A 49,951-nucleotide genomic window follows, 5' to 3' on the forward strand; every position below is an offset into this window, starting at 1 on the left:
GGAGGACGCGACATGCGATGGCTAGGACTGGGAGGCGGCGGCCGCGCCGGCGCCTCCTCCTCCCGCCGCAAGAGCGCGGGAAAAGGGCGCGGGAAGGGGCGGGCCACCGGTCGGACGACCGGCCGGACCACGGGCCGGACGACGGGGCGCGGCACCGGGCGTGGGCGCGCGCCCGCCCGCACGCCCTGGCGTCCGACCTGGGCCGGGACCCTTCGCGCGGCGCGCCTGACGGGCGGGCTGCTGCTGCTGGTCGGGGTGACCGGCGGCGGGGCCTGGGTCTGGCAGTCGGGTGTCATCGGCCGCCAGATCGACGCCGCCGGGGCCGCTGTCGAGCGGGTGGCCGCCCGGGGCGGCTTGGTCGTGCGCTCGGTCACGGTGGAGGGCCGGGACCGGACCGACGGGACCGACCTGCTCGCGGCGCTGCGCACCGGACGCGGCGAGCCCATCCTGGCGTTCGATCCGCAGGCCGCGCTCGTGAGGGTCGAGGCCCTGCCGTGGGTCCTGTCCGCCCGGGTGGAGCGCCGGCTGCCGGACGCCATCCATGTCGTGCTGCGCGAGCGCACGCCGCTGGCTCTGTGGCAGCGCGCGCCCGACGATTTTGCCGTGATCGACCGTCTTGGCGAGGCCCTGGACGTCGACACCCGCCCGTTCGCCGCCCTGCCGGTGATCGTGGGGCGGGACGCGCCCGCCGCCGTGCCGGCCCTCATGACCATGCTGGCGACCGAGCCCGACCTGATGGCGCGGGTGCGGGCCGCGACCCGGGTCGCCGGCCGCCGCTGGACCGTTCACCTGGACGCCCTCGCGGACGGCATCGACGTGCGCCTGCCCGAGCGCCAGCCGCAGACGGCGTGGCGCCGCCTGGCGGAGCTGCAACGCACCGACGGTCTGTTGGAGCGGAACATTTCGATGGTTGATCTCCGCCTGCCGAGCCAACTCGTGGTGCGGCCGCGCGGGCCCGTGGTGCCGGGGACCGGCACCCCCGTGACTCCCTCGGACACCCGCCGCGTGCCGGTTTCCGGCCCAGCCCAGGACACGTGATGACCATGATGCTGTTCAGCCGGTCCGAACGGGATACGCCGCGCGAAAGCGCCCCCTCGCCGCTGCGACGGCGCGGCGGTCTGATCGCTGCGTTGGATGTCGGCACCACCAAGGTGGCGTGCTTCATCGCGCGCGCCGACGACGACGGGTCGGTGCCACGCCTGCTCGGGATTGGTCATCACCGGTCGCGCGGGGTGCGCGGCGGCCGCGTCGCCAGCCCGGACGAGGTTGAGGTCGCGATCCGCACCGCCCTGGAATCCGCCGAGGACATGGCGGGCGAGCGGGTCGACGGTGTCGTGGTCGCGGTGACCGGCGGCGCGCCCGAAAGCCAGCGCATCGACGTCGAGATGGACGTCTCCGGCCATGAGGTTCGGGACGCCGACGTCCGCCGCATCCTGTCCTGCGTCGGCCAGCATCCGCTGGAGGCCGACCGCGAGCTGATCCACTGCATTCCGGTCGGCTACACCCTGGACGGCACCGACAGCATTCTCGACCCGCGCGGCATGTACGGCGAGCGCCTGGGGGCCCGCATCCATCTGGTGGCCGCCGCCAGCGGACCGCTGCGCAACCTGACCTCGGTCATCGAGCGCTGCAAGCTGGACGTCGATGGCCTCGTGGCCGCGCCCTACGCCGCCGGGCTGGCCAGCCTGGTGGAGGATGAGCGCGACCTGGGCGCCACCGTCATCGACATGGGCGGCGGCACCACGTCCGTCGCCGTGTTCCTGGGCGGGCACGTCATTCACGTCGGCGTCATCGGCGTGGGCGGTGGCCATGTCACCAACGACATCGCCCAGGGCCTGTCCACGCCGCTGGCCAACGCCGAGCGGCTGAAAACCATGTACGGCGGCACCCTTGCCTCGCCCGCCGACGCGCGGGAAATCCTGCGCGTGCCCCTGGTGGGCGAGGACGAGGACCAGCCGTCGCTGGAAATTCCGCGCTCGTATCTGGTGCAGATCATCCAGCCCCGGGTCGAGGAGACCCTGGAGTTGGTGCGGGCGCATCTTGAGGCCGCCGGCGTGGATCGGATCGCCGGCCGTCGCGCCGTCCTGACCGGCGGCGCCAGCCAGTTGCCCGGCGTGCGGGAACTGGCCGAACAGATCCTGGACAAGCAGGTGCGGCCCGGACGGCCGATGCGCCTGCGCGGGCTGGCCGACAGTGTCGCCGGCCCGGCGTTCGCGACCTGCGCGGGACTGCTCAGCCACGCGGTCCAGGACCATGTCGAACGCCCGATCCTCGACGATCCCCCGCGCGCCGGCGGCGTGCTGGGGCCCGTCAGCCGGATCGGGCGCTGGCTGAAGGAGAATTTCTGATGACCCACCGAGGCGACGATCCGTTCGAGGGTTCCGCGCCCGCGCCAGACGATGCGGACGACCGAACCCCGCCGGAGGCCCCCGCGACCCGGTGGGCTCACCCCGGCATCCCTCGGGACGATACCCGGGAGTCCGACAGAACGACGGACCCGACACCGCACCAAGACGAAGGGCCGGCCAACGGCTCCGTCTACCAACGCGACTCATCCCACCAGCATGAGGGGCCCGCCATGGCGCGCCCGCGGAACGACGACACAAGGACGGAGGCAAACATGAGCATCAATCTGGGCGTGCCCGACGATATCGAACCCCAAATGAAGCCCCGGATCACCGTCATCGGGGTCGGGGGCGCCGGCGGCAACGCGGTCAACAACATGATCGAGGCCCACCTGGAGGGCGTCGACTTCGTCGTGGCCAACACGGACGCGCAGGCCCTGGCGCAGGCGCGGACGGACCGGCGCATTCAACTGGGCGGCGAGACCACGCACGGTCTAGGCTCCGGCGCCCGCCCGGACATCGGCCGCGCCGCCGCCGAGGAAAGCTATGAAGCGGTGTCCGCCGAGATGAAGGGCAGCCACATGTGCTTCATCACCGCCGGTATGGGCGGTGGCACCGGCACCGGCGCGGCGCCCGTGGTGGCCCGCTGCGCCCGCGACATGGGCATCCTCACGGTCGGCGTGGTCACCAAGCCGTTCCAGTTCGAGGGCACCCACCGCATGCGTCTGGCGGAGGGCGGCATCGACGAGCTGTCGCAGTACGTCGATACGCTCATCATCATCCCGAACCAGAACCTGTTCCGGGTCGCCAACGAGAAGACGACGTTCGCCGACGCCTTCAAGATGGCCGACAACGTGCTGTACGCGGGTGTGCGTTCGGTCACCGACCTGATGATCATGCCGGGGCTGATCAACCTGGACTTCGCCGACGTCCGCACGGTCATGATGGACATGGGCCGCGCCATGATGGGCACCGGCGAGTCCGCGGGCGAGAACCGCGCCATCGAGGCCGCCGAGGCCGCCATCGCCAACCCGCTGCTGGAGGAAACCTCCATGCGAGGCGCGCGTGGCGTGCTGATCAACATCACCGGCGGCAACGACATGACCCTGTACGAGGTCGACGAGGCCGCCAACCGCATCCGCGAGGAGATCAAGTGCGAGGACGCCAACGTGATCTTCGGCTCCTGCCTCGACAGCTCCATCGAGGGCACGATGCGGGTGTCGGTGGTCGCCAGCGGCATCGACGCCGTCACCCAGGCGCGGCCCCAGGAGGGTCTGGAGGCGAGCGGCAGTGGCTTCGGCCTAGGGCTGGCGGCGGGCCGCGCGGCCATCGGCGGTGCGGAGCGGACCGCTCGTCCGGGTGCGCCGGACCGCGAGTCGCGGCCGGCGGCCGCGGCGAGCCACGCCGACGTTCAAACCCATGCCACGAGTGTCGGCGCGGCGTCGGAGCGTGAACCGCAGGTGTTGGACGACACCGCCGCCGATCTGCGCGGGAGGGAGACCCGCGCGGGCGACGACATGGTCGATCCGGCGGCCGTTCTCGACGAACAGGGGCGGGCCAAGGCGCGGTCGTCCAACGCCGCCGAGCGGGCGCCGTCCCGGTCCGAAGGCGCGTCGTCCTCGACCGGTGGTCATGGGGGACACGGGGACGTGGCGTCCCGTCCGTCCTTCCCGCTGCAGCCCGGACAGGGCGGCGGCGGTGCCGGGGCGTTCATTCCGCAGCGCGCGGCCCAGCCGCCGGTGGCCAGCGGCGCCCGCCTGACGCCGCCGACGGCCGGCGGCGCTCCGGGGGCCGGCGGTCAGGCTGTCGGTTCGGGCAACGGTTACGCCTATGGGCACGCCGAGGGGGTTCCACCGGTCAGCGGGCAGAACGCGCTCGACCGCAACGCCCAGCCGCGCCCGACCCTGTCCCAGCCGATGCATCCGGCGCCGCAGCCGGGGCGTCCGACCCTCCAGCCCGGCATTCAGCCCGGCCTGCGGGTGGCCTCGGAAGGGACGCCCAAGCGGGATGGCGGCGGCTACGAGGTGCGGGAGTACCATGGTCCGCGTCGCGACGCCCGGGACACGCGCGAGGAGGAGCGGCGCAGCCAGCGGCCGTCCCTGTTCCAGCGCATGACCGGCTTCGGTCGCGCCCGCGCCGAGGAGGAAGAGCGCGAGCGGGAGCGCGAGGCGGCCCTGGAGCGGGCGCGCGAGCGCGCCCGTCAGCCCCGGTCGTCCGAGGAGACCGGCGAGCCGCGTGCCATGACGGTCAATCCGGAGGACCGGCCGGTCTCCTCGCACCGCGAGGACCAGCTTGAGATCCCGGCCTTCCTGCGCCGCCAGGCGAACTGATCCCCGCGTCCGGCCCCGGCATGGGGCCGGACCGGTCTGGTTCGGAATCCGGCGGATGGGGCGTCCCATCCGCCGTTTCCGTATGCGGGACGCCCCGTATTCGGGCCGCCCGGTCCGGTTCTGCCGCAAAAGGCTTTTGCCAACACGGCCGCCGCCGGGCCATTGTGGGGCCGCGCACGAGGCCCGGCGTGGGGCGGGACCCGGCGTCCAGACGACACAGGAGCATCATGGGACAGGGCACGGAACACGGAACCGGAGGCGGCGTGCAGCACCGCGATAGGGCGCCCGCGCGGCCGGTCCGTTGGGGACTGACTCTGGCGGCGGTGGTCATTCTGCTCGATCAGGCGACCAAGTATGCCGTGTTCGCCGGCCTTCAGCCCGCGCCGACCGGCGTGCCGGTGACCGGGTTCTTCTCTCTGGTCCGGGTCTGGAACCCGGGCGTGTCGTTCGGCTTGTTTGCCACCGGATCGCCCTGGACGCCGATTGTGCTGACGGGGCTTGCGCTCGCCGTGTCGGTCGGTCTCGCCTGGTGGCTGCGCCGGGCCGGCAGCCGCGTGGCGGTCGGCGGTCTGGGGCTGCTGATCGGTGGCGCGGTCGGCAACGCCATCGACCGCATGGTGCATGGGGCCGTGATGGACTTTCTGGATGTCCACGTGGCCGGATATCACTGGCCGGCGTTCAATGTGGCGGATTCGGCGATTACCGTAGGGGCGGTCCTGCTGGTGTGGGATGCCTTGTTCGCGGGCGGCAAATCGCCTAAGACCAACGGCGGATGAGTCGGACTCATCCGTCGAGTGGGCGGACCGCGGATGCGGACGGTCCTGGTTCGTCACCGTCGGTCCAAGATTTCGGGGCGCGGATGTCATTGGGTGGAGCGTTGACCATGCGAGGCTGGATCGCCGCGGGCATTGCCGTCGGGCTGCTGGCCGGGCTGACGGGCTGCGACAATCCCAAACGGGCGCTTGGGTTGCAGAAAGAGCCGCCGGACGAGTTCGCCGTCGTGACCCGCGCGCCGCTCAGCCTGCCGCCGGACTTCAACCTCCGGCCGCCGAGCCCGGGTTCCGCCCGGCCGCAGGAAGGCACGACCCGCGATCAGGCGCGCCGGGTGATTACCGGCGCCCCCGGTGCGGGCGGCGTTACGCAGCGCGCCCTGCCGGAGGGCGCCAGCGAGGGGGAGCGCGCCCTGCTGACGCGCGCCGGAACCGACCGCGCCATTCCGGATATCCGGGCCGTGGTCGAGGAAGAGACCAGCGTTCTGGCCGAGGAGAGCCGCGGCTTCGCCGATGTGCTGCTGTTCTGGCGCGAGCCGGAGTCCTTCGGCACGCAACTGGACGCCACTGCCGAGAGCCGGCGGCTGCGGGAAAACCGCGCGCTCGGCCAGCCGCCCACCACGGGCGCCTCGCCCTCGATCGAGCGGCGCGAGAAAGGCATCCTGGAAGGGTTGTTCTAGAGCAAATCCCGAGCGATCTGGAACAGATCGCGACGACGATTTGCTTCAATATCAAAAAGTTAGAGCATTTTGCGTGATCCCGATGTCACGCAAAATGCTCTAGGCCCCTTCCCGATTCATCGGACCCGATGCGCCACGGGCTGCGGCGGCCGGATGGTCAGGCTCGCTGACGCGCCCTTTCCTCCGCCTGACAGGACCCACGCCCATGCCGCCGAAGGCCAACCCGAAGAAACTTAATACGCTTCAGCTCAAGACCCTGACCCTGATCCAGGAACTGGCCCAGGATCCCTCGGTGGCGACCAAGGACCCGGCCACCGGGAACATCACCATCGGCCGGCTGCCCCATCCGCACGGCAATCACTTTCACCTGGGCCGCTACGTGGTGATGAAGGCCGACGCGAACGGCCTGGAGAACCAGGGCGTGTGGATGGCGCTGATTCGTAAAGGTCTGGTGGTGCCGGGCGAGGGCGGCATGGCCCTAACGCCGGAGGGCCAAGCGTACGAGACCGGCCTGCGCGAGGCCATCCTGCACGGATCGGATCACTAAAGCGGGTTTGTGTGAGCCGGATGTCCCGCACGATGCTCTAAACAAAACGCCCGGCGCGATCCGGAGCGGATCGCGCGGACGGCGTTCAAAACAGCAGGTCCGAGATATCCGGCTCGCCGGGGGCGGCCGGTGCCGGTGCCGGAGCGGGCGCGGATGTCGGCCGCGAGCGCGGCCGGGAGGGCCCGGGCGATCGCATCGGCTGGGCGCCCTCCTGAAACAGCGCCTCGTGGATCTCGCGCTCGTCCGCCATTGTGTAATGCGTGCTCAGGAACGCCAGCGCCTCCTTCCGGGCGGCATCCAACGCGGCCCCCTGCACGTGGGGCGAACAGCGCTGTGCAATGTCGGCCAGGGTGGCCTGACACTCCCCCAGGGTCGCCAGCATGGTCTGGCGGATCGAGAAGGTTTCCACCGACCGGTCCACCGCGCCGGCCAGGGTCTCCGCCTGGGCGTTGACGGCGTGCAACCGGCCGTCGGTCTGGGTCACCAGGGTACGAACCCCCTCGTCGAAGGTTCGCAACACCGTATCCAGGTCCTTCAGCAGCGTGTCGGTCTCGCCGCCCTCCTGGTTGCTCAGCACCTGGGAGGCGTTCACGATGCTGTCCAGCGCGGTCGCGATGTTCCCGGCAATCGTCCGACTGCGGCGGGCGAAGCCCTGCAACTCGACGGCGACGACGTTGAGCGCCCGGCCGCGCGAACCCAGGTTGCCGCATTTGATCGAGGCGTTCAGGCCGATCACGTGCATGTCGGCGTCGATCTCGTTGATGGCCTTCAGGGCCTCGGCAATGTCCTTGCTCATGGTGGCGATCCGCGTCATGGCGGTCTCGGTTTCGTGCCGGGCGTCCCAATACCGCCGCAGCACGACGTCGGCGCGCGCCAGAACGTCGTTCAGACCGGACAGGAACGACCCGTCGTCGCCCGAGGCCGCGGCGTGGATCCGCTGGACCCCGTCGTGGATGTGGCGGATTCGATCACCGACCAGGGTCAGGCGCGACTCGATGACCTCCGTCTTGTCCGCGAACTCGGCGCCGATCGCTGCGAGCTGATGCGCCTGAAGCTGGCAGAGCGCGTTGACGACGACCGCGCTGTGGGCCGAACCGGGGCCATCGTCCCGGGCCGTCTGGCCCAACAGGTCCGAGGCCGTGTCCAAGGCGTGTTCGACATGTTCCAGACGTTGGCGGATGGCATCGGCGGCTTGCAGAGCGCCGACCATGTCCGACACGGCCGAGCGGATCTGCGCCATGGCGGCCGGAATATCGTCCAGGGTGCTCCGCGCGGTCTGCTGACGGGACCGCAGGGTCGCCACCGCGCCTTCAAGCTGGGTCCCGATGGCGGCCATCTCCCCGTCGTGCTGCTGGCGGAACGCACCGCGCAGCCTCACGGTTTTCGCCAGAAACGTTTGGAGGGTATCCAGCGCGGTCCGCACCGCCTGAATGCTGGCATCGCCATGTGCGGCCAGTTGCCCGATCTCGCGCGTGAACACCGAAAAGTCGACGGTCCGATCCGACAGGACGGCGGCCTCGATGCGCGCGTTGATCGCCGTCATGCGGACCTGACCCATCATGGTGGCGAGTCCCTGGACGGCGGCGCGAATGGCCTTCACGGCCTCGTCCATGCGGCGTAGCTCGGTATCGGCCGCGTCCGCCTTGAGCGTGGCATCAAGCACGCCCAGGTTGGCGTCGAGGCGGCCGGCCACATCCGTGATCCAGGTTGCCCCCAGAACCTCTGCCAGGCCGGCGGCCGCCTCCGCCATATCGCCCGTCGCCCGGTGGGTGACCGACAGGTGCTCCCCGATGGCGACAAACCCGCTTTCGCACGGACCGTGGAGGTCCAGAAGCGCCGCGCGGGTCTGATCGATCCGCCGCGCCCATTCTGTGGCGTCGTGAGGCATGTCAGCGCCGGGTCTCCGGACGGGACGGGTCGCGGGGGGTGTCGGGCGCATGTCGGTCATGACGAGCCTTACGGGTTTGGGACGGGGGCATGGTCAGGCGGCCGCGCGGGCCGTGGCTGGTTCGGTGCGAATCGGCCGGCGGGTTCTCCATGCTCCGGATCCAGACGTCGCCGGTGGTCGTCAGCATCCGGGTCACGATGCCGGTGGTGCCCAGCACGCGCTCGTTGTCGATCGGGATGGACAGGTCCCGCAGACGTTGGCGCGTCAGCGCCACGTTGCGCTGGCCGATGTCGGCGGGAGACGCGGTCGCATGCCCGTTGGTGCGGGCCAAGAGGCCGCCGCCGCCGAAAATCTTGGCGCGCAGCCGCGATTCGTCGGCGCCCAGGTTCAGCATCCGTTCGACCAGGGCCGTGATCGCGTAGTCGCCCTGGCGCGCCGACGGCGCGTGGCCGGCGGGTAGGAACGGCAGCACGATGTGGTTCATGCCGCCGATCTCGGCGATAGGGTCATGCAGGCAGACCGCGACGCACGAGCCAAGAATGGTGGAGATGAGGCAGGGGGCCCGAGAGGCGTGAATCTCGCCGGGGCCCAGGAACCAGCGCGGCACGGTCTGGAACACCGCCCGCAAGGTCTGGGGATCGCGGCTGGGTGCGGACGGCGGGGTCATGCCGGGCGCCGCGCGGTGCCGGGCAGCCCGGCGTTCAACTCGGCGTGGGCCACCATGATTTCACGGGCCATGCGGTCCAGGGGCACCTCGCGGATCACAGCGCCGCGCTCTTTGGCCTCTTTCGGCATGCCATAGACGACGCAGCTTGCTTCGGTCTCGCCCAGGGTGATCGCGCCGACCGTGCGCATCTCCAGAAGGCCGCGCGCCCCGTCGTCGCCCATGCCGGTCAGGATGACGCCGACCGCGTTCGGCCCGGCGGCCCGCGCCGCCGACCGGAACAGAATGTCCACGGACGGCCGGTGCCGGCTGACCAGCGGTCCGTCCTTGATCCGCACGGAGTACCGGGCGCCGTCCCGCTGGATCAGCAGGTGCCGGTTGCCGGGGGCGATCAGGGCGTGGCCGCGCAGAATCGGGTCGCCGTCCTCCGCCTCCTTGACGCCGATGCCGCACAACCCGTCGAGCCGCCGCGAGAACGCCAGGGTGAAGTGTTCCGGCATGTGCTGCACCACGACGATGCCGGGGCAATCGAGGGGCATGCCCTGAAGCAGGATGCGCAATGCTTCCGTCCCGCCGGTCGAGGCTCCGATGCAGACGATCTTCTCCGTCGTCGTCCCCACCCGGTGGCGGGTGACCGGGGGCACCATGACGTCCGGGCTCAGCTTCGGCGTCGGGCGGTCGGCCGAGGCCCGACGCAGGGCGTTGAACCGGGACATGTCCACCCGCGCCGCCGACTTCACCGCGTCGCGGATGCGCACCTGGGAGTCCAGCAGGAACTGGCGCGTGCCCACCTGCGGCTTGGCGATGACATCAACGGCTCCGGCGGCCAGGGCGTCGGCCAGGGTCTGGGTGCCGTCGGCCGCCAGGGACGAACACACCACGACGGGCAGCGGATGCTGGTCCATCAGCTTGTGCAGGAACGTGATGCCGTCCATGCGCGGCATCTCGATGTCCAGCGTGATCACATCGGGCACCACGGTGCTGAGGCGTCGGGCGGCCGCGTAGGGGTCGGGCACAGTCCCGACCACCTCGATCTCCGGGTCGTCCGACAACAGGTCGAGCATGGTCTGACGGACCGTCGCGGAATCATCGACAATCAGAACCTTGATGGCCCGCGGGCCCCGTGCCGGCATGTTACGCCTCCCCCGTCGGGGCCGCACCGAGCCGCTGGTACACCGCCGCAGCAACGGAGCGGAGCGGCAGCGCCATGCCGTGCAGCGCCTCGGAATGGCTGACGAAGAGGTATCCGCCGGGCCGAAGGCGCTCGCACAGGCCCCGGAGCGCTTTTTCCTGGTTGTGCCGCTCGAAGTAGATCAGGACGTTGCGGCAAAAGATGATATCCGCGCTGCCGGCCGGACCCCAGTCCGGGCTGAGGAGGTTGATCGGTTGGAAGGTCACCATCCGCCGCACCTCCGGTGCGATCCGGACCGTTGCGTTTTGCGGCTCACGGGCCTTCAGCAGATAGCGGCGGCGCAGCGCCTCGGGAATCGGGTCGCTCATGGCGGCCGGATAAACGGCCCGCCGTGCCACCGCCAGGGCATCCGTGTCGATATCAAGCCCGAGGACGGAGGAGCGGAATGCCCCCTGCGTGCGGGCGTATTCGCTGAGCACCATGGCCATGGTGTAGGGCTCGGCGCCGGTTGAGCAGGCCGCACTCCAGATGCTCAGCGGCCGTGTGTGTCCGGCGCCCGTTCGCGCCATCACATCGGGCAGCGCCCGATCCCGAAGACAGGAAAAATGCGCCGGTTCGCGAAAGAAATCGGTTTTGTTGATGGTCAGAGCGTTGACCAGGTTGGGGAACTCGACCGCAAGCCGTTCTGGGGCTTTCAGAAGGGCGGCGTATTCGCGTAGGGACGCCAGGCCAAGCGCCCGCACGCGGCGGCGCAGCCGGCTTTCGACCAGGCACAGTTTAGCGGGCGGTAGCCGGATGCCGACGCGCTCCTCGAACAGGGCGGCCAGCCATCGGAATGTTTTGGGGTGCAGCGAGTCCTCAAAGGCCCGCGTCGCACCCGTGACGGCGCGGGCCGACAGAACGCGCCGGGTGGCCGGTGTCGGTCCGGGGACGCGGGTCCCAGCGGCCGGGTCGTTATGTGTTACAACGGTGGTGGACGCGACGGCGCCCGCGCGCGTGGGCTCAGAGGCGGATATCATCGGCGGACGCCATCGTGAGATCGGTGAGACTGAAGACCTTCGCAATGTCGAGCACGACCACGAGGTGGCCCTTGCGGCGGCCCAGACCCGCGACCGCCGGGGATCGCCACGCGCCGCCCAACTCCGGCGGGGCCTCGATGTCCGCCTCGTCCAGCGCCGTGACCTCGAACACGCGGTCGGTCAAGGCGCCGAGCACGGCGGCGCGGTCGCCGAACGGGACCTCCAGCACGACAATGCGGGTGTGTTCGGTCTGTTCGCCCGAGCTCAACCCGAACGTTACGCGAAGATCGAACACGGGCACGCTCTGGTGGCGCACGTCGATCATGCCGCACACGGACGGCGGCATGTTCGGCAATCGCGTGAAGGGTTGCGGATCGATCACTTCCCGGACGCAGGCCACGTCCAGCGCGAAGACCTCGCGATCGACGCCGACGGTGACATATTGTGTGTCCGCCTGTGTCGACCGCACCTCGGTCGCGGCCGCACTGAGGCCTCGGGGCGGTCCGGAACCCGGGCTTCGAGGCGCAGGGTTCGCAGTCATGGCGCCAGTCCTTCCTTGATGAACGCCGGGACGGTCGGTGTTCGGGCCCGTCGAGAACGCGGGGCGGGGGTGTGGCCTCAGTAGCGTTCGTACCGCGCGTCCTCGTCGTCATCGAGGTCGAGGGTGATGCCGCCGCTGCGCGCGGGCGCGGACGCCCGTTCCGGACCTTGGCCGTTGGTCCCCGGCCGGGCCTTCGGGGCGGCGGCCGACTTGGCCGCGGTGTTGCCTGGTGCGGGGCGAACGCAGGCCGGTTTGGCGGACGTGGACGATGGCGCGGAACGGACACCACCGCGCGGCGTGTCGTCGAGGTTGAAGAAGGCCATCGTGCTGTCGAGCTGCTGGGCCTGCGCCGACAGTTCCTCCGACGTGGCCGACATTTCCTCGGATGCGCTGGCGTTCTGCTGCGTGACCTGATCCAACTGCCGGATCGCGGTGTTGATCTGCTCGGCGCCGGCGTTCTGTTCCCGGGCGGCGGCGCTGATCTCCTCGACCAGTTCGGCGGTGCGGCGGATGTCCGGCACCAGCTTGGTCAGCATGTCGCCGGCTTCGGCGGACACGGTGACGGTCTCCGACGACAGGGTCATGATCTCCGATGCGGCGGCCTGGCTGCGTTCCGCCAGTTTGCGCACTTCCGAGGCCACGACCGCGAAGCCCTTGCCGTGCTCGCCGGCGCGGGCGGCCTCGATGGCCGCGTTCAGCGCCAGAAGGTCGGTCTGGCGGGCGATCTCCTGCACGATGTTGATCTTCTCGGCAATGGTGCGCATGGCCTCGACCGCCTTGGACACCGCGTCGCCGCTGGCTTCGGCATCGCGGGCGGACTGGCGGGCGATCTTCTCGGTCTGGGTGGCGTTGTCGGCGCTCTGCTTGATGGTCGAGACCATTTCTTCCATGGAGGACGAGGCCTCCTCGGCGGCGGACGCCTGTTCGGACGCGCCTTGCGCCATCTGCTCCGACGTGGCCGAGAGCTGTTGGCTGCCGGACGCCACCTGTTCGGCGGCCCCCAGAGCCTCGCTGACCACCGTGCGCAGGCGGTCCAGCATGTTTTCTAGGGCGATGCCCAGCGTGTCTTTGTCAGACAGACGCTTGGCGTCGACGGACAACTGACCGTTGGCGATGCTCTCCGCCACGCTTGCCGTTTGCTTCAGGTTCGCCGTCATGCGGTTCAGGGCGTCGACCAGATCCTTGATCTCGTCGTTGGCCTTGACCTCGACGGTCTGTTCGAGGTCGCCGAGGGCGACGTCGTTGGCGAGACCGACCGCCTTGCTCAGCCCGCGACTGACCGAGAGGGAAATCCATGTGGCGATGATCGTGCTGGCCACCACGATGAAGATCATCGCGCTGATCATAAACGTGCGCACCGAGTCATAGGCGGCTGTGCTGTCCGCGACTTCCTCGGTCATCAGCTCTTTGCTTCGTGTGGAAAGGTTGTCAACGGCCTCGTCGATGGCATTGGCGATGTCGCGTGCTTCCGTGTTCAACAGGGCGAAGGCCTTGTCCCTGCTGTTGATCATGGAGAGCCGGCGGATCTGTTCGGAAGTCGCGATGTAGCGGGTCGCTGAGTCTCGAAGGGTTTGGACGGCGGCCGGATCAAGATCGGTGGCCACGCGGTGCAGCGTGTCCAGACGCTCCACCCATTCGCGGATCATCGTCTCGGCGTCCGCATTGAGGCTTTGCAGGATCTCCGGCGAGGATTCGATGATCATCTCCCGCTCCGCGATTCCCAGACGGTGCAGGGTGTCGGAGAACTGAGCGATCAAGAGGCTGTCCCGATCATCGGACCGCAGGCGAGCGGCCCGGGCAAGTGTTTCCAAAGCCTCTTCCATGATGACGACCTCGGCTTCGCCTTCCGAGTCCATCATGATGCCGGCCTTGTGATTCGTGTTCTGTTGGGCAAGGCTGTATATATCATCAATAAGCGCGCTGTATTTTGTGACGCTTGAGATCAGGTTTTCTGTATTTCTTCGGCCGTAGTCGGTCTGAAGCAGGGGCTTTAAATCATCGATAGCAGCATTCATTATGGATATATCAGTTCCTATATTATCCATGAGCCGCTTCATTTCCTCTTCACTGTTGGTCTGGACCATGTCGCGCGCCCGACGCTGCGAGTTCAGGAACCGGGCTTTGATCTCGCCCGTGAGTTCAACCTCGCGGGCGTTGACGTCGACGATGAAGCCGACGCGGTCGTGCATGTCCGACATGGCGTCCAGGGCCAGCAGGGACGATGCCCCGGCCAGGAGGACGATCAGGGTGAAGGCGGCGGCCAGCTTGGCCTTGATAGTGATGCGCATGAGACCTCCTGGTCTTTTATCGGTCACCGGTCCGGGTGACCTCGCCACGTCGGATGGGCTTAACGGCCAGTGTCGCCGTCGACCCCGAAGACTTTTTCCACGTCGAGGATGACGATGAAGCCGTCGTCGCGACGGCTGATGCTCTTGACGAACTCGGCCCGCCAGCTGATGCCCACGGCGGGCGGGTCGCTGAGTCGCGCGGTATCGATGTCGACAACGCCATGGACCTTGTCGGCCATGATCCCGACCAGCGTGTCCTCGCCGTCCATCGGCACGGACAAGACGACGATCCGGCTGTCGACGGTCCGTTCGCTTTCGGTGGTCAGGCCGAGGCGAGCCCTAAGCTCGACCACCGGCACGACCTTGCCGCGCACATTCAGCAGCCCCTTGACGAAGGCGCCGCCGTTGGGCACCGGCGACAGGGGCACGACGTCCAGCACTTCCAGCACGATGGCCGTTTCCAGGGCGAACACGGTTCCGGCCAGGGCCATGGACAGCACGGTGTGTGTCTCGCTGTCTGCCGCGCCATGGGCGGCCAGGGACGGGCCCGGGGCTGAAACGGGGGTGGGGGCCGCGTGCGTCATGGGTGCGCCTCCGTGGCTGTCGGACGCCGCTCGTCCCCCGATCCGGCGGGCGGACGCATCTTGACCAGACGGGGCACGTCGATGATGAGGGCGACGGTGCCGTCGCCCAGAATGGTGGCGCCCGAAAAATCGCGCACATGGGCCAGAATGCGGCCCAGCGACTTGATGACGGTCTGGTGCTGGCCGACCACCTGGTCGACGACCAGACCGATGCGCGCGCCTTCGGCCGCCGCGACCACGATTTTCTGGTGCGCATCCGGGGGGGGCTCGGCCTGGAACAGCTCGCGGAGCCAGAGGAACGGCACCAGCGTGTCGCGGATGTTCAGGAAATCGCAGCCGTCCTTGGCCTGACGTGTCGCCGCAGGCAGTTCGACGCATTCCTCGACCGCCGAGAGCGGGATGACGTAGTGGCCGCGGCCCACGCGCACCAGCAGGCCGTCGATGATGGCCAGGGTCAGCGGCAGCCGGAGCGTGACGGTCGTGCCCTGACCCGGCGTGCTCGACATTTCAATGGTGCCGCGCAGGCTGTCGATGGTGCGCTTGACGACATCCATGCCCACGCCGCGCCCGGACACCGCGTTCACCTCGCGGGCGGTCGAAAAGCCTGGATGGAACACGTAGGCGAGCAACTCGCTGTCGGAGAGGACGGCATCGGGAGCCAGCAGGCCGCGCTCCTCCGCCTTGGCGCGGATCGCGTCGCAGTTCATGCCGCGCCCGTCGTCGCTCACGCGGATCAGGACCTGCGTGCCGGAGTGCGCCGCCGACAGATGCACATGGCCGTGCGCGGGCTTGCCGAGGCGCACCCGCTCTTCCGTGGTCTCCAAGCCGTGATCGATGCAGTTTCGAATCAGGTGAACAAGCGGATCGTTCAGCCGCTCGATCACCGTCTTGTCGAGTTCGGACTCCTCGCCCTCCATGGTCAGGTCCACGGTCTTCCCGAGGTCGCGGGAGACATCCCGGACCACCCGGCGGAAGCGGCCGAACAGGGTGGCGATCGGTACCATACGGATCCCCATCGTGGTTTCCCGCAGGTCCGTGGACAGGCGCTCGATGTCCTCGGCGACGTCCCGCAGATGCGGGTTGTCCGTCTCGCCGGACAGGCGGGTCAGCCGCGCCTGGGCAATGACGAGTTCACCCACCAGATCCATCAGGCTGTCCAGCCGCTCCGCCTGGACACGAATGGTGCTTCGGGCGCCGTCCGTCCCGCCGGCGGCCGCCCCGTTGGCGGTGGCGGTGCCCTGCGCGCGGGCCCGTTGCTCGACCAGCGCGGACACGACCCGTTCCGAGGACACGTCGCCACTGCCGACGAGAAGTTCGCCCAGCGGCCGCTGGCGTTCCAGCGTCGCGGCGACGGTCGTCGCCGTGATGTCGCCCCGGTCCACGAGGATTTCACCCAAGCGTTGCGGCACATCGTCCGGTTCGATGGGCTCGATGCGGATGGTGGCGCCGTCGGCGACGAACAAAAAGATATCGTCGATGGCGGAGCGCGGCTGGTCCGTGGTCAGGAAGATGTCCCAGGCCATATAGCAGGCTTCGGGGTCCATCTCCGCCAAGGGGGGGATGGCATCGGGCAGGCCGATCGTGATGCACGGCCCCAGGGTCTTCACCTCGTCCAGAAGACGAAGGCAGTTGGTGCCGAACGCCATGACGTCGGGCGCCAGCGTCAGCCGGATGTGCCACGAGTGCGGGGCGCCCGCCTCGGGCGCGGACGGCGCGGTGTTTTTGGGACGGGCGGCGGTGTCTGCGTCGCTCGGCCCGTCGGGGGCCTTCTGCCACAGAGCGCCCAGCCGGGCTGTGATCCAGGCCTCGCGCTCTGGCTCGTCTTCGTTCTGGAGAAGGCTTCGGATGTGATCGAGGGAGACCAGCGTCACTTCCAGTAAGTCCGGCGAGACCGGAGCCTCTCCGTCCCGCACACGTTGAAACGCGTTTTCGACCTGATGCGTGAAGGCGGCGACGTGGTCGAACCCGAACACCGCGCCCGATCCCTTGATGGTGTGCAAGGCACGGAATACGCGGTTGATCTGATCGGCATCCTCAGGGCGCGTCTCCAGGTCGAGCAGGCCGGCCTCAAGCTCCGCCAGGAGGTCGTCCGCTTCGGACAGAAAAACCTCGGCGTTCGGCTGCTGAATGCTGCTCATGGTGGACCTTCTTCCAACCGTTGGGAGCCTCTGGCCGGCGCTTCTGCTAGCCAAGGAATCGTTTGACGACGGCAACCAGTTGTTCGGGTTTGAACGGCTTGACGATCCAGCCGGAGGCACCGGCGGCTTTGGCCTGCGCCTTTTTCGTCTCGTCGGACTCCGTGGTCAGGAAGACGATCGGCAGGAACTTGTGGGCCGGCGTGGCTCGGATATCCCGAATGAACTCCAGGCCGTCCTTGTTCGGCATGTTCAGGTCGGTGATCACCATGCCCACAGTGCCCGCGCGCAGCTTGGTCAGCCCGTCGACGCCATCGACGGCGGTGACGGTGGCATACCCGGCCCCGTCCAACGTGAAACTGACCATCTGACGGATGCTGGAAGAGTCATCGACCACAAGAACCGTGTTCGCCATGATAACGTGCGTCCTTTTTGTAATGTTCAGTGCCCGGACCAGAAGGGATTGAGCCACCCCTGTTCCGGGCCATCGGGGTGCGCAAAACCGCCCGAGATCAGGGCGCTGGCGAGAGCGCCGCTGGCCGGTGCGGCCAGGACGACCGGGCGGCCGGCATCCTGGCCACCGGCGCGCGCGGCCAGAAGGATTTGCAGGAAGGTCAGATCGGCCTCGGTCACGGCGCGGCAGTCGACGACCACGCGTTTGGCGTCCGGCGTGCTCAGGGCCGCCAGGAGGCGGGCGCGGATGGCGCCGGCCTCCGCAATGCCGCAGGCGCCTTCGAACGGCACAACGATGTCGCCGGCGGCCGGCAGGGCGGGACGGGAGATGGTGGCACCATCGGATGACTCCGGGGTGGTTTGGTTCGGTGATTCCAGCATTGGTGCCCTCGATCGTTCGGCGTGGGCAGGGGCGGATGGCTCTGCCCCCGCAGCGGGCTACTACTGACCGGCGCCGTTTGTCTCTTGGCGCCGACTCGACTTCGGCTTTGTTTTTCAAGGGAAATGAAAAAACAAAAAAGATAAATTTATTAGCACTCTGTATGAATTACAAGGGGCATGGATGTTCTCTTTATGATCCAAGTTTTATTGTGTTTTACATTTCTTCGCTAAATCATATTTGTTGACAATGGAGTTCATTAACGGACAGTGGAGTGAATATTCTGATCGTGTGTTTCTGGCTCGGTTCGAAACGAAAGGCGATAGGCTGTAGGTGCGGAGAAGAGTGTGGGTCTTTATGCGTAATGCTGTCACAGTGCCCATAACAACTTTTCTCTCATTTATCCAGGCATTGAGCATAAGACATGGTTATACCTGCGCGATTGTTGGTACAAGCGCGCTTGATGTATGGCTTTGGTTATGGTGCATAACAGGATGGTTGAGAAACCGGCGCCTAACTTACTGAAGAGAAGTCTAAAAAGCCGTGTCATGATGACCGAGCACGAGGCGCGTTTTGATTTATATGCGTCGCGTGAACATCTTATAGTGTGAGCGGGGAGGTCTGTGCGCTGCGCATACCTAAACGATTCAACAGCTTTGGCGCGCGCCCGGTCCTGAGTTCGCGATCTGGTCTGCGCCGAATCGCGCACGTTCGCCACACGGCCGTTCAGGGGATCCGCATGGTTCATATGGCGAACGATATAGGTGCACGCTCAGATAAGGCGACGGCCCGATTCTGGGGGGCGATCGTCGCCGGACGCGCGCGTCACGTATCAACCCCGAGGGATTTGGCGGATTGTCCGCAGGCTCGGCGGATCTACCGGGCCAAGACGATGCGCGGGGCTTCGTCGGTCACGTGGCGCACCACCCAGTCGTAATAGACGAACCCGTTCGGCCCCGACTGGATGTCCTGCGCGTTGTGCTGCAAGACACTGGCGTTGGTCGCCACGCGCATCTTGCCGCGCGTGTCCATGCCGGCGGCGAGGAGGCGTTCCTTGTTGGCGTCCGTCAGGCCGTGGGTACGGACGATCATCAGGCCGTCGGCGCGCGAAATGATGGCGATGACCCGGGCGTTGGAGCGCAGGAAGTAATAGCTTTCGTCGCCTTCGACGTGGCCGGTGGTCTGATAGAACACGCGGAACCGGCCGGAGCCCTCGTGTTCCACGGACTGGAAACCGGGGTAGCGTGTCAGGTCGGTGCGGATGTTCTCGACCTTTTCGGCGATTTCCGCCTCGGACAGCTTGCCCTCGCGGATGTCGGACCAGAGCGGCGCCCAGGTCAGGGTGCCCTTGTAGGTCAGTCCGAACGCGCCGTCGCGGTTGATGCGCACCTCGACCAGGAAGTCGTCGGGCACGTAACAACTGGCCACCAGCGGGATCACCAGCAGCACCGCGGCAAGGGCCCGCAGCGCAATCGCCGCCCGGGTCCTCAGCCCACCTCGCCCTTGGCTTCGTGCCATAGCGCTTCCATCTCCTCAAGCGAGGCGTCGGTCGCCTCGCGGCCCGTGGCCGCCAGCCGCGATTCGAGGTAGCGGAACCGGCGTTCGAACTTCGTGTTCGTGTGCCGCAGGGCCGATTCGGCATCGACGGAGAGCTTACGGGCGAGTTGGACACAGGTAAACATCAGGTCGCCGACCTCGTCCGTCACGCGCTCCTTGGGGGCCCCGGCGTTGACCTCGGCACGGACCTCGTCCAGTTCCTCCTGAACCTTGTCGAGCAGCCGGTTCGGATCGGGCCAGTCGAACCCCACCCGGGCCACGCGCTGGCCGATCTTCTGCGATCGGACCGTGGCGGGCAGCCCGACCGTCAGGCCGTCCAGCACGCCGGTATGCGCCTTGGCGGCGCGCTCCGCCTGCTTTAGGGCCTCCCAGGCTTCGGTCTGGGCGGCGGCGTCGGCAATCGCCGCGTCGCCCCCGAAAATATGCGGATGGCGCCGCTCCATCTTGTCGGCGATGGCCGCCACCACATCGGCGAAGGTAAAGTGCCCGGCCTCTTGCGCCATGCGAGCGTGAAACACCACCTGAAAGAGAAGGTCGCCGAGTTCGTCCTTCAGGTCCTCCATGTGGCCGCGTTCGATGGCGTCGGCGACCTCATAGGCTTCCTCCAGCGTATGCGGCGCGATGGAGGCGAAGGTCTGCGCTAGGTCCCAGGGGCACCCGCCCTCCGGGGTGCGCAACCGGGCCATGATCGCCAGCAATCGCTCAAGGTCGCCGGGTGAAGCAGGCGAGGGTACGGGGGGCGTGTGATCGTCGGTCATGCGCTCTGGCGTACCGGCTTCGTCGGGCGAGCGCAAGCGCGCCGCCACCGTCGGTCGCTTGTGCGCAGCACCGGCGCCGGACGCCGGAACGGACCCGGCACAATTCGCCACGCCGCGCTTGCGGCGCTGCGGGAGACCGACTATATAGCTTGGTTCGATTGAATTTTTCCTCGGGAGAACACGATGGCGCGCGTCACCGTCGAAGATTGCATTGAGCGGATTCCGAACCGGTTCGAACTGGTGCTGTTGGCCGCCCAGCGGGCGCGCGACATCGCCGCGGGCAGCCCGCTGACCATGGACCGGGACAACGACAAGAACCCGGTGGTCGCCCTGCGCGAAATCGCGGAGCGGACGGTGGTTGAGGACGACCTGACCAATGGCCTCATCACCGGCCTGCAGAAGCACGTCGAAACCGACGAGCCCGAAGAGGACGAGTTCGACGCCCTGGCCGCGCAGCGCCAGATTCCGTCCGACGCGCGCGACGCGGCCAACGAGGCGGAAGAGGTGTTCGCCGACGGCCTGACCGTGCACGGCGACGGTGGCGAGGCCGAGGACGCGACGCCCGCGCAGGCGGTTGCGGTGGACGAGGCCGAGGCGGACGAGCGGGGCTTCCCGGAGGAGTCCTGATCGGCGCCATGGCAGGGTGTAGGGCAGGCTGCGGGGCAGGGCGCGGCGCGCCCGAGCGGCTGGACCCCCGGGGCGTGTCCGCGACGTCAGACAGGATGGCAGGCCCCCCACGCGCGGCGGCGCGTGATCAGATCCGAGTGGAACGCCCACGCCCGGTGGGGCGATCCCTTCGTCGCGACTCGGCGGACGGGAGGGCGGCCTCATGATGCGGCAAGTCGAGTTGGTCGAACGCGTGGCGGCGTACGACCCCAACGCGGATGAGGGCATCCTTAACAAGGCGTATGTGTATGCCGTGAAGATGCACGGTTCGCAGCTGCGCGCCTCGGGGGATCCGTACTTTTCCCATCCGGTCGAAGTGGCCGGCATACTCACGAACTACAAGCTGGACAGCGCCTCGATCGTCACGGCGCTGCTGCACGACGTCGTCGAGGACACCGACGCCTCCCTCGACGACATCAAGCGGAACTTCGGGGCGGAAGTCGCCACCCTGGTCGACGGCGTCACCAAGCTGGCCAAGATCAAGCTGGCCCCCAGCGGCAGTACGCGCGAGGCGGAGAACTTCCGTCGGCTGGTGCTGGCCATGTCCAACGATATCCGCGTGCTGCTGGTCAAGCTGGCCGACCGGCTGCACAACATGCGCACGCTGCATTTCATCAAGAAGCCGGAAAAGCGCCAGCGCATCGCCCTGGAGACGATGGAGATCTACGCGCCGCTTGCCGAACGCATCGGCATGCACGAGATCAAGGACGAACTCCAGGACCTGGCCTTCAAGCAGATCCATCCCGACGCTCGGGATTCCATCCTGGCCCGCCTGGAGTACCTGCGGTCCCACGGCGGTGAACTGGTGCCGGTGATCGTGGACGAACTGCGCCAGGTCATCTCCGAACAGGGCTTGCAGGCGCAGATCGCCGGCCGTGAGAAAAGCGCCTACTCGATCTGGAAGAAGATGCGGGACAAGGATGTCGGGTTCGAGCAGCTCGCCGACATCATGGCCTTCCGGGTCATGGTCGAGTCCCTGGAGGACTGCTATCGGGCGTTGGGCGTCATCCACGCGCACTATCGCATGGTGCCGGATCGGTTCAAGGACTACATCTCGACCCCGAAGGCCAACGGCTACCAGTCCATCCACACCGCCGTGCTGGGGCCGCGCAATCAGCGCATCGAGGTCCAGATCCGCACGCACGACATGCACGAGGTCGCGGAACGCGGGGTGGCCGCGCACTGGTCCTACAAGCAGGGCCGCCACGAGCCGCTGGATGGCACGCAGTACCGCTGGCTGCGCGAGCTGATCGAGATTCTGGAGCACACCAGCAGCCCCGACGAGTTCCTGGAACACACCAAGCTGGCGATGTACCAGGATCAGGTGTTCTGCTTCACGCCGAAGGGGGACGTCATCAACCTGCCCGCCGGCGGTACGCCCGTGGACTTCGCCTATGCGGTCCACACCGACGTCGGCAACAAGTGCGCCGGGGCCAAGGTGAACGGCCGGCTGGTGCCGCTGCGCCACGTGCTCAACAACGGCGACCAAGTGGAGATCGCGACCAGCAAGACCCAGACGCCGTCGCCGGACTGGGAGCACTTCGTCGTCTCCGGCAAGGCGCGGGCGCAGATTCGCCGCTTCATCCGCCTGAAACAGCGCGAGCAGTACCAGGACCTGGGCCGGCAGATGCTGGTCAAGGAGTTCAGCCGCGCCGGCGAAACCTACACAGAGAAGGGGCTGGAGGGTGTTCTGGGGCGGTTCCGGGCGCCGACTCTGGAGGACCTGTGCGCCGAGGTCGGGGCCGGTACGATCGCCGCCCGCGACGTGGTGACGGCGGTCTATCCCGGCATCAAGACCGCGCCGCGCCTGCCGCGCGTTCTCCCCACTCTGGGCAAGGGCTGGACCCGGTCCAAGCCCGACCGCGACGCCATTCCGATCAAGGGCCTGATTCCGGGGATGGCGATCCACTACGCGCGCTGCTGCCACCCGCTGCCGGGTGATCGCATCGTGGGCATCGTGCACACGGGCCGCGGGGTGACCATCCACACCATCGATTGCGACCAGCTCGAACAGTTCCAGGACACGCCGGAACGCTGGCTGGATCTAAGCTGGGACGAGGACGCCACGGTCAACGCCCACACCGGCCGGCTGAGCGTGGTGGTGGGGAATCATCAGGGGTCCCTGGCCGAACTGACCACGGTGATCGCCAAGAATCTGGGCAACATCAGCAATCTGAAGATCACGGGGCGGACCGCCGATTTTTTCGATATGATCATCGACGTCGAAGTCCGGGACGTGCGGCACCTGACCAACATCATCGCGGCCCTGCGGGCGTCGAACGCCGTCAATTCGGTGGAGCGGTCGCGTCGGTAGGGGGCCCGTGAGGTGCCCGCACGTTGATCGCGGCGGGGCGCGCTCCATATCCGGCGCGCGTGACTGCGTGCGGCTGCCCGATGGAAGCCACAAAGACACCCAAAAAAAGATCCCCTGATAAAACCACCACGAAGGTCTGTCCGATGAGCACCGGTTCCCGTTCCGCGTCCGCGCTTCGTCTGGGCGTCAACATCGACCACGTCGCCACCATCCGGAACGCCCGGGGCGGCCTCGCGCCCGACCCGCTGCGCGCGGCCCTCATCGCGGCCGAGGCGGGGGCCGACGGCATCACCGCGCATCTGCGCGAGGACCGGCGCCACATCTCCGATCACGACATCGCGCGCCTCAGCCGAGAGCTGGACCTGCCGCTGAACCTGGAGATGGCGGCGACCGCCGAGATGCTGGACATCGCCCTGCGTCACCGTCCGCACGCCGCCTGCATCGTGCCGGAGCGCCGCGAGGAGCGCACCACCGAGGGCGGTCTGGACGCCGCCGGTCAACAGGCGCATCTGGCGCCGATCGTGGCGGCGCTTGGCGACGCGGGCATCCGCGTCTCGCTGTTCATCGAGCCTGCGCCGCACCAGATCGAGGCCGCCGTGGCGTTGGGCGCGCCGGTGGTGGAACTGCATACGGGGACCTACTGCGACGCCATGGGGGAGGCCCGCTTGGTGGAACTGGAGCGCCTGCGGGCCGCCGCGCAGCTTGGGGCGCGGCATGGCCTGGAGATCCACGCCGGGCACGGGCTCGCCTACGACACCGTGGGCCCCATCGCGGCCATGCCGGAGATCCGCGAGCTCAACATCGGCCATTTCCTGGTGGGCGAGGCCATCTTTGTCGGCCTGCATGCATCGATCCAGCGGATGCGCGCTTTGATGGATGAGGCCCGGCCCGATGGTCCCCGCGAACGGGCCGCCGCGTCCGGCCAATCTTGACTTTGAGGGGAGGGGCTGTCTTGATCGGCGCGCGTTGGAACGGAGCGGATCGTACGAAGAGCGATGCGGCGCGTTCCCAGAATTCCGAGGGGTGCGCGAGCGGCTTCATGCAGAAGAAAAAAACCGGTGGGTTCGGAGAAACGATCCGGACCGTGATCTATGCTGTTCTCATCGCCATTGTCATCCGTACCGTGGCCTATGAGCCGTTCAACATCCCGTCGGCCTCAATGGTCCCGACGCTGGAGATCGGGGACTATTTGTTCGTCTCCAAGTTCTCGTACGGTTACAGCCGGCATTCGATGCCGTTCAGCTTTCCGCCGTTTCCCGGCCGGATCCTGGTGACGGAGCCGAAGCGCGGTGACGTCGCGGTGTTCAAGCTGCCGTCCGATCCCTCGGTGGACTACATCAAGCGGGTCATCGGCCTGCCCGGCGACCGAATCCAGATGATTCGTGGTGTGCTGCACATCAACGGCGACCCGGTGCCGCGCGAGCGCGTCGAGGACGCGGTGTGGCACGATCAGATCGGCAGCGTCCACCGCTCTCCGCGCTACGTTGAGACGTTGCCCAACGGTGTCACGCACTTCATTCTGGAAGATCGCCGCGACAGCGGGCCGTACGATCAGACCCGTGAATTCGTGGTGCCCGAGGGGCACTACTTCATGATGGGCGACAACCGCGACAACTCGGCCGACAGCCGCGCCGACGTCGGGTTCGTGCCCTTGGAGAATTTCGTGGGGCGGGCCGAGGTGGTGTTCTTCTCCAACGACGGCTCGGCCGCGCTGTGGGAAGTCTGGAAGTGGCCTTGGGCGATTCGGTTCGACCGGCTGTTCACGGTCGTCAATTAGAGGCGTGCGAACGGTGGCGAAGCGGCGCACCCCGATGGACGTTTCCGGGGCGCTCGGGACCGGAGACTCGCTGGCACCCCTCGAGTCGCGGCTGGGGCATACGTTTGGGGACGCGACTCTGTTGGCGCAGGCCCTGACGCACGGCAGCGCCGGCGGCGGGCCGCGCAGTTACGAGCGGCTGGAGTTCCTGGGCGATCGGGTGCTCAGTCTGGTGGTGGCCCATATGCTGTTCACGCGCTTTCCGGCCGAGCCGGAGGGCGCGCTGGCGCGTCGGCACACCGCCCTGGTGCGTGCCGAGACGCTGGCCCGCGTGGCGCGCAATCTCGGCCTGCCGGCCCTGATGCGGCTGTCGCGCGGCGAGGCCGACCTTGGCGGGCGCGAGAACCCGGCGTTGCTGTGCGATGTGTGCGAGGCGGTGCTGGGTGCCCTGTACCTGGACGGCGGCTATGCGAGCGTCGACCGCTTCATTCGGGCGACCTGGGCGCCGCTGATGGAAGAGAACCCGGCCCCGCCGAAAGACGCCAAGACGGCGCTTCAAGAGTGGGCGCAGGGCCGAGGCCTCCCGCTGCCGGTTTACGAGACCGTGGCGACGGCGGGCCCGGCGCACGCGCCCCTGTTCACCGTGGCCGCGCGGGTGGAGGGCCACGACGCCGCCACCGCCGAGGGCCCCTCGAAACGCCAGGCGGAGCAACGCGCCGCCGCCCGACTGATGGACCGACTGACCCGCTCATGACCGACGATCTCGAACCCGCCGTTCCCGCCGCCGAAGAGGGCGACAGCCGTTGCAGCTTTGTCGCCGTCGTGGGGGCGCCCAACGCTGGCAAGTCCACGCTGGTCAACACGCTGGTGGGCACCAAGGTCAGCATCGTCAGCCCGAAGGTGCAGACGACGCGGACGCGCGTGCGCGGGGTGGCGCTGCACGGCCCGGCCCAGATCGTGTTCATCGACACGCCGGGCATCTTCACGCCGAAGCGGCGGCTGGAGCGGTCCATGGTCGCCGCCGCCTGGGACGGGGCCGCCGATGCCGATCAGGTGATGGTGGTGGTGGACGCGCACCGCGGTCTCGACGACGACACCCGGGCCATCATCGCAGGCCTGCGCGAGCAGGGCCGCACCGACTGCCTGCTGGCGCTGAACAAGATCGATATGGTCCGGCGCGACAGTCTGCTGGCGCTGGCCGCCGCGCTGAACGACGAGGGCGTGTTCCGCGCGGTCTTCATGATCTCCGCGCTCAAGGCCGACGGCACCGAGGACCTGATCGCCCTGCTGGCGCGCGAGGCGCCGACCGGTCCCTGGATGTATCCCGAGGACGAGATCTCCGACCTGCCGCAGCGCCTGTGGGCGGCGGAGATCACGCGCGAGCAGATCTTTCACCAGCTCCACCAGGAACTGCCGTACTCCGCGCTGGTGGACAGCGAGTCCTGGCAGGAGCGGGCGGATGGTTCGGTCCGGATCGATCAGGTGATCTACGTGCAGCGCGACAGCCAGCGCGCCATCGTTCTGGGTAAGGGCGGCAGCCGGATCCGCGCCCTGAGCACCGCCGCGCGCCAGGAGATGTCCGCCCTTCTGGAACGCCCCGTGCACCTGTTCCTTTTCGTCAAGGTGCATGAGCGCCTGTGGGAGGACCGTCGCCACTACGCCGACTGGGGCCTCGACTACGACGTCTGATCCGGCGGCCGTCTGCCTGGGGGGCAAAGGGCCGTGCCGTCGGATGAGGAGGGAGCATGATGGACGGATGGGCGCTGATCCTGTTCGCGGTCGGCGTGATCAGCCTGATCGTGCTGGTCGGGCAGCACCTCTGGACCCTGCCGCGTTGGATGCCGCCGGTGCTGATCTTCTGCGGGTTCGGCGGGGTTCTGGCCGGCCTGGGCATGTATACCCTGGCGCTGGCGTTCCGCTGATCGGCCGGGCCGCGGTCCTCCCGGCCTCCCCAACCACGAAAGGACACGACCGTGGCCGTTGAGTGGCGCGACGAGGCGATCGTGCTGTCCGCGCGTCCGCATGGCGAGACCAGTCTGCTGGTGGCGGTGCTTTCGGCGGCCCACGGATGGTGTCCGGGCCTCGTGCGCGGGGGGCTCGGCAAGGCGGCGCGCGGCCTTTGGCAGCCGGGCAATCGGGTGCAGGTCACGTGGAAGGCCCGCCTGCCGGAGCACCTTGGCACCCTGTCCGGCGAAATGGTGGACGCCGTGGCGGCCCGGGTGATGGGTGATGCCGGGCGGTTGGCGGTGCTGTCGGCCGTGTGTGCGGTGACACAGGCCGCCTTGCCCGAGCGTGAACCCATGTCGGCGGCCTATGCGGATACGGTGGCGCTGCTGGGGTGGCTGTCCGGACCGGAGGCTCCCGCCGATGCCACGGCGCTGGGGGTCGCTTATGTGCTGTGGGAGCGGGGCGTTCTGACCGACCTGGGGTTCGGGCTCGACCTCTCGGCCTGTGCGGCCACCGGCACCCGCGACGATCTGACCTATGTCTCGCCGAAAAGCGGCCGGGCCGTCTCCACTGCGGCCGGCGCGCCCTGGCGGGACCGGCTGTTGCCGCTTCCCGGGTTCCTGCGGGCCGCATCCGATCCCGGCGACGCCTCGCGGGAGGATGTGCGCGATGGCCTGCGCCTGACCGGCTTTTTCCTGGAGCGTCATGTGTTCAATGCGCGCCACGCGGCGCCGCCGGCGGCGCGGGACCGGCTGGTGGCCCGGATGGAACGAGCGGCGACCCGATCCGACGACGGGTAACGCCCCTGCTGTCGTGGCGCGTGCCCCGTCACCGGTATCCCCGGCGCTCGTCCTGTCGTCCCCGGCTCAACCGTTCGCCTTCGACGGCTCCTTCTCGGACGGCGGCGCGGCCCCGTGGTCCAGCGGCACGGCATGGCGGATCGTGGCTCCGCCTGCGCGTTTGGCGGTGAACATGGCGGCTTCAGCGTGCTGAAACAACGTCTCCAGGTTTGTGGCATCGTCCGGAAAGACGGCCACACCGATAGAGGCCGTGACCTGCGCCGTCTGTCCCTTGAGACTCAGCGGTTGGGCGATCGCCGTGATCAGATCGGCGGGCCGGCCCGGCTCCCGCTCATTGGCGGCTACGCCTTCCGTGAGCACGACGAACACGTCGCCGCTCAGGCGGACGGCGGTATCATCGACGCCGATGTGGTGGCGAATGCGGCGCGCGATGTCCTGCAACAGCCGGTCGCCGACGGCGTGGCCCAGGGTTTCGTTGACGGTCCGGAACCGGTCGAGGCCGATGAAAAGCACGGCCACGCGGCTGTTGTCCCGCCTCGCCCGCCCTATGGCCCGCTCAAGCCGCTCCTCCAGGATCAGGCGATTGGGCAGGTTTGTCAGGGCGTCATAGAACGCCAGGTAGCGGATCTTCTCCTCGTTTGAGTGACTGTCGGTGATGTCGCGGCACACCGCGACATAGCGTACCGAGTCTCCGAAAGGATCGGATGCCTTATTGATGGTCGTCCACTGCAGATAGGCTTCGCCGTTCTTGCGACGGTTCCAGATCTGTCCCTGCCATGCCCCCTTTTCGAACAGCGTATTGGTTATGTCGTAATAGAACATGTCGCTGTGCATGTCGGATTGGAGGATCGCGGGCGTCTCGCCGATCAGTTCCTCGGCGCTGAAGCCGGTCATGCGGGTGAACGCGGGGTTGACCGTCAGGATACGGGTGGCCGGGTCGGTGACCATGATGCCTTCGGATGCGTGCTCGTAGACGGCCGCCGCCGAGCGAAGCTCTTCCTCGGCTCCCTGAAAGCGCCGATAGAATCGATGCATGGCCTCGATGGACGTGCAGACAAGCAAGGCGTCGATGAAAAAAACGGCATTGGAGAGGAGCATGCCGCGCTCAAGATGGAGCGCCCAGCTCATGTACGGGGGCCAGAACAGATAGCTGGCCATCACAATCCCGATACAGGCGGCGAACATGCCGGCGCCGAAGCCCCCGATGACCGCCGCGATGGCGACGGATGGGAAAAAGGTGATGTACTGGATGCCGCCGTCAATCGGAGCGATGGCCAGCCGTATGACGAGCGCAAGGCCCATCAGCGCGACGACGAACAGGTAGGTGAAGAGGCGCCCCCGACCGGATCGGGCGTGCGCTTGAACAAGTTTCAGAAAAGCGCTCGACAGGGGCGGTTGTTTTTGCCGTGTGTGTGACATGGGGCTGGCTCGATCTGACGTCTTGATGTGTCCGCCGTCATCGGGAAAAGCAACTATAACGGATTTCACTCCCTTAAGCATACATCGGAAATAATGACGCCGTCCCGGTTAAGAAACCCCGGAGCGTCATCGAAGCCGCCGACACTGTCGCGCAAGCCATCGCGTGCAAGCCATCGCGCGCATGGCGGGCGGGATGCCTCGGCGCCGGACCGCGCGCACGGGAGGCGGGATGGTCGGCTCAACCGGCGATGCGACCGGCCGCGACGCCTTAGACCTCGTGTGCGGTGCGGACTGATATCCGCGCGCCGGCTCGCCCGCGCGTGGGCGCTTAAGGGGCGTCCGAAAAACAGGTTGATGTCGTTTGGTTTCGGGTTTAAGGCGCCGTGTGTTCAGATCAGAACGCTGGCGTTCCTGATGAGCACGATTTTTGGTTGATTCAGCCAGCGTATTTTTTGGTTTTGACGCAGCATAGAGACAACTTCAAATAAGACAGCGGCGAAAGCAAAGCGTTTGTATGGCTGTGGCAAAAGCCATGGGGGCAAAATCCGTACCGCGCAGCCCTGCGTCAATAGAAAAGAAAGAAACGATGTGCGAACTTTCTGCCTTAAAGGCGCGGCCTTCGCCATGCGCGGCATTGATCGCGTGGGACTCGCGTCCCACGCGCCGGTGACCCGACCGCGGCGACCGCGACGGCCATGACGGCCATGACGACCACGACGACAGGGATGCCGTCGTGCTGATGTGCCGCGTCTGTCAGCCGGAACTCGGTGTCTGGGAGGGGGGCGAGACGACGGACGGTGACGGGGGCGCCCAGAACGGGGCGTCGCGGGGCTTGGATCGAGTTGGGTCACGAGAGGGAGAAGCCGATGTTACGGAATGTGCGTATCAGCACGCAACTGCTGGTTCTGGGTCTGTTTGTTCTGGTTCTGATCGCGTCGCTGGGCGTGTTTTCTGGCTACACGTTGCTTGGGACCCGGTTCGAGGATCGGCGCGAAAGCCTGCGCATGCTGGTTGAGATCGCGTCGAATGAAATTGCGGCCGTCAAGAAACGGGCTGATGCTCTAGGGCTGACGGATGAGCAGGCGAAGGATGAAGCCCTGCAGATCCTGAAAAATATAAATTACAACGGGAACAACTACTTCATTGTGACGGACATCAGTGGAACGCTATTGATGCATCCGTCGCGCATGAACCAGGTCGGCTCCAGTCTGCTGACGGCGGAAAAAGAGACGACGCGCACGCTGTACACGGCGCTGATGCGCGTGGCCCGCGACAACGGCACGACCGGAGGCTTCCATACCGCGCTGGGGCGCCGCCCCGGATCCACGAAGAACGACAGCCAAAAGATGTTCTTTGCGGCGCAGGAGCCCACGTATGGCTGGGTCGTGATCACGGGCATGATCGTGGACGACATCTGGGATTCCATGGCCCGGAAGTTCTGGTCGCTCGGCATCGGTGTCGCGATTGCCTGCGCGATCCTGGGCGCCTTCGCCTGGTTGATGGTGCGCGGGATCAGCCGACCCTTGGGGACCGTGGTGCGCGGCCTGGGCCACCTGTCCACTGGGGCGTACGACGAGTCGCTGGATCTCAAGGTCTCGTCCTCTGAAATCGGGCACCTTTCCAGTGCGTTTGAGTCGCTGCGAACCTTGTTGCGGCAGGCGGAGGACGACCGGCAGCGCAGCCGGGACGAGGCCGAGCGCACGGCCAAGGCGCGCGAAGCCGAAATGGAAGGTTTGGCCCGCCGCTTCGAAAGCCAGATTGGCTCCCTGGCGGACGGGCTGGGCAGTGCGTCGCAGGAGTTGAAGACGCTGGCGACCACCATGTCGGATGGGGCGCAGGAAACCCTGCGGGAGTCGGATGCCGTCGCGGCGGCCGCTGAGGAATCATCGCGGAACACCCAGACGGTGGCGGCGGCAACCGAGGAGTTGGCCAGCTCGATCCGGGAAATCAGCCGGCAGGCCAGCCAGTCGAGTTCCATTGCCCAGACCGCCGTCGATCGCGTGGATCAGACCTCGGAAACGGTTGCGGCCCTCAAGGCGGCGGCCCAGCGGGTCGGCGACGTGGTGGCGTTGATCACCGATATCGCCAGCCAGACCAACCTACTCGCGCTCAACGCCACCATCGAGGCGGCGCGCGCCGGTGAGTCCGGCAAGGGCTTCGCGGTGGTGGCCAACGAGGTCAAGACGCTCGCCAACCAGACCGCCAAGGCGACCGACGACATCTCGCGTCAGATCGAGGAAATCCAGGGCGTCACCACCAGCACGGTGCAGGCCATTTCCGACATCGGGGAAACCATCGCCAGCCTCAGCGAGGTGGCGAGCGCCATCGCTGCCGCGGTCGAGGAGCAGAACACAGCCACAAACGAGATCGCGCACAACATCCAGCAGGCCGAGACAGCCTCGCAGCGGGTGAGCACGGCCATCGGGACGGTGCATGACGCGGCCCGCCAGGGCGGCGAAACCGCCGGCTCGGTCCTCAGCTCCGCAGAGGCTCTGATGAGCCGGAACGTGGAACTGAATGATGCCGTCTCGGCGTTCCTCAGCGGCTTGCGGGACGACTCGAAAACGGGGCGCGGCGGTATGATCGGCTAGAGTATCCGTGTTGATCAAGCGGCTTTTGGCATCCAGGAACGCCCTGCCTTGAGCAGGGCGTTCGAGAGGCCGACGAGGTTTCGCATGATGGCGGTGATGGCGATTTTGGCGGGTTTTCCGGCCTTGACGAGAGCGTCGTTATTTCGTCTTCAGGTCGGGAGTGAAGCGAGCCGCGACGAGGGCGGACATGTGACGAGGGCGGGCATGGAAGGGCGCGGCCGGTCCATCGTCTGGATTGCCGGGCGACCGGGGCCAGACCGGCGAGGCCGGCGGCTTGTCCTGCCTCCATGGTGCCGAGTTCCGGCATCTCGATCAGCATGACGAAGGCGGTCAGGCGGGCGATCCCCGGAATGCTCGGCCCTTCGTCCATATCGGTGCTGAACGGGGTGCCCTGGGCTCGGGCGGTCTTGAGCCAGCGGACGGCGGTGACTTCGCCTTAGACCCGTTCAATCCGCTCCGCGTCCTCGCGGATGATGTCCCGCTTGTGGAGGGGTGCGCGCAGGTCGCGAGTCTTCAACCCGAGCCTGATGTCCGTGCCGAATGGTTTGCCGGTGAGGGGATTGGTCTGATCCATGAGAGCGTCGGGAGTCCGGTGGCGAAAGCACCAGCCTTTCCCGCGTGGGCGGAACAGATGATGTGATTCCAGCACGCCGTCCCGCATGCCGATGTTGTGCCCGGTGGACAACAGGCATGTCGATAACAAGGCATATTGTGCTGGAAAATCAGTAACTTAGGAGAATTGGCGTCCCCTAGGGGATTCGAACCCCTGTTGCCGCCGTGAGAGGGCGGTGTCCTAGGCCTCTAGACGAAGGGGACTAAGGCCGGACGCGCTTTGTACGGCGGGCGATGCCCGCTGTCAACACATTGCACGGGGCGTTTGCGCGTCTCGTTCACGGTCGCGGATCGGGGCACTGGCCCGGCGCGCGCAGCGGTCTTCAGCGCGCGGCATGCCTCGATCCTTACCCCTCCGTGCGGGGGGCGGGGGCGGCGCGCGGTCGGGCGGTGCGGCTCGCGTTGCCCCGCCCTCCGGCGTTTGCTAAGGTCCAGTCCCTTTCCCCTGCCCGCGCCGGGGCCCGCGCGGTTGCCGGGCGTTTTGGCCGTGGGGCGCGCCGCATCACCGCACGCTCCGTCGGCGCGGTCCGGCGGGGAGAGATCCCGACACCCGTAGGCGATATCCGACCGTGACACCCCCCTCAGACGCTCCCTCCGACAACGACATCTCGCCCGTCACCATCGAAGACGAGATGAAGCGCAGCTACCTCGACTACGCCATGAGCGTGATCGTGAGCCGCGCCTTGCCCGACGTGCGCGACGGCCTGAAGCCCGTGCACCGGCGCATTCTCTACGCGATGAACGAGAACGGCTACACCTACAACCGGCCGTTCCGAAAATCGGCGCGCATCGTCGGCGATGTCATGGGTCAGTATCACCCCCACGGCGACAGCGCGATCTACGACGCCATGGTGCGTATGGCGCAGGACTTTTCCATGCGCCTGAAGCTGGTGGACGGCCAGGGCAACTTCGGCTCCATGGACGGCGACAAGGCCGCAGCCATGCGGTACACCGAGGCCCGCCTGTCCAAGGCCGCGCATGCGCTGCTGGAAGACATCGACAAGGACACGGTCGATTTCCAGCCGAACTACGACGAGAACTCGGTTGAGCCGGTGGTGCTGCCGGCGCGCTTCCCCAACCTTCTGGTCAACGGCGCCGGCGGTATCGCGGTCGGCATGGCCACCAATCTGCCGCCGCACAATCTGGGCGAGGTGATCGACGCGACGCTGGCGCTGATCGACGACCCGGACATGTCGGCCGAGGATCTGATCGAGATCGTGCCGGGACCGGACTTCCCGACCGGCGGTCTGGTGATGGGCAAGGCCGGTATCCGGGCGGCCTATCTGACCGGGCGCGGCAGCATCGTGATGCGCGCGCGCTGCGCCATCGAGACCATGGCGCGGGATCGCGAGGCCATCGTGGTCTCTGAAATGCCGTACCAGGTCAACAAGGCGGCCATGATCGAAAAAATGGCCGAGATGGTGCGCGACAAGAAGCTGGAGGGCATCTCGGACATCCGCGACGAGTCCGACCGGCGCGGCGTGCGGGTGGTGATCGAGGTCAAGCGCGACTTCCAGGCCGACGTCGTGCTGAACCAGCTCTATCGCTACACCCAGCTTCAGACCACGTTCGGCGTCAATATGCTGGCCCTCAATAAGGGCCGGCCGGAAATGCTCACCCTGCGTGAGATCCTGACGGCGTTCATCGATTTCCGCGAAGAGGTCATCCGCCGCCGCACCATCCACGAGCTGGGCAAGGCGCGCGACCGCGCCCATGTCCTGGCCGGTCTGGCGGTGGCCGTGGTCAACGTGGACCGGGTGGTGCAGATGATCCGCTCGGCGCCCGACCCCCAGACCGCGCGCGAGCGCCTGATGGCCGAGGACTGGCCGGTGGGCGAGGTCGGTCCGATGATCGATCTGATCGACGAGCCGGGCCACATGGTGGTCAACGGCCGCTACCGGCTGTCGGAGACCCAGGCCCGCGCCATCCTGGACCTGCGCCTGCATCGTCTGACCGGGCTGGAGCGCGAGAAGATCCAGGAAGAGCTGCGCGAGATCGGCGCCCGCATCGAGGAATACCTGGCCATCCTGGCGTCGCGCGAGAAGCTGTTCGCGGTGATGCGCTGCGAGTTGGCCGAGGTGCGCGAGGCCTTCGCCACCCCGCGCCGGACGGAGCTTCAGGACGTCGAGTTCGAGGTCGACGACGAGAGCCTGATCGCGCGCGAGGACATGGTCGTCACGGTCACCAACACCGGTTACATCAAGCGGGTGCCGCTTTCGACCTACCGGGCGCAGCGGCGCGGCGGCAAGGGCCGCTCCGGCATGGCGATGCGCGACGAGGACTTTGTTACCACCGTGTTCGTCGCCAACACGCACGCCCCGCTGCTGTTCTTCTCGTCGGCGGGCATCGTCTACAAGTTGAAGGTCTACCGCCTGCCGCAGGGCACGCCGCAGGCGCGCGGCAAGGCCATGGTCAACCTGCTGCCGCTGGGTGAGGGTGAGACCATCTCCACCATCATGGCCCTGCCGGAGGACGAGGACACCTGGGGCGAGCTGGACGTGATGTTCGCGACCGCCTCGGGGCATGTCCGCCGCAACAAGCTGTCCGACTTCACCAACATCATGGCGAACGGCAAGATCGCCATGAAGCTGGAGCCGGGCGACTCCCTGATCGGGGTCCATACCTGCTCCGAGGATCAGGACGTGCTGCTGGCGACCCACGCCGGCAAGTGCATCCGGTTCCCGGTTGGGGATGTTCGGGTGTTCGCCGGGCGGACCTCCACCGGGGTGCGCGGGATTCGGCTGGAGGGGGGCGACCGGGTGATCGCGCTGGGCACCTTGCGCCACGCTGATTTCGATCCGGCGACGCGGGCCGCCTATCTGAAGCGGGCCAACCAGGAGCGGCGCCGACCCGAGGACGAGGAGGGCGAGGCGGATCACTCCCCGGACGTCGAGGCGGAGGCGGTCGAGCCGGGCGCCCTGACGGATGAGGAGTGGGAGAGCATGGTGGCGAGCGAGGAGTTCATCCTCACCGTCACCGAGAACGGCTTCGGCAAGCGGACGTCGTCCTACGAATACCGGGTCACCGGACGCGGCGGCAAAGGCATCGTGAACATCGACACGGCGCCCCGCAACGGCCACGTGATGGCCTCGTTCCCGGTCGGGCACGACGACCAGATCATGCTGATCACCAACGCCGGGAAGCTGATCCGCATGCCGCTGAACGATGTGCGGATCGCCAGCCGCAAGACGCTGGGGGTGCGGCTGTTCCGGACCGCCGAGGAGGAAATGGTGGTCTCCGCCGCGCATTTGCCGGCGTCTTTGGCCGAGGACGGCGAGGGCGACGAGGACGGCGAGGACACCGGGAACGGGGCGGGCGACGGTCACGCCACCGCTCCCGATACCGGGGACGTGGATGGCGGGGACCCGGAGACCTGACGCCTCCGAACCGAGGCGCAATATAAGAGGGGGGGAGGCGCGGATGGCGCGCAAGCATGTGGGCCTTTACCCGGGGACGTTCGATCCGGTCACGGTCGGGCATCTGGACATTATCAGCCGGGCCACGCGGATCGTGGATCACCTCATCGTGGGGGTCGCGGTCAACGCCGGCAAGGGGCCGATGTTCACCCTGGAGGAGCGGGTGGGGATGGTCCGCGAGTCGCTGGAGGAGTTCGGGACCCGCGCGGTGGCCCGCATTGAGGTCATGCCGTTCGAAACCCTGCTGGTGAACTTCGTGAAGGAGATGGAGGCCTCGGTCATTATTCGCGGTTTGCGGGCGGTGTCGGATTTCGAGTACGAGTTCCAGATGGCCGGCATGAACGCCCGGCTCGACAACACCGTCGAAACCGTGTTCCTGATGGCGTCAGAGCGGTCGCACTTCATCTCCTCGCGCTTCGTCAAGGAGATCGGACGCCTGGGGGGGGACATCTCCACCTTCGTGACGCCTAGCGTGCATGACAGGCTGTTGCGGCGGTTCGCCGAGGAGGGGTAGGCTGCCCGCCATCCTGCCTCTTTATCGTTCACTGCATTGACCGGAAAGGCGCCACCATGGCCGAGACGTCCGATCCCGAGAACACCGTCAAGATGGAACTGAAGGACGGTGTCGTGACCATAGCGCTGCGGCCCGATCTGGCGCCCAACCATGTGGAGCGCATCAAGACCCTGACCCGCCAGGGCTTCTATAACGGTGTCGTGTTCCACCGCGTGATCGAGGGCTTCATGGCCCAGACCGGCGATCCGACCGGCACCGGCATGGGGGGCTCTGATCTGCCCGACCTGAAGGCCGAGTTTTCGGAGCCGAGCCAGGCGCGCCACCTGCGCGGCACCTGCTCCATGGCCCGGACGCAGAACCCGAACTCGGCCAACAGCCAGTTCTTCATCTGCCTCGCTGACGTGCCCCACCTGGACGGCCAGTACACCATCTGGGGTCAGGTGGTCGACGGCATGGATGCGGTCGACGGCATCAAGGTCGGGCCGTCGGCGCGCAACGGCAAGGTCGACGATCCCGATTCCATCCTGAAGATGTGGGTGGCCGCCGACGAATAGGCGGATCGTGGGGCCGCGGCCGGTCCTTGGGGCCGGGTCGCCGGCCCCCTACCGGGGTGTCACCCGGACGGTGACCCGGCGGTTGATCTCCTGATTGTTCGGGAGAGGGTTGCCATCGGGGCCCCGGTTGGGGACCTTCGGCGCCGTATCGGCGAAGCCGACGGCACGCATCCGCTGCGACCGCAGCCCCTCGTCAACGAAGAGCCGGATGACGCGCGTCGCCCGCTCCGCCGACAATTCCCAGTTGGAGGGAAACGCCGGCGTGCTGATGGGCGTGTCGTCGGTGTGGCCCTGCACCTCGATGCGGAAGTTGCGGTATTTGGGGCCACCCAGGGTGGCCGCGATCTGCTTGAAGACGGGCAGGGCCTCGGGCCGAAGCTCGGCCGAGCCCGGCGGATAGAACGCCGCACTCGCGAACTCGATCACCAGGCCCTGCTGGTCGACGCCCAGCCCCACCACGTCGTCGACCTTCATCAGGTCGATGGCGGCGGTGATGTCGTTGCGCAAGGCCTCGATCGGGCGATCAATCTCGCGCTGGCCGATGCCTTCCGCCATGCCGGCCTTGACCTGCTCGAACATGACGGGATCGACCTTCGAGATCGCCGCGAGAAGGATGAAGAACGCGAGCAGCAGGGTCGCCATGTCGGCGAACGTCACAACCCAGTCGTCCTCGCCCTCCTTCCGCACGCTCTTGCGGGACCACTTGTTTCCCATGTTTTCGAACATGAGGCGCTCTCCCAGGGGCGAACCGCGTCCGGTGTGACGCGCGTTTGGGCGGGATGGACCGCACCGCGGCCTTTGCCGTGCGCGGCGCCGTGTGCCGCCGTGCGGGGGGCTCCCCGCGCGGCCCGAGAGTTATGGTGCGCGACATCCGGAGCCCGCATCATGCTCTCGCCTTCTGACCGTGAAGCCCATCGTGCCCTCGTCTTGGGTTGGGGGGCGATCCGGTCCCGATCGCGCTCGCGCGCGATGCGCATTAATCCGACGCGGCGGCGCTCGGGGGCGTCGCCGCCGGCTCCTTACGGTCGCGCATCATGCTGTCGATGCTGAAGTGCAGGGCGGGGTCGAGGTAGCTGTTCATCTTGTCCTGGATGTAGCGGGGGCTCTTGCGCTCCGCCAGCAGGGCCAGCCCTTCCGCGAGCAGGTAGTTGCGGAAGCGCACGATCTCCTCGCGCTGCTGCACCTTGTTGGCGGCGGGCAGGAACACCAGACGCGCGGCCAGCACGCCGTACAGTGTTGTCACCAGGGCCACCGCCATGCCCGGCCCGATTGAGGCCGGATCGTCCCCCATGTTGTCCAGCATGATGATCAGGCCAACCAGCGTGCCGATCATGCCGAACGCGGGCGCCGTCGAGCCCATGTTGCGCAGGATATCGGAATAAACCGTGTTGCGCTGGAACGTCGTTTCCACCGTGTTGGCCAGGATGTCGCGGACCTCCTGGCCGGTGTAACCGGTGACCACGAGGTCGATTCCGTAGCTCATGAAGCGGTCCAGCTTGCGGGCGCGGCTCGAGTCCGTCTCCAGGCCGGCCAGCCCGCCTTTCTGAATGATGTAGCCCCAGCGGATCACGCGCCCCACCTCATGGGTCAGGATGGCGCGACCGACCTCATGGGTCAGCAGGATGCCCGCCATGACCCGCAGTGCCCGCACCACGAACTTCGGTTCGAACGAGATGAAGGTGGCCGCGAGAGTTCCACCCAGCACCATGATGAAGCTGGGGAGATTGAGGAAGACGAACACGTTATCGGTGCTGAGGACGACCGAGCCGACGAACAGGCCGAACCCGAATACGACGCCAAGAATAGTGGCAATGGACATGCCTACGGGGTCCTCTGATGAAGCCTTCGCGTGCGCCCGGTCCGGGACCAGACCAAGGGACGCCGTGCCTTGGCGGCGCGCTGCCGGCCGCCGCTCGCCGGAGGCGGCCCATCCGGCCCAGGTTCTGGGCTCCGATCCTCAAGGCGCGCCGCGACGAAAGTCTAGCACGGGTGGGGCTGTAGAAATCAAATCCTGAGCGGCTTTTTCCGCCCGGAGGCGACCCCGTCCAGGGCGTGGTTCAACGCTCCATTGCGTCGCCGCAGCCTGGGGGGCATGATCGGCCATTCCCTTTGCGGAGACCAAGTTCCGCCGGGATCAAGGTTGGCCCGACGATGGATGGTACATCCGTGTTTGATTTGGATTCCGTGCTGACTGGCGTGGTCATGGCCATGGTTCTGGTGTCCTTGATGCGTGGGACACCATCTTTGCGCATACTGGGCGGGTGGTTCGCTCTCGCCTTGGCCTGTGGGGCCGCAACCGGAGTCGTGGAAAACCTGCTGGGCGTTGACCCGCCCGCCTCTGTGTTCCTGATTGCCGCGCTCCATGGGCTGGTGCCGGTTCTTATCCTTCTCGGTCTGCGGTCGGTTGGTGAGCGACGGATCAGCAGTGGCCTGATTATCCTTGTGATCGTTGTCATGCTGACGTGGGTGGGGGCGACGACTAGCGCCGGTTTTGCGGTGGCCTGGGTCGTTGGGCCGGTTCATCTGGTGCGTGGGGGAGTGTTCCTGGTCTGCGCATGGGCGGCCATGCAGTTCGGCGGTCGGCGCGGCGATCTGGTGGCGACGGTCGCCGTTCTGGCGGGTCTTCTCAACCTAGGGTTAGTCGTGCTGGCCGTGCTCCAGCCGGATATGGCGGAGTTGCACCGGGTGGATGGGGTTGAGAATGCGCTGACGCTGGGGGTGGTGCTGACGGCGGTTTGGGCGACGGTCATGCCGGCCAACGGCCACTGGTTCTCCCGCGCCGGGCCGTCCGCTCCGGATCGGTCGGAGGACTCGTTTGATCCGATCGATCTGGTGGAGCAGGGGGTGTTGCGCATCGGCGTGGAGGGGCGCGTAACCTGGGCCAACCGCCATGCCCACCAGGTGCTTGCCGAGGGCGAGGATGGATTGGTCGGGTCCGCCTGGACCGACCTCTTTCCGGACCTTGCCGCGCGTGGGGACCTTGTGGATGCGCTGCCCCGCCGGGGCGGTGGCGGCACCCGTCACGGGGACGGGGACGGTGACGGGGGCGGGGCGGACGTGGACGCCTGGATGGTCACCGTCGCCCGGACGGTCCAGGGCCATCCCGCGCCGGTCGATCTGGCGCTTCCTGACACGGTGCCGGTCGCCCTGCGGCGGCGGGGCGAGGTCGTGGTTCTGTTGCGCGGGCAGTGGCCGATCGCGCACAGCCAGATCGGACGCACGTCGATCGGGATCGACCGGCATGTACTGGGGGGCGATTCCGTCGAGGAGGTCTGCGGCACGGTCGCGAAGGGAGTCGCGAAACTTGAGGCGGCGTCCCTGGTCTGGATTGCGCTCCGGCAGGCAGACAATGGCCTGACGGTGACGGCCGCGGGCGGGCCGCGTGCCTCGGCGCCGCAAAACGGAGTCGGTCTGCCACTGCCGGAGACGATGACCGGCGTGGTCGATTCCGTGATCGCGGCCGGACAGGCGCGGCTGGTTCCGGGGATGTGTCGGGAGAGCGGCGGGGCGCCGGAGACAACGTCGGCCGTCGCGCCCGGCGCGCCGGATTCGGCCTGGCGTCACCTGACCGGTGTGTTCCCGGTGGTGTCCGGTGGGCGGGCGTTCGGGGCCATGCTGGTTTTTGCGGGGCCGGCGGGTCTGTCCGCAGGCGCCTTGAGCCGCTGCGACGCGCTGGTCCGGCGCCTGGCGGTGGCGATCCATCTGAGTCAGGAGACCGCGTTCCTGCGGCTTCAAGCCGCGGCCATGTCCGTGGCGGCGAACGCGATTTTCATCACGGGCCATGACGGCCGGATCAAATGGGTGAACGAGGCGTTCACCAAGCTGTCCGGGTTTCCCAGCGACGAACTGCGCGGCAAGACACCGCATATCCTGTTCTCGGGCCAACAGGACCGCTCGGTGTATGCGGACCTCTGGGCCACTATCCGGCGCGGCAACGTCTGGCGGGGTGAGATGGTGGAGCGTCGTCGTGACGGCACTCTGTACACCGTGCAGCAGACGGTGACGCCAATGCGCGGTCCGGACGATGGCTCGCAGTACTATGTGGCCGTGCACGAGGACATCAGCGACCGCAAGCGGGCCGAAGAGCGAATCCGCTACCTGTCGAACTACGACACCCTGACCCGCCTGCCCAACCGGACGCTGTTTCGCGAGCGCCTGAACCGCGCCGTCCAGCAGGCACGCTGGCTGGGGGGGACGGTGGCCGTGCTGTTCCTGGACCTGACCCAGTTCAGCCGGGTCAATGACACTTTGGGCCATGACGTCGGCGATCAGATCCTGATGACCGTGGGCTCGCGGATCAATGCGGCCGTGGCGGACGAGGTGGACGTGGTCGCCCGCATGGGTGGGGACGAATTCGCGCTGGTCCAGGGCGGGCACAGCGACGCCGAGGCGGCGGCGGGGCTGGCGCAGCGGCTGGCCCGCATCATCGAGACCCCGGTGGAGATGGGCGAGCATTCCGTCAGTCTGCGCGCCACCATCGGCATCGCGATGTACCCGGATGACGGCGCCGACCCCGACAACCTCATCAAGAACGCGGATCTGGCCATGCATCGGGCGAGCCGGTCCGAGGGCGAGGTCTACTGCTTCTTCTCCACCGAGATGAACAACGAGGCGCAGGTGCGCCTGGGGCTGGAGGCCGACCTGCGGCGCGCCATCGAACGCGAGGAGTTCGTCAACTACTATCAACCGCAGTATGACATGGCCGGCCAGCTTGTGGGCATGGAGGCCCTGGTGCGTTGGACTCACCCGACGCAGGGTCTCGTGATGCCGGGCCAGTTCATTTCCACCGCTGAGGAGACCGGCCTGATCGGGGCGCTCGGCGACATCGTGCTGCGCAACGCGGCGGCGGACATCATGCGGTGGCGCGGCCTGGGCTTGCCGGTCGTCCCGGTGGCGATCAACATTTCGGCGGTCCAGTTCCGGGACGCGCGGCTGGTCGATCGCATCTTGAGCGTTCTGTCCGAGCATGGGCTGGCGCCCGACGCCCTGGACCTGGAACTGACCGAAAGCATCCTGATGGGCGAGCAGGCGGGCGCCGTGGGATTCCTGAACCAGCTTGCCGCCGAGGGGTTTCGCATCGCCATCGACGATTTCGGGACGGGGTACTCATCGCTCGGCTATCTCAAGCGGTTCCCGGTGCACAAGCTGAAGATCGACCAATCGTTCGTGCAGCACCTGCATGAGGATACGAACGACGCCATCCTGGTGCGTGCGATCATCAACCTCGGCCATAGCCTTGCCATGACGGTGGTGGCTGAGGGTGTGGAGACCCCGGAGCAGTTCGCGTATCTCCGCGACGAGGGGGCGGATGCGGTTCAGGGGTATCTTTTCAGCCGGCCCGTGCCCTCCGAAGAGATGGAGCGCCTGATGCGCGATGGCGTGCCGTCTCTGGAGGGGAAGGCGGCGCCCGGCTGATCGCGTCCGGCTGCGCGGACGACATGGCCCAGCGGACGACATGGCCCAGCGGACGACATGGCCCAACACCGACCGCGGCCCACAGCCGGTCGCGGTTGAGCCGGCCCCGGCTGTGGGCCCAGATTTGGGCCGGTCCGAACGCAGGTCCGTCCAGACTCAGCTTGAACGATGCCGTCCAAGAATGGCGGTAATCGCGCGTGTGGCGTCGGCGCCGGTCAGGTACTGGACGGGGGCGGCGCGCAGTCCCGCCTGTGCGGCGTGTGTCGCCGGGTGCTGGCGGCCGGTCGGCGTGGCCGATGCCGGGTTCGGGTCGGGCGTGGGCGCTTGCGCCATGTCGGTCGGCCCGTCTGCTGGTGCCATTGGGTGGAGGCTGGAGGCCGGTCCGGGGGCGACTGGCGGCGGATGGTCCCCCGTCGTGGGTGTGGCTGTCGCGGGGGGAGCCCCCGCGGTCGGCCAGGGCGCGGCGTCCGGCTCAAAGGCGCCACGCGCCGCGCGCGCAAGGGCCAGGAAGGCCGTGCCGGCGTTGGCGTCCAGGGTCGGCAGGGTATAGGAGGCCGCCGGGTCGACGTCGGCCGGGGCCGGGGAGGGTGACGACGCGCTTGGCCCCGGCTCCGGGGCGCTGTCCGGTGCGGCGGTCGCGCGGTGGGCGACCGCAACGGCGTCCGGTGCGACGGTCGCATCCAGCGGCAGGGAGTCCAGCAGGGCCGCGACGGCGACGGCGGACGCGCCCGGCAGGGTGACACCGCGCGCCGCGCTTGCATCCTCGACGGCGCGGGTGGCGGTCAACACGCGGGCTATGGCCCGTTCGGCCTCTGCGGCATCTGCTGGACGCACGGCGGGTATCGCGCCGCTTTGCGCGATGCGCACATCGGGCGCGGGCGCCGGCGGTGGGGCCTCGGCCGGGAGCGGGGCGGCGGGGGCCACCGCGCCCGGCGGGTGCGGGCGCGGTCCGGGCGGCACGGGCGGTCCGGCCTCGGCGAGGCGCGTTGCCCCCATGTCCTCGGGTGGGGGGGGCGCGGGTTTCGCGCCGGGGGCGATCGGCGGTCCGGCATCCGCCGCGCGGATGGCGCCCATGTCCTCATAACCGGGGGGTGTTGGTTTGCGGCCGGGCGATGTGGGGGGGGGGGCGGCTTCGGCGAGGCGGGTCGCGCCCATGTCCTCCGGCTGCGGCGGCACCGGCTTTGTGCCCGGGGGCGGTGGCGGCGGGCCTTGGGTCAGGCTCTCGACGCCGGCGAAGCGCCGCATGGCGTCGTTGATGGTGGCGTGCAGCAGGCGATGGAGCTCGTCCAGGCTGCGCGGTCGGCCGGCATGCCAGAACAGGCCTGGGTTGCTGGCGGCGGCCTCGGGCAGGACCTCGGCGGCGGGACGGTGCGGGGTCTGCGCGGCGGCGGTCAGGAAGGTCACCGCGCCGCCCGGCCCCAGGAAATGGGCCAGATAGATATCCGTGGTCCCGGCCGGGCGCCCCAGGGCGTGTTGCAGGTAGGCCTTGTTTTCGGCGGCGTATTCGGCCGCCATGATGGCGGACAGGCGCGGGTTCTGGCGCAGTGCCAGAACGCGGTCTTCCACGTCCGGGTCCGAGATCCAGAGCCGCCCTCGGGTGTTGGTCTCGATCTGTGCGGCCACGTCGCCGAGCCCATGCTTGGGGCCGTGACGTTGCAGGGTGTCAAGCCAGGTCTGGCTGGTGAACTGGAACAGGCCGCTTGCGGTGCCGCGATGGTTCACCGCATCAGGGCGCAGGCCGCTCTCCTGATTGGCCTTGGCCAGCATATACGCGAAGTCGACCCCGGTCTTGAGGCTGGCGTCGCGAATGCCGGTCAGCACGTCCCGGCCCACAAGCCGGTTGCCGAGTTGCACGTTGGTTGCGAGCTGCTGCGCGAGCGCGGTGTCGGTCGGTCCCGCCACGGTCTGTCCCCGTTTTTCGTCACCACGCGCGACGCTGGCGCGCGGAACTGCCCTGCCCAAATCGCCGCCATCAGTGACGTTGGCGGACGACCCTCGACGTCACCGAGGATGTGGACAAAAGAGTGGATGAGCGGTTAACGCCGGGGGATAGCTGGAGGGCCGATCTTAAGGTGGTGCGATTATAGGACTTTTTAATGGATTGATAAAAAAGACAGAAATGCCGTTGTGTATGTGAATTGTAAAATCCGGGGCGCCGCGAACCCGCGGTTCCGGTCCCGGTGGATAACTGGGGAAAACGGGGGATGTTTCGGGGGCGTCCGTCGCGGGCCCGGCGCGACCAGGAACGAGTCGACGCGGCGGATCGCCGCCATGCCGCCCGCCCAACTGGGGGCGGCCAACTGTGGGCCGCCTGGTTCGTGGGGGATCGGGGCTTTGTAGTCTGATATATCAGGTAACATTCCATCCGGCGCGTTGGGGTTGCCCGCATGGAGGGGGAGGGCGGCCCCGTGCAGGCGGAGGGATTGTCTCCGCCCGGGGTTGCCAAGCGGGCGTCATCAGGAAACACTGTCGCATCCTGGGGGGACGCGGCCGGAGGCCGGCGGGGCGGGCCGATAGGGCGCCGCGCGCGACGGTCTTCGCGCGGTGACCGCCAAGGTCGGACCCGCGCGTCGCGGGCTCCTCAGATCGCAAAAGACCTATCGGGACCGCAGGAGGAACACCGCATGAAGATGTTGCCCAAGGCGTCGCTCGGCGCCGCGCTGGCTGCCAGCCTGTTCGCCGCCGGCGCCGCGTCGGCCGCCGAACAGCAGTTCATCACCATCGGCACCGGCGGCGTGACCGGCGTGTACTATCCGACGGGCGGCGCGATCTGCCGCCTCGTCAACAAGAACCGCGCGGAGCACGGCATCCGTTGCTCGGTCGAGAGCACCGGTGGCTCGGTCTATAACCTGAACACCATTCGCGCCGGTGAGCTGGACTTCGGCGTGGCCCAGTCCGACTGGCAGTACCACGCCTACCACGGCACCTCGAAGTTCGAGGACGCGGGGCCGTTCGAGGATCTGCGCGCCGTCTTCTCCGTGCATCCGGAACCGTTCACCGTGGTCGCCCGTGCCGACGCCGGCGTGCGAGACTTCGATGACCTGAAGGGTAAGCGGATGAGCATCGGCAACCCCGGCTCGGGTCAGCGCGGCACCATCGAGGTGCTGCTGGACAAGATGGGCTGGACCACCGATGACTTCGCGCTGGCCGCCGAACTGAAGGCCGCCGAGCAGAGTCAGGCGCTGTGCGACAACAACATCGACGCTTTCGTCTACACCGTCGGTCACCCGAACGGCTCCATCAAGGAAGCCACCACCGCCTGCGACGCCGTCCTGGTGAACGTGAACAACGATGCGGCTCAGGCGCTGGTCGCGGAAAATCCGTACTATTCGATGGCCACCATTCCCGGCGGCATGTACCGGGGCACCGACGAAGACACGACCACGTTTGGTGTGCGCGCCACCCTGGTCACGTCCGCGTCGGTTCCGGATGAGGTCGTCTATCAGCTCGTGAAGGCGGTCTTCGAGAACTTCGAGGACTTCAAGAAGCTGCACCCGGCTTTCGAAGTGCTGACCAAGGAAGAGATGGCCACGGCTTCGCTGTCCGCGCCGCTGCATCCGGGTGCGGAGCGGTACTACAAGGAAGTCGGCCTCATCGAGTAAGGCCATCCTCCGCCGGTCGGCTCCGGTGCCGGCCCCATGGTGCCTGTTTCAGGGCGCACGATGCATGGGGCCGGGCCGGGGCCGGTCGACGGGGAGGGCGGTCCGGGGGTGCGCCTCCGGCACCACACACCGTTGCCGTGTCGGCCGGGCTCGCCGGGGGTGAGCCGGCGCACGGAGAGATCTGCGGCCGTAACGTCCAGGCCCGGACAGCCGGCGCGCGCTGAAGTCGGGGCGGGCTCCGCCCTTGAAGGGGAGACGTCAGCACCGATGAGCCAGGACACCCCTCCCGCCGCACCGCTCGCCTCGGACCGATCGTCCGATCGGGATTCTGATCGCGCCGCCGCCGAGGACATTGTCGCCCAGGTCGAATCCGGGTCCCGCACACCCGACGGCTTGTCCGGGCGCATCATCATCGCCGTCTGTCTGGCGTGGTCCCTGTTTCAGTTGTGGTATGCGTCGCCGTTGCCCTTCATGGTCGGGTTCGGTGTGTTCAACGGGACCGAGGCGCGCTCGATCCATCTGGCCTTCGCGCTGTTCCTGGCGTTCACGGCCTATCCCGCGTTCAAGTGGTCGCCTCGCCGAAGTATTCCGATCCAGGATTGGCTGTTCGCCATCGTTGGGGCGTTCTGCGCGGCCTATCTCGTGCTGTTCAACGACGCCCTGGCGGATCGGCCGGGGGCGCCCACCGCGATGGATGTTGCCGTCGGAGTGGTGGGGCTGGTGTTGTTGCTGGAGGCGACGCGCCGGGCGTTGGGGCCGCCCCTGCTTGTGGTGGCGCTGGTGTTCCTGGCCTACACCTTCGGCGGCCAATACATGCCGGACGTGATCGCCCACAAGGGCGCGTCGTTGCAAAAGGCGATGTCGCACTACTGGATCACGACCGAGGGCGTGTTCGGCGTGGCCCTGGGCGTGTCCACGTCCATGGTGTTCCTGTTCGTGCTGTTCGGCGCCTTTCTGGAGCGCGCCGGGGCCGGGATGTATTTCATTCGCGTCGCGTTCGCCTTCATGGGCCATCTGCGCGGCGGTCCGGCCAAGGCGGCCGTGGTGTCGTCGGCCATGACCGGGCTGATCTCCGGCTCGTCGATCGCCAACGTGGTCACCACCGGCACCTTCACGATCCCGCTGATGAAGAAGGTGGGCTTTCCCGGCACCAAGGCCGGCGCGGTCGAGGTCGCGTCGTCCACCAACGGTCAGCTCACCCCGCCGATCATGGGCGCCGCAGCCTTCCTGATGGTCGAGTATGTGGGCATCAGCTACATCGAGGTGATGAAGCATGCCATTGTGCCGGCGCTCATCAGCTACATTGCGCTCGTCTATATCGTGCATCTGGAGGCCTGCAAGGCGGGCCTGAAAGGCTTGCCCCGCGTCCACGTCAAACCCTGGCATCAGGCCGCGATCGGGTTCCTCGGCAGCTTCCTTCTCGTCGCGGGCCTGGCGGCGGCGGTGTACTTCGGCCTGGGATGGATCAAGCCGCTGGCCGGGGACGCGACGCCGTACATCGCAGCCGGGCTGCTGGTGGTCGCTCATGTGGCCCTTGTTTGGGTCGTTAGCCGGGTGCCGCCCCTGCCCGAAAACGCGGACATCAAGGAACTGCCTCCGGCGGGGCCGACGGTCCTGTCGGGCGTCCATTTCCTGCTGCCGGTGGTTGTTCTGGTCTGGTGCCTGATGATCGAGCAGCTTTCGCCGGGCCTGTCGGCCTTCTGGGCGGCGGCGGCCATGATCTTCAACATCGTGACGCAACGCCCGTTGGCCGCCTTGTTTCGGGGGCAGGGCGGGGCCGCGCGTGTGGTGGCGGCCCGCCAGGGCTTGGCCGACCTCTATAACGGCTTGCTCATGGGCGCCCGCAACATGATCGGTATCGGCGTGGCCACGGCGGCCGCCGGCATCATCGTCGGCACCGTGACGCTGACCGGTGTGGGGCAGGTGCTGACCGAGATGATCGAATACATCTCCGGCGGTTCGCTCGTGCTCATGCTTCTTCTGACGGCGGTGGTCAGTCTGTTGCTGGGCATGGGACTGCCGACAACGGCCAACTATATTGTGGTTTCGACGTTGATGGCGCCGGTCATCGTCACCCTGGGGGCGGAGAACGGGCTGATCGTACCGCTGATCGCGGCCCACATGTTCGTGTTCTACTTCGGGATCCTGGCGGATGACACGCCACCGGTGGGGTTGGCCGCCTTCGCGGCCTCGGCCATATCGGGCGCCGACCCGATCAAAACCGGCATCCAGGGCTTCGCCTACGATATCCGCACGGCGATCCTGCCGTTTCTGTTCATCTTCAACACCGAGCTGCTGCTGATCGGGGTCACCTCCTGGTGGCACGCGGGGATGGTGTTCGTGTTCGCCCTCATCGCCATGCTGACCTTCGCGGCGGCGACGCAGCGGTTCTGGCTGGTGAAATGCCGCTGGTACGAGGTGATCGGGCTGTTGCTGATCGCCTTCACCATCTTCCGCCCCGGCTACTGGATGGACCGGATCGAGCCGGAACTGATCTCGGTCGAGCCTGCGCGGATCGAGGCGATGGCCGAGGAGGTGCCGCCCAATGGCCGCCTGCGCGTGCGGGTCGAGGGCATGACCCTGGAGGGCGAGGAGGTGTCCAAGGCCGTCATGCTGCCCATGGGCGCGCCGGGCACCGGCGCGGAGCGGCTGGAGAGCGCCGGCTTGATCCTGCGCACGGAGGATGGCCGCGTTCTGGTCGACGACATCGTGTTCGCCAGTGCCGCCGAACGGTTGGGCTTCGATTACGACTGGGAAATCACCGAAGTCCTGATGAAGAACCAGGACCGGCCGCCCGAGGAACTGATGTACATCCCGGCGTTCGCGCTTCTGATCCTGATGTGGCTGGACCAGCGGCGCCGGTTGCGCCGCCAGGGTGGCGAGCCTCTGCCACGGGAGTCGTGACCGCTTCGTGGGTGGGCGGCCGCCGTCAGGCGGTGGTCGGACCCTCGGGCGGGGGACCCAGACGCAGGACGCCCTTGGCGGTTGCGGGGTCGTCGACCGGTTTGCCCTTGCGATAGAGCGCGATGCGTCCGGACGCCGCGAGGCCCCGCGCGGCCGCGCCCACCGGCTTCAGCCACGCGCGCCAGTCGTCCGGTGTGCCGGCCTGCGCGGCCAGCGTCTTGGCGACATCGGACGGGCTCACCGTTCGCCCCCCGGGGCGCGCGTCGATGTGCTCCAGGATGGCGTCGGCAAGGCGGTCGGGGGTCAAGGGGGCGGGTCCGTTTCGGTGGCATGGTGGTGCGGTGTGAGGGCGACCGTGTGCCCGATCGGCTCTTGTGGCGCGAACGCCCCTAACAGAAGGCATACCGGGACGTTCACGGTCGCAAAAGAATTGCCGAGATGTCAATTTTTTGTCAAAGTACAGGGGTCGGCCGTCCAGCGGCCCGACAGGGAACGACAGGACGGACACACCCGCCCGAACCGTTACAAACGCATGACAGGCATGCGCTGGACGGGGCTTCTCATTGGGGCGAGACACCGTACTGTCATGACTCTATGTCAGACATTTTCGGCCCCCGGTCAAGATGGTTGCCGGGGGGACGTTTACTGCCGGTCCCGCGTTCGTGCGCGGCCCTCTGATGCCGATCCCATGGCATTGGTGGCCAGGGCGCTGCGCGGGTCTTGCTCGGCCGGGAGGCGATGGCGCTTCGCTGGCCAACACCGTGCCATGCGAAATGCCGACGAGAAGGATGCTTTGGATATGACCGATGCGGGACTGTATATGACCCTGGAAGCGCGTTCCAACGTGCGTGCGGGCGGCACATACTTGCGCCATCTGCGTGAAGGCCGGGAGATCACCCGCGCCGAACTCGCCGAGCAGTTGTTGAACGTGACTGAGCCGTTCGTGGCGGACGTTGAGACCGGGCGCATCCGCCTGCCGGGCCACGCCATGGGCCGTTGGGCGGCCGCCCTGGGCGTGCGCCGCGATGCCCTCGCCGACGCTTTGGGCCGTCTGTACGATCCGCTTCCGTTCGATTCGTACTGGGCGAAGGCGGCGGCCTGAGGCTGTCCCCGTCGGCGGCTGTCGAAGTCCGTCCGGTCTGATCCACGACCCGGCCTGCGGTGCGCGCACGGCCGGGTTCGTCGTATGGGGCCCCCGGAACCGCCAATGAGCGCCGCCAACGAACACCCCAAACGGACGCGGGGACCGAACGTCGAGATTCGCTCGCGATGTGCTTTAGGGTCAAAACTCAATTAAGGTATTGAGATATTGCACCTGCCGTGATTCAAGGGAAGAAACGGCAGGGTTTGGATCATGGCAAGCGAATTTTG

General features: G+C 67.5%; 43 protein-coding genes and 1 tRNA gene (1 of these 44 cut by a window edge). 23 read left to right on the forward strand and 21 right to left on the reverse strand.

Annotation, left to right across the window (positions count from 1 at the left end; genetic code table 11):
- The 7 genes from GGD82_RS15920 to GGD82_RS15950 form a co-directional block, all read left to right on the forward strand.
- Window positions 1–25: the 3' portion of a D-alanine--D-alanine ligase gene (locus tag GGD82_RS15920; protein ID WP_150063313.1), read on the forward strand. 902 nt of this gene lie to the left of the window's left edge; the window shows 25 of its 927 coding nt (coding positions 903–927); the start codon falls outside the window, past its left edge; it ends in the stop codon at window positions 23–25.
- Window positions 13–1,038, forward strand: a complete 1,026-nt coding sequence (locus GGD82_RS15925) for a cell division protein FtsQ/DivIB (RefSeq protein WP_150063314.1) — start codon at window positions 13–15, stop codon at window positions 1,036–1,038. Before GGD82_RS15920 ends, GGD82_RS15925 begins: the two co-directional genes overlap by 13 nt.
- A complete protein-coding gene (gene ftsA, locus GGD82_RS15930) occupies window positions 1,038–2,348 on the forward strand; it encodes a cell division protein FtsA (RefSeq protein WP_150063315.1) in 1,311 nt (436 codons plus the stop codon). Before GGD82_RS15925 ends, ftsA begins: the two co-directional genes overlap by 1 nt.
- A 272-nt stretch (window positions 2,349–2,620) precedes the next feature.
- Entirely contained in the window at window positions 2,621–4,675 is a 2,055-nt protein-coding gene (ftsZ, locus tag GGD82_RS15935) for a cell division protein FtsZ (RefSeq protein ID WP_150063316.1), read from the forward strand.
- 227 nt (window positions 4,676–4,902) lie between these two features.
- Window positions 4,903–5,451, forward strand: coding sequence for a signal peptidase II (gene lspA, locus GGD82_RS15940; RefSeq protein WP_150063317.1), 549 nt, complete (start codon window positions 4,903–4,905; stop codon window positions 5,449–5,451).
- 107 nt (window positions 5,452–5,558) lie between these two features.
- A complete protein-coding gene (locus tag GGD82_RS15945) occupies window positions 5,559–6,125 on the forward strand; it encodes a DUF3035 domain-containing protein (protein WP_150063318.1) in 567 nt (188 codons plus the stop codon).
- 205 nt (window positions 6,126–6,330) lie between these two features.
- A complete protein-coding gene (locus tag GGD82_RS15950) occupies window positions 6,331–6,672 on the forward strand; it encodes a hypothetical protein (protein ID WP_150063319.1) in 342 nt (113 codons plus the stop codon).
- A gap of 85 nt (window positions 6,673–6,757) precedes the next feature.
- Here the strand turns inward: GGD82_RS15950 and GGD82_RS15955 are convergent, their stop codons facing one another.
- The 12 genes from GGD82_RS15955 to mazG all read right to left on the reverse strand — a co-directional run bounded on the left by GGD82_RS15955 (window position 6,758) and on the right by mazG (window position 20,070).
- Window positions 6,758–8,560 (reverse strand): methyl-accepting chemotaxis protein, encoded by a 1,803-nt coding sequence (locus GGD82_RS15955; protein ID WP_170284378.1) that lies wholly within the window; start codon window positions 8,558–8,560, stop codon window positions 6,758–6,760.
- A gap of 1 nt (window position 8,561) precedes the next feature.
- Entirely contained in the window at window positions 8,562–9,227 is a 666-nt protein-coding gene (locus GGD82_RS15960) for a chemotaxis protein CheD (RefSeq protein ID WP_150063321.1), read from the reverse strand.
- Window positions 9,224–10,357, reverse strand: a complete 1,134-nt coding sequence (locus GGD82_RS15965) for a protein-glutamate methylesterase/protein-glutamine glutaminase (RefSeq protein ID WP_150063322.1) — start codon at window positions 10,355–10,357, stop codon at window positions 9,224–9,226. The genes GGD82_RS15960 and GGD82_RS15965 overlap by 4 nt, the downstream gene beginning before the upstream one ends.
- 1 nt (window position 10,358) lies before the next feature.
- Window positions 10,359–11,375, reverse strand: coding sequence for a CheR family methyltransferase (locus GGD82_RS15970; RefSeq protein WP_150063323.1), 1,017 nt, complete (start codon window positions 11,373–11,375; stop codon window positions 10,359–10,361).
- Window positions 11,359–11,916: a chemotaxis protein CheW gene (locus GGD82_RS15975; protein ID WP_150063324.1), complete on the reverse strand. Its 558-nt coding sequence runs from the start codon at window positions 11,914–11,916 to the stop codon at window positions 11,359–11,361. Before GGD82_RS15975 ends, GGD82_RS15970 begins: the two co-directional genes overlap by 17 nt.
- 77 nt (window positions 11,917–11,993) lie before the next feature.
- Window positions 11,994–14,204, reverse strand: a complete 2,211-nt coding sequence (locus tag GGD82_RS15980) for a HAMP domain-containing methyl-accepting chemotaxis protein (RefSeq protein ID WP_150063325.1) — start codon at window positions 14,202–14,204, stop codon at window positions 11,994–11,996.
- A gap of 59 nt (window positions 14,205–14,263) precedes the next feature.
- The gene (locus GGD82_RS15985; RefSeq protein ID WP_150063326.1) at window positions 14,264–14,788 is read right to left on the reverse strand and encodes a chemotaxis protein CheW; all 525 of its coding nucleotides are present in this window, start codon (window positions 14,786–14,788) and stop codon (window positions 14,264–14,266) included.
- On the reverse strand, window positions 14,785–16,926 hold the full coding sequence (locus tag GGD82_RS15990; protein WP_150063327.1) for a chemotaxis protein CheA: 2,142 nt from the start codon (window positions 16,924–16,926) through the stop codon (window positions 14,785–14,787). Before GGD82_RS15990 ends, GGD82_RS15985 begins: the two co-directional genes overlap by 4 nt.
- A gap of 46 nt (window positions 16,927–16,972) precedes the next feature.
- Window positions 16,973–17,338: a response regulator gene (locus GGD82_RS15995; RefSeq protein WP_150063328.1), complete on the reverse strand. Its 366-nt coding sequence runs from the start codon at window positions 17,336–17,338 to the stop codon at window positions 16,973–16,975.
- 26 nt (window positions 17,339–17,364) lie between these two features.
- Window positions 17,365–17,757 (reverse strand): STAS domain-containing protein, encoded by a 393-nt coding sequence (locus tag GGD82_RS16000; RefSeq protein WP_150063329.1) that lies wholly within the window; start codon window positions 17,755–17,757, stop codon window positions 17,365–17,367.
- A gap of 874 nt (window positions 17,758–18,631) precedes the next feature.
- Window positions 18,632–19,273 carry a hypothetical protein gene (locus GGD82_RS16005; protein ID WP_150063330.1) on the reverse strand — a complete coding sequence of 214 codons (642 nt, stop codon included), beginning with the start codon at window positions 19,271–19,273 and terminating at the stop codon, window positions 18,632–18,634.
- A complete protein-coding gene (gene mazG / locus GGD82_RS16010; protein ID WP_150063359.1) occupies window positions 19,243–20,070 on the reverse strand; it encodes a nucleoside triphosphate pyrophosphohydrolase in 828 nt (275 codons plus the stop codon). The genes GGD82_RS16005 and mazG overlap by 31 nt, the downstream gene beginning before the upstream one ends.
- Before the next feature lie 183 nt (window positions 20,071–20,253).
- Here mazG and rpoZ point away from each other — a divergent pair, with 183 nt between their 5' ends.
- The 8 genes from rpoZ to recO all read left to right on the forward strand — a co-directional run bounded on the left by rpoZ (window position 20,254) and on the right by recO (window position 27,553).
- The gene (rpoZ, locus tag GGD82_RS16015) at window positions 20,254–20,697 is read left to right on the forward strand and encodes a DNA-directed RNA polymerase subunit omega (RefSeq protein WP_150063331.1); all 444 of its coding nucleotides are present in this window, start codon (window positions 20,254–20,256) and stop codon (window positions 20,695–20,697) included.
- 202 nt (window positions 20,698–20,899) lie between these two features.
- Complete coding sequence (locus GGD82_RS16020) at window positions 20,900–23,050, forward strand: RelA/SpoT family protein (RefSeq protein WP_150063332.1); 2,151 nt, start codon at window positions 20,900–20,902, stop codon at window positions 23,048–23,050.
- A gap of 143 nt (window positions 23,051–23,193) precedes the next feature.
- Window positions 23,194–23,982, forward strand: a complete 789-nt coding sequence (locus GGD82_RS16025) for a pyridoxine 5'-phosphate synthase (RefSeq protein WP_150063333.1) — start codon at window positions 23,194–23,196, stop codon at window positions 23,980–23,982.
- A 107-nt stretch (window positions 23,983–24,089) separates the two neighbouring features.
- Window positions 24,090–24,827: a signal peptidase I gene (gene lepB, locus GGD82_RS16030; protein WP_150063334.1), complete on the forward strand. Its 738-nt coding sequence runs from the start codon at window positions 24,090–24,092 to the stop codon at window positions 24,825–24,827.
- A 34-nt stretch (window positions 24,828–24,861) separates the two neighbouring features.
- A complete protein-coding gene (rnc, locus tag GGD82_RS16035) occupies window positions 24,862–25,560 on the forward strand; it encodes a ribonuclease III (RefSeq protein ID WP_150063335.1) in 699 nt (232 codons plus the stop codon).
- A complete protein-coding gene (gene era / locus GGD82_RS16040; protein WP_150063336.1) occupies window positions 25,557–26,495 on the forward strand; it encodes a GTPase Era in 939 nt (312 codons plus the stop codon). Before rnc ends, era begins: the two co-directional genes overlap by 4 nt.
- Window positions 26,496–26,551: 56 nt before the next feature.
- On the forward strand, window positions 26,552–26,728 hold the full coding sequence (locus GGD82_RS16045; RefSeq protein ID WP_170284379.1) for a hypothetical protein: 177 nt from the start codon (window positions 26,552–26,554) through the stop codon (window positions 26,726–26,728).
- A 51-nt stretch (window positions 26,729–26,779) separates the two neighbouring features.
- Window positions 26,780–27,553, forward strand: a complete 774-nt coding sequence (gene recO / locus GGD82_RS16050; protein WP_150063337.1) for a DNA repair protein RecO — start codon at window positions 26,780–26,782, stop codon at window positions 27,551–27,553.
- Window positions 27,554–27,619: 66 nt separating this feature from the next.
- Here recO and GGD82_RS16055 read toward each other — a convergent pair whose 3' ends face one another.
- Together GGD82_RS16055 and GGD82_RS16060 are read right to left on the reverse strand one after the other, a co-directional pair.
- On the reverse strand, window positions 27,620–29,053 hold the full coding sequence (locus GGD82_RS16055) for a diguanylate cyclase domain-containing protein (protein ID WP_150063338.1): 1,434 nt from the start codon (window positions 29,051–29,053) through the stop codon (window positions 27,620–27,622).
- A 308-nt stretch (window positions 29,054–29,361) separates the two neighbouring features.
- Window positions 29,362–29,598 (reverse strand): hypothetical protein, encoded by a 237-nt coding sequence (locus GGD82_RS16060; protein WP_150063339.1) that lies wholly within the window; start codon window positions 29,596–29,598, stop codon window positions 29,362–29,364.
- Window positions 29,599–29,838: 240 nt separating this feature from the next.
- On the opposite strand from GGD82_RS16060, the gene GGD82_RS16065 reads away from it, so the two are divergent.
- On the forward strand, window positions 29,839–31,563 hold the full coding sequence (locus GGD82_RS16065; protein WP_150063340.1) for a methyl-accepting chemotaxis protein: 1,725 nt from the start codon (window positions 29,839–29,841) through the stop codon (window positions 31,561–31,563).
- Here the strand turns inward: GGD82_RS16065 and GGD82_RS21620 are convergent.
- The 3 genes from GGD82_RS21620 to GGD82_RS16080 all read right to left on the reverse strand — a co-directional run bounded on the left by GGD82_RS21620 (window position 31,511) and on the right by GGD82_RS16080 (window position 32,379).
- Entirely contained in the window at window positions 31,511–31,933 is a 423-nt protein-coding gene (locus tag GGD82_RS21620; RefSeq protein ID WP_150063341.1) for a transposase, read from the reverse strand. The genes GGD82_RS16065 and GGD82_RS21620 overlap by 53 nt on opposite strands.
- A gap of 66 nt (window positions 31,934–31,999) precedes the next feature.
- Window positions 32,000–32,137 carry a hypothetical protein gene (locus GGD82_RS16075; RefSeq protein ID WP_170284380.1) on the reverse strand — a complete coding sequence of 46 codons (138 nt, stop codon included), beginning with the start codon at window positions 32,135–32,137 and terminating at the stop codon, window positions 32,000–32,002.
- Window positions 32,138–32,303: 166 nt separating this feature from the next.
- Window positions 32,304–32,379, reverse strand: a tRNA-Glu gene (locus tag GGD82_RS16080).
- Between the two features lie 428 nt (window positions 32,380–32,807).
- Between GGD82_RS16080 and gyrA the strand changes: the two genes are divergently transcribed.
- The 3 genes from gyrA to GGD82_RS16095 are packed head-to-tail and all read left to right on the forward strand — an operon-like array spanning window position 32,808 to window position 36,659.
- Window positions 32,808–35,552 (forward strand): DNA gyrase subunit A, encoded by a 2,745-nt coding sequence (gene gyrA, locus GGD82_RS16085; protein ID WP_211364808.1) that lies wholly within the window; start codon window positions 32,808–32,810, stop codon window positions 35,550–35,552.
- Window positions 35,553–35,595: 43 nt separating this feature from the next.
- Window positions 35,596–36,105, forward strand: coding sequence for a pantetheine-phosphate adenylyltransferase (gene coaD / locus GGD82_RS16090; RefSeq protein ID WP_150063343.1), 510 nt, complete (start codon window positions 35,596–35,598; stop codon window positions 36,103–36,105).
- 56 nt (window positions 36,106–36,161) lie between these two features.
- Complete coding sequence (locus GGD82_RS16095; protein ID WP_150063344.1) at window positions 36,162–36,659, forward strand: peptidylprolyl isomerase; 498 nt, start codon at window positions 36,162–36,164, stop codon at window positions 36,657–36,659.
- A 48-nt stretch (window positions 36,660–36,707) separates the two neighbouring features.
- Here the strand turns inward: GGD82_RS16095 and GGD82_RS16100 are convergent, their stop codons facing one another.
- Together GGD82_RS16100 and GGD82_RS16105 are read right to left on the reverse strand one after the other, a co-directional pair.
- A complete protein-coding gene (locus GGD82_RS16100) occupies window positions 36,708–37,385 on the reverse strand; it encodes an OmpA/MotB family protein (RefSeq protein WP_150063345.1) in 678 nt (225 codons plus the stop codon).
- A gap of 250 nt (window positions 37,386–37,635) precedes the next feature.
- Window positions 37,636–38,478, reverse strand: coding sequence for a motility protein A (locus tag GGD82_RS16105; protein WP_150063346.1), 843 nt, complete (start codon window positions 38,476–38,478; stop codon window positions 37,636–37,638).
- A gap of 332 nt (window positions 38,479–38,810) precedes the next feature.
- On the opposite strand from GGD82_RS16105, the gene GGD82_RS16110 reads away from it, so the two are divergent.
- Window positions 38,811–42,074 (forward strand): putative bifunctional diguanylate cyclase/phosphodiesterase, encoded by a 3,264-nt coding sequence (locus GGD82_RS16110; RefSeq protein WP_150063347.1) that lies wholly within the window; start codon window positions 38,811–38,813, stop codon window positions 42,072–42,074.
- Window positions 42,075–42,230: 156 nt separating this feature from the next.
- Here GGD82_RS16110 and GGD82_RS16115 read toward each other — a convergent pair whose 3' ends face one another.
- Window positions 42,231–43,976, reverse strand: a complete 1,746-nt coding sequence (locus GGD82_RS16115) for a transglycosylase SLT domain-containing protein (protein ID WP_150063348.1) — start codon at window positions 43,974–43,976, stop codon at window positions 42,231–42,233.
- Between the two features lie 722 nt (window positions 43,977–44,698).
- Between GGD82_RS16115 and GGD82_RS16120 the strand changes: the two genes are divergently transcribed.
- Together GGD82_RS16120 and GGD82_RS16125 are read left to right on the forward strand one after the other, a co-directional pair.
- Complete coding sequence (locus tag GGD82_RS16120) at window positions 44,699–45,676, forward strand: TAXI family TRAP transporter solute-binding subunit (RefSeq protein WP_211364807.1); 978 nt, start codon at window positions 44,699–44,701, stop codon at window positions 45,674–45,676.
- A 267-nt stretch (window positions 45,677–45,943) separates the two neighbouring features.
- Complete coding sequence (locus GGD82_RS16125; protein WP_150063349.1) at window positions 45,944–48,580, forward strand: TRAP transporter permease; 2,637 nt, start codon at window positions 45,944–45,946, stop codon at window positions 48,578–48,580.
- 25 nt (window positions 48,581–48,605) lie between these two features.
- On the opposite strand, the gene GGD82_RS16130 is transcribed toward GGD82_RS16125, so the two are convergent.
- On the reverse strand, window positions 48,606–48,887 hold the full coding sequence (locus tag GGD82_RS16130; protein WP_170284381.1) for a DUF3253 domain-containing protein: 282 nt from the start codon (window positions 48,885–48,887) through the stop codon (window positions 48,606–48,608).
- 492 nt (window positions 48,888–49,379) lie between these two features.
- Here GGD82_RS16130 and GGD82_RS16135 point away from each other — a divergent pair, with 492 nt between their 5' ends.
- Complete coding sequence (locus GGD82_RS16135; protein WP_170284382.1) at window positions 49,380–49,682, forward strand: helix-turn-helix domain-containing protein; 303 nt, start codon at window positions 49,380–49,382, stop codon at window positions 49,680–49,682.
- The last annotated feature ends 269 nt before the right edge of the window (window positions 49,683–49,951 follow it).

It is taken from the genome of Roseospira marina, from assembly GCF_014197855.1.
In the GTDB taxonomy this organism is placed as follows: Bacteria; Pseudomonadota; Alphaproteobacteria; order Rhodospirillales; family Rhodospirillaceae; genus Rhodospira; species Rhodospira marina.

Coding starts and splice junctions, on each gene's coding strand:
- GGD82_RS15925 (WP_150063314.1), top strand. CDS start 13: ATGCGATGGCTAGGACTGGGAGGCGGCGGCCGCGCCGGCGCCTCCTCC.
- ftsA (WP_150063315.1), top strand. CDS start 1,038: ATGACCATGATGCTGTTCAGCCGGTCCGAACGGGATACGCCGCGCGAA.
- ftsZ (WP_150063316.1), top strand. CDS start 2,621: ATGAGCATCAATCTGGGCGTGCCCGACGATATCGAACCCCAAATGAAG.
- lspA (WP_150063317.1), top strand. CDS start 4,903: ATGGGACAGGGCACGGAACACGGAACCGGAGGCGGCGTGCAGCACCGC.
- GGD82_RS15945 (WP_150063318.1), top strand. CDS start 5,559: ATGCGAGGCTGGATCGCCGCGGGCATTGCCGTCGGGCTGCTGGCCGGG.
- GGD82_RS15950 (WP_150063319.1), top strand. CDS start 6,331: ATGCCGCCGAAGGCCAACCCGAAGAAACTTAATACGCTTCAGCTCAAG.
- GGD82_RS15955 (WP_170284378.1), bottom strand. CDS start 8,560: ATGCCTCACGACGCCACAGAATGGGCGCGGCGGATCGATCAGACCCGC.
- GGD82_RS15960 (WP_150063321.1), bottom strand. CDS start 9,227: ATGACCCCGCCGTCCGCACCCAGCCGCGATCCCCAGACCTTGCGGGCG.
- GGD82_RS15965 (WP_150063322.1), bottom strand. CDS start 10,357: ATGCCGGCACGGGGCCCGCGGGCCATCAAGGTTCTGATTGTCGATGAT.
- GGD82_RS15970 (WP_150063323.1), bottom strand. CDS start 11,375: ATGATATCCGCCTCTGAGCCCACGCGCGCGGGCGCCGTCGCGTCCACC.
- GGD82_RS15975 (WP_150063324.1), bottom strand. CDS start 11,916: ATGACTGCGAACCCTGCGCCTCGAAGCCCGGGTTCCGGACCGCCCCGA.
- GGD82_RS15980 (WP_150063325.1), bottom strand. CDS start 14,204: ATGCGCATCACTATCAAGGCCAAGCTGGCCGCCGCCTTCACCCTGATC.
- GGD82_RS15985 (WP_150063326.1), bottom strand. CDS start 14,788: ATGACGCACGCGGCCCCCACCCCCGTTTCAGCCCCGGGCCCGTCCCTG.
- GGD82_RS15990 (WP_150063327.1), bottom strand. CDS start 16,926: ATGAGCAGCATTCAGCAGCCGAACGCCGAGGTTTTTCTGTCCGAAGCG.
- GGD82_RS15995 (WP_150063328.1), bottom strand. CDS start 17,338: ATGGCGAACACGGTTCTTGTGGTCGATGACTCTTCCAGCATCCGTCAG.
- GGD82_RS16000 (WP_150063329.1), bottom strand. CDS start 17,757: ATGCTGGAATCACCGAACCAAACCACCCCGGAGTCATCCGATGGTGCC.
- GGD82_RS16005 (WP_150063330.1), bottom strand. CDS start 19,273: ATGGCACGAAGCCAAGGGCGAGGTGGGCTGAGGACCCGGGCGGCGATT.
- mazG (WP_150063359.1), bottom strand. CDS start 20,070: ATGACCGACGATCACACGCCCCCCGTACCCTCGCCTGCTTCACCCGGC.
- rpoZ (WP_150063331.1), top strand. CDS start 20,254: ATGGCGCGCGTCACCGTCGAAGATTGCATTGAGCGGATTCCGAACCGG.
- GGD82_RS16020 (WP_150063332.1), top strand. CDS start 20,900: ATGATGCGGCAAGTCGAGTTGGTCGAACGCGTGGCGGCGTACGACCCC.
- GGD82_RS16025 (WP_150063333.1), top strand. CDS start 23,194: ATGAGCACCGGTTCCCGTTCCGCGTCCGCGCTTCGTCTGGGCGTCAAC.
- lepB (WP_150063334.1), top strand. CDS start 24,090: ATGCAGAAGAAAAAAACCGGTGGGTTCGGAGAAACGATCCGGACCGTG.
- rnc (WP_150063335.1), top strand. CDS start 24,862: ATGGACGTTTCCGGGGCGCTCGGGACCGGAGACTCGCTGGCACCCCTC.
- era (WP_150063336.1), top strand. CDS start 25,557: ATGACCGACGATCTCGAACCCGCCGTTCCCGCCGCCGAAGAGGGCGAC.
- GGD82_RS16045 (WP_170284379.1), top strand. CDS start 26,552: ATGATGGACGGATGGGCGCTGATCCTGTTCGCGGTCGGCGTGATCAGC.
- GGD82_RS16055 (WP_150063338.1), bottom strand. CDS start 29,053: ATGCTTAAGGGAGTGAAATCCGTTATAGTTGCTTTTCCCGATGACGGC.
- GGD82_RS16060 (WP_150063339.1), bottom strand. CDS start 29,598: ATGGCGAAGGCCGCGCCTTTAAGGCAGAAAGTTCGCACATCGTTTCTT.
- GGD82_RS16065 (WP_150063340.1), top strand. CDS start 29,839: ATGTTACGGAATGTGCGTATCAGCACGCAACTGCTGGTTCTGGGTCTG.
- GGD82_RS21620 (WP_150063341.1), bottom strand. CDS start 31,933: ATGGACGAAGGGCCGAGCATTCCGGGGATCGCCCGCCTGACCGCCTTC.
- GGD82_RS16075 (WP_170284380.1), bottom strand. CDS start 32,137: ATGGATCAGACCAATCCCCTCACCGGCAAACCATTCGGCACGGACATC.
- gyrA (WP_211364808.1), top strand. CDS start 32,808: ATGAAGCGCAGCTACCTCGACTACGCCATGAGCGTGATCGTGAGCCGC.
- coaD (WP_150063343.1), top strand. CDS start 35,596: ATGGCGCGCAAGCATGTGGGCCTTTACCCGGGGACGTTCGATCCGGTC.
- GGD82_RS16095 (WP_150063344.1), top strand. CDS start 36,162: ATGGCCGAGACGTCCGATCCCGAGAACACCGTCAAGATGGAACTGAAG.
- GGD82_RS16100 (WP_150063345.1), bottom strand. CDS start 37,385: ATGTTCGAAAACATGGGAAACAAGTGGTCCCGCAAGAGCGTGCGGAAG.
- GGD82_RS16105 (WP_150063346.1), bottom strand. CDS start 38,478: ATGTCCATTGCCACTATTCTTGGCGTCGTATTCGGGTTCGGCCTGTTC.
- GGD82_RS16110 (WP_150063347.1), top strand. CDS start 38,811: ATGGATGGTACATCCGTGTTTGATTTGGATTCCGTGCTGACTGGCGTG.
- GGD82_RS16120 (WP_211364807.1), top strand. CDS start 44,699: ATGAAGATGTTGCCCAAGGCGTCGCTCGGCGCCGCGCTGGCTGCCAGC.
- GGD82_RS16125 (WP_150063349.1), top strand. CDS start 45,944: ATGAGCCAGGACACCCCTCCCGCCGCACCGCTCGCCTCGGACCGATCG.
- GGD82_RS16135 (WP_170284382.1), top strand. CDS start 49,380: ATGACCGATGCGGGACTGTATATGACCCTGGAAGCGCGTTCCAACGTG.